The 57,671-nt window shown below is 70.2% G+C and carries 46 protein-coding genes (2 of these 46 only partly in view); 18 read left to right on the forward strand and 28 right to left on the reverse strand.

Features of this window, described 5'->3' with window-relative positions; all coding sequences use genetic code 11:
• The 14 genes from chvE to OG990_RS20015 all read right to left on the reverse strand — a co-directional run.
• Window positions 1–656 carry the 5' portion of a multiple monosaccharide ABC transporter substrate-binding protein gene (chvE, locus tag OG990_RS19950; RefSeq protein ID WP_406076694.1) on the reverse strand. 487 nt of this gene lie to the left of the window's left edge, so the window shows 656 of its 1,143 coding nt (coding positions 1–656); it begins with the start codon at window positions 654–656; its stop codon lies beyond the left edge, outside the window.
• 213 nt (window positions 657–869) lie between these two features.
• Window positions 870–1,859, reverse strand: a complete 990-nt coding sequence (locus OG990_RS19955) for a LacI family DNA-binding transcriptional regulator (protein WP_328425391.1) — start codon at window positions 1,857–1,859, stop codon at window positions 870–872.
• A gap of 363 nt (window positions 1,860–2,222) precedes the next feature.
• Window positions 2,223–3,725: an L-arabinose isomerase gene (araA, locus tag OG990_RS19960; protein WP_406076696.1), complete on the reverse strand. Its 1,503-nt coding sequence runs from the start codon at window positions 3,723–3,725 to the stop codon at window positions 2,223–2,225.
• Between the two features lie 26 nt (window positions 3,726–3,751).
• Complete coding sequence (yjfF, locus tag OG990_RS19965) at window positions 3,752–4,741, reverse strand: galactofuranose ABC transporter, permease protein YjfF (protein WP_328425387.1); 990 nt, start codon at window positions 4,739–4,741, stop codon at window positions 3,752–3,754.
• Window positions 4,738–5,808: an ABC transporter permease gene (locus tag OG990_RS19970; RefSeq protein ID WP_355612287.1), complete on the reverse strand. Its 1,071-nt coding sequence runs from the start codon at window positions 5,806–5,808 to the stop codon at window positions 4,738–4,740. The genes yjfF and OG990_RS19970 overlap by 4 nt, the downstream gene beginning before the upstream one ends.
• The gene (locus OG990_RS19975; protein WP_406076698.1) at window positions 5,805–7,346 is read right to left on the reverse strand and encodes a sugar ABC transporter ATP-binding protein; all 1,542 of its coding nucleotides are present in this window, start codon (window positions 7,344–7,346) and stop codon (window positions 5,805–5,807) included. Before OG990_RS19975 ends, OG990_RS19970 begins: the two co-directional genes overlap by 4 nt.
• 87 nt (window positions 7,347–7,433) lie before the next feature.
• Window positions 7,434–8,432, reverse strand: a complete 999-nt coding sequence (locus OG990_RS19980; protein WP_386988868.1) for an ABC transporter substrate-binding protein — start codon at window positions 8,430–8,432, stop codon at window positions 7,434–7,436.
• A 130-nt stretch (window positions 8,433–8,562) separates the two neighbouring features.
• Window positions 8,563–9,255 (reverse strand): L-ribulose-5-phosphate 4-epimerase, encoded by a 693-nt coding sequence (locus OG990_RS19985; RefSeq protein ID WP_386988870.1) that lies wholly within the window; start codon window positions 9,253–9,255, stop codon window positions 8,563–8,565.
• Entirely contained in the window at window positions 9,252–10,934 is a 1,683-nt protein-coding gene (gene araB / locus OG990_RS19990) for a ribulokinase (protein WP_406076700.1), read from the reverse strand. Before araB ends, OG990_RS19985 begins: the two co-directional genes overlap by 4 nt.
• 178 nt (window positions 10,935–11,112) lie before the next feature.
• Window positions 11,113–11,901, reverse strand: a complete 789-nt coding sequence (locus OG990_RS19995) for an ABC transporter permease (protein ID WP_355612272.1) — start codon at window positions 11,899–11,901, stop codon at window positions 11,113–11,115.
• Entirely contained in the window at window positions 11,898–12,854 is a 957-nt protein-coding gene (locus tag OG990_RS20000; protein ID WP_328425373.1) for an ATP-binding cassette domain-containing protein, read from the reverse strand. Before OG990_RS20000 ends, OG990_RS19995 begins: the two co-directional genes overlap by 4 nt.
• A 41-nt stretch (window positions 12,855–12,895) precedes the next feature.
• Window positions 12,896–13,738 (reverse strand): DUF4097 family beta strand repeat-containing protein, encoded by an 843-nt coding sequence (locus OG990_RS20005; protein WP_406076702.1) that lies wholly within the window; start codon window positions 13,736–13,738, stop codon window positions 12,896–12,898.
• A gap of 74 nt (window positions 13,739–13,812) precedes the next feature.
• The gene (locus OG990_RS20010; RefSeq protein WP_328425369.1) at window positions 13,813–14,337 is read right to left on the reverse strand and encodes a hypothetical protein; all 525 of its coding nucleotides are present in this window, start codon (window positions 14,335–14,337) and stop codon (window positions 13,813–13,815) included.
• 75 nt (window positions 14,338–14,412) lie between these two features.
• Window positions 14,413–15,627: an FUSC family protein gene (locus tag OG990_RS20015; protein WP_406076703.1), complete on the reverse strand. Its 1,215-nt coding sequence runs from the start codon at window positions 15,625–15,627 to the stop codon at window positions 14,413–14,415.
• A gap of 18 nt (window positions 15,628–15,645) precedes the next feature.
• Here OG990_RS20015 and OG990_RS20020 point away from each other — a divergent pair, with 18 nt between their 5' ends.
• The 3 genes from OG990_RS20020 (at window position 15,646) to OG990_RS20030 (ending at window position 20,085) form a co-directional block, all read left to right on the forward strand.
• Window positions 15,646–16,743, forward strand: coding sequence for a sigma-70 family RNA polymerase sigma factor (locus tag OG990_RS20020; RefSeq protein WP_406081826.1), 1,098 nt, complete (start codon window positions 15,646–15,648; stop codon window positions 16,741–16,743).
• A gap of 33 nt (window positions 16,744–16,776) precedes the next feature.
• The gene (locus OG990_RS20025; RefSeq protein ID WP_406076705.1) at window positions 16,777–17,625 is read left to right on the forward strand and encodes a YybH family protein; all 849 of its coding nucleotides are present in this window, start codon (window positions 16,777–16,779) and stop codon (window positions 17,623–17,625) included.
• 231 nt (window positions 17,626–17,856) lie between these two features.
• Complete coding sequence (locus tag OG990_RS20030) at window positions 17,857–20,085, forward strand: hypothetical protein (protein WP_406076707.1); 2,229 nt, start codon at window positions 17,857–17,859, stop codon at window positions 20,083–20,085.
• A gap of 13 nt (window positions 20,086–20,098) precedes the next feature.
• On the opposite strand, the gene OG990_RS20035 is transcribed toward OG990_RS20030, so the two are convergent.
• Window positions 20,099–20,854 (reverse strand): SDR family oxidoreductase, encoded by a 756-nt coding sequence (locus tag OG990_RS20035; protein WP_406076708.1) that lies wholly within the window; start codon window positions 20,852–20,854, stop codon window positions 20,099–20,101.
• Between the two features lie 243 nt (window positions 20,855–21,097).
• On the opposite strand from OG990_RS20035, the gene OG990_RS20040 reads away from it, so the two are divergent.
• Window positions 21,098–21,751: a class I SAM-dependent methyltransferase gene (locus tag OG990_RS20040; protein WP_406076709.1), complete on the forward strand. Its 654-nt coding sequence runs from the start codon at window positions 21,098–21,100 to the stop codon at window positions 21,749–21,751.
• Between the two features lie 75 nt (window positions 21,752–21,826).
• Here the strand turns inward: OG990_RS20040 and OG990_RS20045 are convergent, their stop codons facing one another.
• Entirely contained in the window at window positions 21,827–22,357 is a 531-nt protein-coding gene (locus OG990_RS20045; protein WP_406076711.1) for an AAA family ATPase, read from the reverse strand.
• A gap of 169 nt (window positions 22,358–22,526) precedes the next feature.
• On the opposite strand from OG990_RS20045, the gene OG990_RS20050 reads away from it, so the two are divergent.
• Together OG990_RS20050 and prfH are read left to right on the forward strand one after the other, a co-directional pair.
• Window positions 22,527–23,714: an RNA ligase RtcB family protein gene (locus tag OG990_RS20050; RefSeq protein ID WP_406076713.1), complete on the forward strand. Its 1,188-nt coding sequence runs from the start codon at window positions 22,527–22,529 to the stop codon at window positions 23,712–23,714.
• The gene (prfH, locus tag OG990_RS20055; protein ID WP_406076714.1) at window positions 23,711–24,391 is read left to right on the forward strand and encodes a peptide chain release factor H; all 681 of its coding nucleotides are present in this window, start codon (window positions 23,711–23,713) and stop codon (window positions 24,389–24,391) included. The genes OG990_RS20050 and prfH overlap by 4 nt, the downstream gene beginning before the upstream one ends.
• A 34-nt stretch (window positions 24,392–24,425) precedes the next feature.
• On the opposite strand, the gene OG990_RS20060 is transcribed toward prfH, so the two are convergent.
• The 3 genes from OG990_RS20060 to OG990_RS20070 form a co-directional block, all read right to left on the reverse strand.
• A complete protein-coding gene (locus OG990_RS20060; RefSeq protein WP_406076716.1) occupies window positions 24,426–25,517 on the reverse strand; it encodes an alpha/beta fold hydrolase in 1,092 nt (363 codons plus the stop codon).
• A gap of 7 nt (window positions 25,518–25,524) precedes the next feature.
• Complete coding sequence (locus tag OG990_RS20065; RefSeq protein ID WP_406076717.1) at window positions 25,525–31,140, reverse strand: GH92 family glycosyl hydrolase; 5,616 nt, start codon at window positions 31,138–31,140, stop codon at window positions 25,525–25,527.
• Between the two features lie 229 nt (window positions 31,141–31,369).
• The gene (locus tag OG990_RS20070) at window positions 31,370–31,783 is read right to left on the reverse strand and encodes a VOC family protein (RefSeq protein ID WP_328425344.1); all 414 of its coding nucleotides are present in this window, start codon (window positions 31,781–31,783) and stop codon (window positions 31,370–31,372) included.
• A 113-nt stretch (window positions 31,784–31,896) separates the two neighbouring features.
• On the opposite strand from OG990_RS20070, the gene OG990_RS20075 reads away from it, so the two are divergent.
• A complete protein-coding gene (locus OG990_RS20075) occupies window positions 31,897–33,285 on the forward strand; it encodes a serine hydrolase domain-containing protein (RefSeq protein ID WP_406076719.1) in 1,389 nt (462 codons plus the stop codon).
• A gap of 374 nt (window positions 33,286–33,659) precedes the next feature.
• The gene (locus OG990_RS20080) at window positions 33,660–34,853 is read left to right on the forward strand and encodes an endo-1,4-beta-xylanase (RefSeq protein WP_406076721.1); all 1,194 of its coding nucleotides are present in this window, start codon (window positions 33,660–33,662) and stop codon (window positions 34,851–34,853) included.
• Window positions 34,854–35,008: 155 nt separating this feature from the next.
• Here OG990_RS20080 and OG990_RS20085 read toward each other — a convergent pair whose 3' ends face one another.
• Window positions 35,009–35,488 carry a class I SAM-dependent methyltransferase gene (locus tag OG990_RS20085; RefSeq protein ID WP_406081827.1) on the reverse strand — a complete coding sequence of 160 codons (480 nt, stop codon included), beginning with the start codon at window positions 35,486–35,488 and terminating at the stop codon, window positions 35,009–35,011.
• Between the two features lie 474 nt (window positions 35,489–35,962).
• Here OG990_RS20085 and OG990_RS20090 point away from each other — a divergent pair, with 474 nt between their 5' ends.
• The 8 genes from OG990_RS20090 to OG990_RS20125 all read left to right on the forward strand — a co-directional run bounded on the left by OG990_RS20090 (window position 35,963) and on the right by OG990_RS20125 (window position 48,152).
• Complete coding sequence (locus OG990_RS20090; protein WP_406076723.1) at window positions 35,963–36,670, forward strand: TetR/AcrR family transcriptional regulator; 708 nt, start codon at window positions 35,963–35,965, stop codon at window positions 36,668–36,670.
• A gap of 423 nt (window positions 36,671–37,093) precedes the next feature.
• A complete protein-coding gene (locus OG990_RS20095) occupies window positions 37,094–41,365 on the forward strand; it encodes an FG-GAP-like repeat-containing protein (RefSeq protein WP_406076724.1) in 4,272 nt (1,423 codons plus the stop codon).
• A gap of 19 nt (window positions 41,366–41,384) precedes the next feature.
• A complete protein-coding gene (locus OG990_RS20100; RefSeq protein ID WP_406076726.1) occupies window positions 41,385–41,546 on the forward strand; it encodes a BBE domain-containing protein in 162 nt (53 codons plus the stop codon).
• Between the two features lie 219 nt (window positions 41,547–41,765).
• Complete coding sequence (locus OG990_RS20105; protein ID WP_406076728.1) at window positions 41,766–43,445, forward strand: Na+/H+ antiporter; 1,680 nt, start codon at window positions 41,766–41,768, stop codon at window positions 43,443–43,445.
• Between the two features lie 49 nt (window positions 43,446–43,494).
• Window positions 43,495–43,794, forward strand: a complete 300-nt coding sequence (locus OG990_RS20110) for a hypothetical protein (RefSeq protein WP_406081986.1) — start codon at window positions 43,495–43,497, stop codon at window positions 43,792–43,794.
• A complete protein-coding gene (locus OG990_RS20115; RefSeq protein ID WP_406076729.1) occupies window positions 43,683–44,135 on the forward strand; it encodes a D-alanyl-D-alanine carboxypeptidase family protein in 453 nt (150 codons plus the stop codon). Before OG990_RS20110 ends, OG990_RS20115 begins: the two co-directional genes overlap by 112 nt.
• A complete protein-coding gene (locus OG990_RS20120; protein WP_406076731.1) occupies window positions 44,132–46,114 on the forward strand; it encodes a sensor histidine kinase in 1,983 nt (660 codons plus the stop codon). Before OG990_RS20115 ends, OG990_RS20120 begins: the two co-directional genes overlap by 4 nt.
• A 118-nt stretch (window positions 46,115–46,232) precedes the next feature.
• Window positions 46,233–48,152, forward strand: coding sequence for a discoidin domain-containing protein (locus OG990_RS20125; RefSeq protein WP_406081828.1), 1,920 nt, complete (start codon window positions 46,233–46,235; stop codon window positions 48,150–48,152).
• A gap of 122 nt (window positions 48,153–48,274) precedes the next feature.
• On the opposite strand, the gene OG990_RS20130 is transcribed toward OG990_RS20125, so the two are convergent.
• The 4 genes from OG990_RS20130 to OG990_RS20145 form a co-directional block, all read right to left on the reverse strand.
• Entirely contained in the window at window positions 48,275–49,219 is a 945-nt protein-coding gene (locus OG990_RS20130; protein ID WP_355603504.1) for a hypothetical protein, read from the reverse strand.
• A complete protein-coding gene (locus OG990_RS20135) occupies window positions 49,216–49,707 on the reverse strand; it encodes a hypothetical protein (protein ID WP_406076733.1) in 492 nt (163 codons plus the stop codon). Before OG990_RS20135 ends, OG990_RS20130 begins: the two co-directional genes overlap by 4 nt.
• 3 nt (window positions 49,708–49,710) lie before the next feature.
• On the reverse strand, window positions 49,711–50,934 hold the full coding sequence (locus OG990_RS20140) for a macrolide family glycosyltransferase (protein WP_406076735.1): 1,224 nt from the start codon (window positions 50,932–50,934) through the stop codon (window positions 49,711–49,713).
• Window positions 50,935–51,586: 652 nt separating this feature from the next.
• Window positions 51,587–52,186, reverse strand: a complete 600-nt coding sequence (locus OG990_RS20145; protein WP_406076737.1) for a TetR family transcriptional regulator — start codon at window positions 52,184–52,186, stop codon at window positions 51,587–51,589.
• A 100-nt stretch (window positions 52,187–52,286) separates the two neighbouring features.
• Between OG990_RS20145 and OG990_RS20150 the strand changes: the two genes are divergently transcribed.
• Window positions 52,287–53,444: an FAD-dependent oxidoreductase gene (locus OG990_RS20150; protein ID WP_406076738.1), complete on the forward strand. Its 1,158-nt coding sequence runs from the start codon at window positions 52,287–52,289 to the stop codon at window positions 53,442–53,444.
• 24 nt (window positions 53,445–53,468) lie between these two features.
• On the opposite strand, the gene OG990_RS20155 is transcribed toward OG990_RS20150, so the two are convergent.
• From OG990_RS20155 to OG990_RS20170, 4 genes are all read right to left on the reverse strand, one after another.
• Window positions 53,469–54,623, reverse strand: a complete 1,155-nt coding sequence (locus OG990_RS20155; protein ID WP_406076740.1) for an NAD(P)/FAD-dependent oxidoreductase — start codon at window positions 54,621–54,623, stop codon at window positions 53,469–53,471.
• Window positions 54,620–54,823 (reverse strand): ferredoxin, encoded by a 204-nt coding sequence (locus OG990_RS20160; protein ID WP_355603520.1) that lies wholly within the window; start codon window positions 54,821–54,823, stop codon window positions 54,620–54,622. Before OG990_RS20160 ends, OG990_RS20155 begins: the two co-directional genes overlap by 4 nt.
• An 11-nt stretch (window positions 54,824–54,834) precedes the next feature.
• A complete protein-coding gene (locus OG990_RS20165; RefSeq protein WP_406076741.1) occupies window positions 54,835–56,046 on the reverse strand; it encodes a cytochrome P450 in 1,212 nt (403 codons plus the stop codon).
• A gap of 101 nt (window positions 56,047–56,147) precedes the next feature.
• The gene (locus tag OG990_RS20170) at window positions 56,148–56,846 is read right to left on the reverse strand and encodes a response regulator transcription factor (protein ID WP_355603526.1); all 699 of its coding nucleotides are present in this window, start codon (window positions 56,844–56,846) and stop codon (window positions 56,148–56,150) included.
• Window positions 56,847–57,208: 362 nt separating this feature from the next.
• On the opposite strand from OG990_RS20170, the gene OG990_RS20175 reads away from it, so the two are divergent.
• Window positions 57,209–57,671: the 5' end (the start) of a M14 family metallopeptidase gene (locus OG990_RS20175; RefSeq protein ID WP_406076743.1), read on the forward strand. It continues 2,012 nt past the right edge of the window; the window shows 463 of its 2,475 coding nt (coding positions 1–463); its start codon is at window positions 57,209–57,211; its stop codon lies off the right edge, out of view.

Here is a 57,671-nt window from a genome sequence, read left to right on the forward strand (position 1 = left end):
TCGGCGGTGGTCTGGCGCGACTTCACCTTCAGGGTGCCGGCGTCGATGAACGGCTTCAGCGTGTCCGTGGCCCCGCCGAAGAAGTACTGGGTGTTGTTGTCATCCAGCGACCCGGCGAAGAGTTCGATGTTGAACGGGCCCTTCGCCGTGCCCTTCGAGCCGTCCTTGTTCAGCAGACCGAGACCGACCAGCAGACCGGTGCCCTGGGCGACGCCGACCTTGTAGTTGTCGAAGCTGACGTAGAAGTCGACGTTCTTGCTGCCGCGGATCAACCGGTCGTAGGCGATGACCGGGATCTTCGCGTCGGCGGCGGCCTGCAACTGGCCGCTGAGCGCCGTGCCATCGATCGCCGCGATGACCAGGACGTCCGCGCCCTGGGTGATCATCTGGTCGACCTGCTGCGACTGGGTCGGGATGTCGTCGCCCGCGTACTGGAGGTCGACCTTGTAGCCCTTCGCCTCCAGCTTCTCCTTCACCGCTTTGCCGTCGGCGATCCACCGCTCCGAGGTCTGGGTCGGCATCGAGACACCGATGGTCAGGTCGCCGGGCTTCTCTTCGCTGGTGTCACCGCCGCTGCCAGCACCCTCGCCACTGCACGCCGCCAGGCTCAGCGCCAACACCGCGCCGCCGAGAGCAACCAGGAATTTCCTGCGCACGGGTTTCTCCTCTCCGGACTCCCCGCCGACCGCCGGGGCAAGCTGTCACCTTTCGGGTAGTGTTAGCGCTCACACAGCACACGTCAACACCTTCTCGGAAATCCCGGCGCCACAGTCTCGTAACGGAAGCCACCCGGCGAGCGAGGCCGCTCGCGCTCCCTCCACTCCGGACCGGAGCCGCCCGGCGAGGCTGGGCGGCAGGAGCGGGAGCCGTCAGCGGCGGGGCGGCGCGGCGACGCTGTCGCGGGCGACCAGGGTCGGGGCGATGGTCTGCCGCAGCGCCCCTCCGGTGCCCGTCTCGATCTGGGTCAGCAACAGCTGAAGACTCGCCCGAGCCACCGCGTCGAAGTCCGGCCGGACGGTGGTCAGCGGCGGGATGAAGTACGCCGCCTCCGGCACGTCGTCGAAGCCGACCACGCTGATCTCGTCCGGCACACGCCGACCGAACTCGTGCAACGCCCGCAGCACGCCCAGCGCGAGATGGTCGTTGGCGGTGAAGATCGCGGTGACCTCCGGCATCCGCGCCAACATCTGCCCGCACCGGTATCCCGAGGCCGCGGACCAGTCCCCCGGCATCAGCGGTGGGAGCTCCGCCCCCGCTGCCGCCAATGCCTCCCGCCAGCCCTCGATCCGACCGACGCTGTCGAACCAGTCGGACGGCCCCGACACGTGCCAGACCGTGCGGTGCCCGGCATCGAGCAGGTGCTGGGTCGCCGCCCGGGCACCAGCCGCCTGGTCGACCGTCACCAACGGCACCGGCCGGCGCGGATCACCGTCGACGGTGACCAACGGGACGTCCTTGGGCAGACGTTCCAGAGCCTCACCGGCCGACTCGACCGGCGCGATGACGACGATGCCAGCGACCCGGTGCGACAGGTGCCGCTCCACCGCAGCCGAGATGGAACGGTGGTCCAGGTCCCGCACACTGCCCACACTGACCGCGAAACCCTCTTCCGCGGCGGTCTGCTCCAACGCGGCCAGCAACGACGCCGGACCGTACAACGTCGTGTTCTGCGCGACCACGCCGATGACCTGCGACCGGCCGGTCACCAACGCACGCGCCGCGCCGTTGGGCCGGTAACCGAGCTCGGCGATCGCCGCCCGCACCCGCAGCCGGGTCTGCTCACGCACGTTGGGGTGCCCGTTGAGCACCCGCGACACCGTCTGGTGGGAGACACCGGCCAGACGAGCGACGTCCGTCATCGCCGGACCGTGCACGGCCATGTCACTCCCCCCGCCCACGACGTCGAAGCTGCGGCCCGCCGACGTCGACCGGGGCGGCCCGGGCCCCGATCCTCCGGCTCACCCACCGAACCGGTGCTGAATCCCTGGTGACCAGCGCTGATTGCCGACAGCCTACGCCAACAGCCCTCGTCGACCCGGCGCGGCCGAGCCGGGACGGCGGAGCATGCGGGACGCGGGCAGCGACGTTCTCGTGGTACGGCATGGCAGCTCGGACTCCTTCCACCGGGAGGGCATTCCGTCGCCGGCGCGGGGTGGCCCGATCCCTACCCGCCCGGCGAAGGCAGGGACGGGCCATCCGTCATGGCTGCGCGGGCCGCGAGGTCAGAAGCCGCGGGCCAGCCGGTAGTACGCCTGGTTCCAGCGGATCTCGTTGGCGAAACGGCGGGGCTCGGTGTCGGCGTCGATGACCACGAGTTCGGTCCGGCTCATCTCGGCCAGGTCGTGCAACTCCGCCACGCCCACCGCCTGCGACAGCACCGTGTGGTGCGGCGCGCCCGCGGTGATCCACGCCTCGGCCGACCCGGGCAGGTGCGGTCGTGGACGCCAGACGGCCCGGGCCACCGGCAGCCGCCGCAACGGCTGCGGCGGAGACACCACGTCGATCTCGTTGGCCACCAGCCGGAAGCGATCCCCCATGTCGGCCAGCCCGAGCACCACCGCCGGACCGGGTGCGGCGTCGAACACGAGCCGGACCGGATCCTCCCGACCGCCGATGTTCAGCGCGTGGATCTCCACGTCGGGCACGCCCGCCGCGATCGTCGGGCAGACCTCGAGCATGTGGGCACCGAGCACCAACTCCTCGCCCGGGGTGAGGTCGTAGGTGTAGTCCTCCATGAACGACGTGCCGCCGTCCAGGCCGACCGACATTGCCTTGAGGGTGTGGACCAGGACGGAGGTCTTCCAGTCGCCCTCGCCGCCGAAGCCGTAGCCGTCCGCCATCAGCCGCTGCACGGCGATGCCGGGCAACTGACGCAGGCCGCCGAGATCCTCGAAGTTGGTGGTGAACGCCCGGAACCCGCCCTCGTCGAGGAAGGCACGCATGCCAAGCTCCAGGCGGGCGGCGTACCGCAGCGAGTCGTGCCGCTCACCGCCGGGACGCAGCTCGGGGACGATGCGGTAGCTGTCGTCGTACTCCTTGACCAGGTCGTCCACCTGGGTGTCGGCGACCTCGTCGACCACCTGGACCAGGTCGTTGACGCCGTAGGTGTTGACCGAGACCCCGAAGCGCAGCTCCGCCTCGACCTTGTCGCCCTCGGTCACCGCGACGTCGCGCATGTTGTCGCCGAAGCGGGCCAGACGCAACGACCGCATCGCCGACCAGCCGACTGCCGCCCGGGCCCAGGCCCCGACGCGGCTCGTCACCCGCGGGTCGCTGACATGCCCGGCGACGGTCTTGCGGGCCACACCAAGGCGGGTCTGGATGTACCCGAACTCCCGGTCGCCGTGGGCGGCCTGGTTCAGGTTCATGAAGTCCATGTCGATCTCGTCCCACGGCAGCAGGACGTTGGCCTGGGTGTGCAGATGCAGCAGCGGCGTCTGCAGCGCGTCCAGGCCGGCGATCCACATCTTCGCCGGGGAGAAGGTGTGCATCCACGCAACGACCCCGATCGCGCCCTGTGCGGCGGCATCGCGGCAGACCCGCAGAATGTCACCGCTGTTGGTCAGGACCGGCTTCCAGACCACCCGGGCGGGAATCTGCGGCGAGTCGTTGAGCACGGCCGCGATCAGACGGGACTGCTCGGCCACCTGCCGGAGCGTCTCCTCGCCGTACATGCCCTGGCTGCCGGTGAGGAACCAGATCTCGGGTTCGGTGCGTGGTGCCATGGGGTTGCCTTCCGCGAGAGGGGCGGTCACTTGTAACGGATTCCGATGAGGCGCTGAAGGAGGATGAACGCGAAGAGCAGACCCCCGATCACGATCTTGGTCCACCAGGAGTTGAGGCTCCCGTCGAAGGTGATGAGCGTCTGGATCACGCCCAGGACCAGCACGCCGAGCACGGTGCCGAGGACGTATCCCGAGCCACCGGTGAGCACGGTGCCGCCGATCACGACCGCGGCGATGACGTCCAACTCCATGCCGACGGCGATCAGGGGCGCACCGGAGAGGGTGTAGAACGACAGCAGGATCCCGCCGATGGCGGAGCAGAGACCACTGATCGTGTAGACGGCGATCCGGGTACGCCCCACCGGCAGGCCCATCAGCAGCGCCGACTGCGGGTTACCGCCGATGGCGTACACGTTGCGCCCCAGCCGGGTGTAGGCCAGCGTGTAAGCGGCGACGGCGACCACGGCGAAGGCGATGAGCACGCTGATCGAGACGAAGTTGCCCCGGGGATCGCCGACCCGCTCCTGCGACATCCTGGTCCAGAACCCGTCGGTGATCGGGATGGACGACCCGGAGATGAACGTGCACATGCCCCGGGCGAAAAACATCCCGGCGAGCGTGACGATGAACGGCTGGATGTCGAAGAAGTGGATGGCGCAGCCCATCAGCAGGCCGAGCGTCGGCCCGATCAGCAGCGCGATGACGAGCACGAGCGCCGCCGGTAGGCCCTGCTGGAGCAGCGAGGCCGACACCATGGCCGTCATGGCGACGACGGACCCGACCGACAGGTCGATGCCGCCGGTGAGGATCACGAAGGTCATCCCCACCGCGACGACGAGCAGGAAGCCGTTGTCGATGAAGACGTTGAAGATGACCTGCACGTTGGAGAACGCCTGGTACTGGGACACGCCGATGCCGTACATCACCAGGAGCAGGGCGAGCGTGGCCAGAACCGGCACCTGCCGCCGTGGCAGCCGGATCCGGGGCCGACGGGCGGTGAGCGATCCAGTGGTCATGCCGGCACCTGCTCCTTCGGCTTGTCGGCAACGGCGCCGCGCGGCGGGGCACCGCTCCTTCGGCGGGTGAAGCGGGCCCGGAAGGCCGGGGCCTGGATGAGGCAGACGGCGATGACGACGACCGCTTTGAACAACAGCGCGGTCTGCGGCGAGATGTTCATGGCGTACACCGTGGTGGTCAGGGTCTGGATGATCAGCGCGCCGAGGATCGTGCCGCTGAGAAAGAACCGGCCGCCCGCGAGGGACGTGCCGCCGATGACGACCGCGAGAATGGCGTCGAGCTCCACCCAGAGGCCGGCGGCGTTGCCGTCGGCGCTGGAGACGTTGGCCGTCATCATGAAACCGGCGATCGCGGCGCAGCCGGCGCTGAGCACGTACGCGAGAAAGATGACCCGGCCGGAGCGGATGCCGGCCAGCCGGCTGGCCTCGGCGTTACCGCCCACCGACTCGATGATCATGCCGAGCGCGGTGCGGCGTGTGAACGCGCCGACGAGCAGGGCCGCCGCCAGCGCGATGAGGATGGCCAGTGGCAGGGTCAGCACGTGGCCCAGCCCGATCGCCCGGTACGGGCCGGAGTTGATGGTGATGATCTGGCCCTCGGTGATCAGCTGCGCGAGCCCTCGGCCGGCCACCATCAGGATCAGCGTGGCGATGATCGGCTGGATACCGATCACCGCGACCAGCACCCCGTTCCAGGCGCCGAGCACGAGCGCGACCCCGAGCGCCATCGCGAGCGCGGTCAGCACCACGGGAAGGCTGTTCTGGTCGGGCTGTTGGCTGATGTACATGCAGGCGATCGCGCCACTGATCGCGCACAGCGAGCCGACCGACAGGTCGATGCCGCCGGTCGAGATGACCACGGTCATGCCCAGCGCCACGAGGATCAGCGGCGCGCTCAGCCGCAGAATGTCGATCGGCGTGCCGTACAGGTGCCCGTCGGTGACCTCGATGGACAGGAACCCGGGCCGGTAGATCGTGTTCGCGGCCAGCATGACGACCAGCACGGCGGCGGGCCAGAACAGCCGGTGAGCGGTCAGCGCCCGGTAGCGGCCCATGGTGTCGTTCATCGGTCTGCCTCCTCCCGGTGGGACCCGCTCGCGATGGTCTGCATGATGCGGTCGGCATCGAGGGTGTCGTCGTTGGCGAGCTGCGCGACCAGTTGCCGGTCACGCATCACGGCCACCTTGTGGCTGAGGCGCAGCACCTCCTCCAGCTCGGCGGAGATGAACAGCACGGCCATCCCGCCGTCGGACAACTGCGTCACGAGCTTCTGGATCTCGGTCTTCGCGCCGATGTCGATGCCCCGGGTGGGTTCGTCGAGGATCAGCAGCCGCGGCTCGGTGATCAACCACCGGGCCAGGAGCACCTTCTGCTGGTTGCCGCCGGAGAGATTGCGCACCGGCACCTCCGGGTCGGACGGCCGGATGCTGAGGGCCTTGATGTACTTCTCCACCAGCTCGTCCTGGCGGCGGCGCGGGACGGGCCGCAGCCAGCCGCGGGCGGCCTGCATGGCGAGGATCAGGTTCTCGCGCACCGACAGGTCGGCGACGATGCCCTCCGCGCGGCGGTTCTCCGAGCAGAAGCCGATGCCGTGGCCGATGGCCTGGGCGGGGGTGCGGAGGCTGCTCGTGGTGCCGTCCACCGTGACCTGTCCGCCGTCGGCCCGGTCGGCGCCGAACAACAGCCGGGCCACCTCGGTACGCCCGGAGCCCAGCAGGCCAGCCAGGCCGACCACTTCCCCGGCGTGGATGGTGAGGCTGAACGGCTCGACCGCTCCGGAGCGGCCGAGGCCTGACACGGCAAGGAGCGGGGTGCCCTCTTCCAGGGCCGTCACGTCCCGCCGGGAGTGCTCCTCGATGCTTTCGAGCACGTCGAGTTCCTTGCCGATCATCTTCTCGACCAGCGTGAGCTGGGGTAGCTCGGCGATCGGGTACTCGCCGACGAGCCCGCCGTTGCGCAGCACGGTGATGCGATCGGCGATCTCGTAGACCTGGTCGAGGAAGTGGGTCACGAAGAGGATCGCGATGCCCTCGTCGCGGAGCTGACGCATGATGCGGAACAGCTGCGCGACCTCACCGGCGTCGAGGCTGGAGGTCGGCTCGTCCAGGATCAGCACCCGGGCCTGGATGTCGATCGCGCGGGCGATGGCGACCATCTGCTGAATGGCGACGGAGTACGTCCCGAGCGGTGCGCTGACGTCGAGGTCGAGGTCGAGGCGGGTCAGGAGGGCACGGGCTCGGCGGCGGACCTCGCCCCAGCGGACCGCGCCGAGCCGGCGAGGTTCGCGCCCGATGAAGATGTTCTCCGCCACCGAGAGGTTGGTGCAGAGGTTGACCTCCTGGTAGACGGTGCTCACCCCGGCGGCCGTGGCCTGCATCGGCCCGGTGAAGGACACCGGTTCGCCGTCGAGGGTGATCACGCCCTCGTCGGTGTCGTAGACGCCGGTCAGGACCTTGATGAGGGTCGACTTGCCGGCGCCGTTCTCGCCCATCAGGGCGTGCACCTCGCCGGGGAGAAGCCGGAAGTCGACGTCGTGGAGTGCGCGCACCCCGGGGAAGGACTTGCTGATCCCGGTCATCGTCAGGACCGGACGACTATCCGTCATCCCATCAGACCTCTTCTGGTTGTCGACGTGGACGTGCCCTGGCGACGAGGCGGGGCCGCCACGCGAGCGCGGCGACCCCGGCGTCGATCAGTACTTGCGGTTGGGCAGTGCCTCCTTGGCCTGCTCCTGGGTGAAGGTGGTCTCCTCGGTCTCGATCCGAGCCGGCACCTCCTCGCCCGCGTGGACCTTCTTCGTCAGGTCCATCAACTGCGGGCCGAGCAGTGGGCTGCACTCCGCGATGAAGTTGAACTTGCCGTCGGCGAGGGCCTGCATGCCGTCCTTGACGGCGTCGACCGTGATGATGGTGATGTCCTTGCCGGGCACCTTGCCGGCGGCGGTGATCGCCTCCAGCGCGCCCAGGCCCATGTCGTCGTTGTGCGCGAACAGCACGTCGATCTTCGGGTTGGCCTTGAGGAACTGCTCCATGACCTGCTTGCCGCCGGCCCGGGTGAAGTCGCCCGACTGGGACGCGACGACCTTCAGGTTCGGGTTGGCGGCGATCGCCTCGGCGAAGCCCTTCTTGCGGTCATTGGCCGGCGCCGCGCCGGTGGTGCCCTGCAACTCGACGATGTTCACCGGCCCGGACGCGGTCTTCTTCTGCTCGACCAGCCACTCCCCGGCGAGCCGGCCCTCCTTGACGAAGTCCGAGCCGATGAAGGTCTTGTAGAGGGACTTGTCGGCCGAGTCGACCGAGCGGTCGGTCAGGATCACCGGGATGCCGGCGTCCTTGGCCTCCTTGAGCACGGTGTCCCAGCCCGACTCCACCACCGGCGAGAAGGCGATCACGTCGACCTTCTGCTGGATGTAGTTGCGGATCGCCTTGATCTGGTTTTCCTGCTTCTGCTGCGCGTCGTCGAACTTCAGCTCGATGCCGGCCGCGGCGGCGGAGTCCTTGATGGAGGTGGTGTTCGCGGTACGCCAGCCGCTCTCCGCACCGACCTGGGAGAAGCCCAGGGTGATCTTTCCGTCGTCGGCTGCCCCGCCGGTGTCGCTGTTGCCGCAGGCGGCCACGCTGCCGACGAGCAGCACGCTGGCGAGGACCGCCGCGGCGCGCCACGGAGCGGAGGGCGTTCGCATCTTTCGCATCGGATCTCCTTGGCTCGGGGTGGTGGGTGACCGCGCCAACCGCCGACGTGCGGAGAGCGGCGTACGCGGGTGGTGCGTACTGGTACCTCGGTGGTGCCGGCCGGCGGATCCGGGCGTGGCCGGTGGCCGGTCAGGAACCCGCCGGTGAGAGCGGTTGTTGGCCGTAGACGTTCTGGTAGCGGTGGTAGAGCGCGTCGATGTCGGCCTGCGCGATCGGCACCGGCTGCCCGAGTGCGCGAGCCAGGTGCGCGGTGCGGGCGACGTCCTCGCACATGACCGCGGCCTTGACCGCCGCGCGGGCGTCACGACCGACGGTGAAGACGCCGTGGTTGCGCATGAGCACCGCGGGTGAGCGATGCCCGGCGAGCGTGGCGACGATGCCCTTGCCGATGTCGTCACCACCGATCAGGGCGAACGGGCCCACCGGGATCTCCCCGCCGAACTCGTCGGCCTGGGCGGTCAGGTGGCAGGGGATCGCCTCCCCCCGGGCCGCCCAGGCGGTGGCGTAGCTGCTGTGCGTGTGGACGACCCCGCCGACCTCCGGCATCGCCCGGTAGACGTAGGCGTGGGCGGCGGTGTCGCTGGACGGGGCGAGGTCGCCCTCGACGAGGACGCCATCGAGGTCGCAGACCACCATGGTGTCCGCCGAGAGTTCGTCGTAGCCGACGCCGCTGGGCTTGATGACCATGAGGTCCAGACCGGAAACCCGCGCGGAGATGTTGCCGGCCGTCCAGGCCACCAGGCGGTACCGGGTCAGTTCGGCGTGCAGCCGGGCGACCGTCTCGCGCAGTTCGCCGATCTGTCGGCTCACCTCGGCGTTCACGCGACCACCTCCAGCGCTGTCTCGTGCGTGGCCACACCGGTCCCGAGGGCGGCGTTGCGGATCGTCCGCAGGCGGAGCATGACGTCGTTGCCACCGCGACCGAAGTGGTCGTGCAGCGCCCGGTACTCGGCATAGAGGGCGTCGTACGCCCGTGCCCGATCGGGATCCGGCCGGTGGACAGCCTCGTGCACCCGGCCCATCGCCCGCGACGCCTCGTGGATCGAGGGGTACTCGCCAGCGGCGACGGCGGCGTGGATCGCCGACCCGAGCGCCGGCCCCTGCGCGGAGCCGATGATGCTCAGCGGCCGGTTGGTCACGTCGGCGTAGATCTGCATCAGCAGTTCGTTGGAGGTGAGACCGCCGGCGATCACCAGGTCGTCCACCGCCACGCCGGCCTCGACGAACGCCTCGATGATCATCCGCGTGCCGTACGCCGTGGACTCCAACAGCGCCCGGTAGATGTCCTGCGGCCGGGTGGCCAGGGTCATCCCGACGATCATCCCGCTGAGGTCGTGGTTGACCAGCAGCGAGCGGTTTCCGTTCCACCAGTCCAGCGCGACCAGGCCGTGCGCGCCGACCGGCTGGCTGGCGGCCAACTCCGTGAGGCGTTCGTGCGAGTCGAACCCGGTCGGGGCGGCGTGCTCGACGAACCAGCCGAAGATGTCGCCGACTCCGCTCTGCCCGGCCTCGTAACCCCATGCGCCGGGGCTGATGCCACCGTCGACGACGCCGCACATCCCGGCCACCTCGGCGAGGTGTGCGCCGTTGACCACGTGGCAGGTCGACGTGCCCATGATCGCCACGAGCCGACCGGGCTCCACGGCCTGCGCGGAGGCCGCCGTGACGTGCGCGTCGACGTTGCCGGCGGCCACCGCGATCCCCTCCGGCAGGCCGGTCCAGGCCGCGGCACGGGCGGTGAGCGAGCCGGCCCGGGCGCCGAGGGGCAGCAGTGGGCCGTCCAACTTGGCCACGAAGTCGGCGAAGCCGGGGTTGAGCGCGGTCAGGAAACCCGCCGACGGGTACCGGCCATCCTGCCGGATCCCCTTGTAACCGGCCGTACAGACGTTCCGGGTCTCGGTGCCGCTGAGCTGCCAGACGATCCAGTCCGCGGCCTCGATGAAACGTTCGGCCCGGTGGTAGACCTCGGGGTCCTCTTCCAGGATCTGCAGGCCTTTGGCGAACTGCCACTCGGCGGAGATCTTGCCGCCGTACCGGCCGATCCACGGCTCGGCACGATCGTGCGCCAGGGCGTTGATCCGGTCAGCGTGCGGCTGGGCGGCGTGGTGCTTCCACAGCTTGACCCAGGAGTGCGGGCGGTCGCGCAGCTCCGGCACCTCGCACAACGGAGTGCCGTCGGCGAACGTCGGCAGCACGGTGCAGGCGGTGAAGTCGATGCCGATGCCGACGATCGCGGCGGGGTCGACCCCGGCGGCGGACACGGCCGCCGGTACGGCGTACCGCAGCACGTCGCGGTAGTCGTCCGGATTCTGCAGGGCCCAGTCCGGCGGCAGTGGCCGGCCTCCGGGAAGCGCCGCGCTGATGACTCCGTCGCGGTACTCGTGCACCGCGGTCCCCAACTCGGCGCCGTCACCGACACGGACCACCAGGGCTCGCCCGGACAGGGTGCCGAAGTCGACGCCGACGACGTAGCTTTCGCCGGCTCCGTCCACACGGGTCATGTCCACCTCCACCGTTGACGGACCCAGTGTTAACGCTCACATCCAAAGCCGTCAAGACATCTGCCCGCAACAGCTTCGCAACGTCCGCGGGTGCCCACGGTGCTCCCGGCAGACCCGAGCATGAACCGACGGCCCGGCTGGTCAGCCGGGCCGTCGGTCTTCGGTGGATTGGCCGGGATCAGCCCGCGGCCCTGCGCTTGTACAGCGCCTTGGCCCAGAAGAAGCAGAGCACGGAGATGGTGGCGCACCAGCCGACCGCGAGGATCGCGTTGTTGCCGATCCCGGTGCCGAGCAGCAGGCCGCGAATGGTCTCCATGACCGGCGTGAAGGGCTGGTAGTCCGCGAACCACCGTACCGCGGTGGGCATGGAGTCGGTGGGGACGAACCCGCTGCCGAGGAACGGCAGCAGCACCAGCGGCATCGGCAGGTTGCTCGCCGTCTCGACACTCTCGCTGACCAGGCCGAGCGCCACCGACAGCCAGGTGAGCGCAAAGGTGATCATGGCCAGGACGCCGATCGCGGCGAGCCACTCGATCGGGTTGGCGGTCGGTCGGAACCCGACCAGCAGTGCCACGCCGGTGACGGCCGCGAGACTGATCAGTGTCTGGAACAGGCTGCCCAGCACGTGGCCGGTGAGGACCGACGGTCGGAAGATCGCCATGGTGCGGAACCGGGCGATGATGCCCTCGGTCATGTCCATGGCAATCGAGATGGCGGTGCCCTGCGCCCCGCTGACCACCGTGATGATCAGGATGCCAGGGGTGACGTAGTTGGCGTACTGGGCACGGTCGCCGGAGGGCCCGAGGCCGGCGCCGAGCGTGCCACCGAAGACATAGACGAAGAGCAGCAGAATGATGACCGGGATGCCGACGAGCATGAGGGTCATCGACGGATAGCGCCGCATGTGCAGGAGGTTGCGCCGCAGCATCGTGCTCGAGTCACGGACGGCAAGAGAGAGCGTGGTCATCGCGCCATGGCCCTTTCGTTGTCGGGTTGGCCGGTGAGGGCAAGGAAGACGTCATCGAGATCGGGGGTGTGCAGGGCGAGGCCGGCCACGCTGACCGAGGCCCGGTCGAGTTGGTCGAGCAGGGACCGCAGCGACCCGACCCCGCCGTCGCTCGGGACCTGCAGGGTGAGCGCCGTGTCGTCGCGGGTGGCCGTCGCGAGCGTGCGGGCGGCCGCGTCGAGCCCCGCCAGGTCGGCGAACTCCAGCACGACGTGTCCACCGGGGATGAGCCGTTTGAGCTCGTGCGGGGTGCCCTCGGCGATCAGGCGGCCGTGGTCGAGGAACGCGACCCGGTCGGCGAGTTGGTCGGCCTCCTCCAGGTACTGCGTGGTCAGGAAGATGGTGACGCCATCCGCCACGAGGTCACGGATGATCTGCCACATGGCGCGGCGGCTGCGCGGGTCGAGGCCGGTCGTCGGCTCGTCGAGGAAGATGAGGCGGGGCTCCCCCACCAGGGTCATCGCGAGATCGAGCCGCCGGCGCATGCCGCCGGAGTAGGTCGACACCGGCTTGCTCGCCGCCTCCACCAGGTCGAACTGGTCGAGCAGTTCGGCGGTGCGCCGCCGGCCGGCCGCCCGGTCCAGGTGGCACAGGTCGGCCATCAGGTTCAGGTTCTCCTGACCGGTGAGCAGGTTGTCGACGGCGGAGAACTGGCCGGTGACGCCGATCAGCTCGCGTACGGCGTCGGGCTCTCGGGTGAGGTCGTGGCCGGCGATGCGGGCTTCGCCGCTGTCGGCATTGATCAGAGTGGACAGGATCTGCACGGCGGTGGTCTTGCCGGCGCCGTTGGGGCCGAGCAACGCGAAGATCGTTCCTTCGGCGATCTCCAGGTCGATGCCCTTGAGCACGACCTTGTCGCCGTAGGACTTGCGCAGGCCGGTCGCGATGATCGCGGGCCGGGTGGGTCGGGCCATGGTCTCCTCGATTCGTGGACGGTCTCGCCGTGCGCGGTCCATCAGGCGCGGCGGATCATGATGTCGCCGTAGGCGGTGCTCGCCCGGACCTCGACCGTTTCGTCGGTCTGCCCCGGGCTGTCTGTCGTGTCGAGCGCGTTGTGCACCCGGCCATGGCGGGAGCTGACGTCGAGCCAGGCGGCGGTCCCGCGGCGGACGCCGACCTCGATGGCCCCGTAGGAGGTCTGCACCTCGATCGACCCCCGCACGACCCCACCGAGGCGGACGTTGCCGTAGGCCGTGCGCGCCTCCACCGAGGCCATCGGCTCGTCGACGGCGATGTCGCCGTAGGCGGTGTTGAGCCGGACGTCGCCGTTGCTCTGGCCGATCCAGCAGTCGCCGGAAGAGTTCTTGATCTCGGCGGTGCCGTCGACCACGCCGATGCGTACCTTGCCGGAGGACGCCTTCACCTGGGCAGATCCGGCGACGTGCTCGACGGTGACCTCGCCGTGGCTGCTGTCGATGTCCACCGGCCCGGTCCGGTCGAGCCGGATCGCGCCACCGGTCTTGACGTTGCACTCGCCGAGCCGCCCCTCGCAGCGGAAGGCCGCCCAGGATGCCTTGGCGTCCACCCGCGATCCACTCGGCACCTCGATCAGGAGGTCGACCGAGGGTCCGGCTCCGGGGCCGAAGCGACGCCAGCTCTTCGGCGCTTTGATCATCAGTTGGCCGGCGGCGTACTCGACGGTGGTCTGCTCGGAGGCGCTCACGTCGGCCTTGCTCGACGGGTCACGGGGCCGCACCCGCACGACGGTGTCGGTGCGGTCGGTCGCGGCGATCCAGGCGTCGCCGACGGGCAGCTCGATCTGGACGGAGATGGGCTCTGGCGTATCGAAAACAGGCATGGTGGTCTCCCGGAATGTGGGCAGCGGGCATCGCTGCAGGTGAGCGGCGGGAAGAAAGAAGAAGGGGTACGCGGTCAGCGCGCCCAGCCGGTGAAGTGCTGGCCGGAGCGCGGCTCCGTCCGGCGGGTCGGACGACGATCTGGATCGCCCGCCCCGATGGCGCCGGCGACAGCACGCACCAGCCAGGCGTTGACCGACAGCCCGGCGCGGCCGGCGGCCTCTTCGACGCTGGCCTTCAGGTGGTCGGGGAGGCGGAGGTTGATCCTCGACGTGCCGCCGTCGTCACCCTCGGGTGTGAGCACCGGCGCTGGCTGCGCGGGCGCGCGGGTCTGCTCGCCAGCGCCGTCGACCGGCGGGCTGGCCGGCGTCACCACGAAGTCGGGCTCGCGACCGCGCAGCCGTACGTGCACCGAACCCGGGGCGAGCTCGCGGGTGATCTCGTCGGCCGCGTCGGACAGGGCCTCGAGCAGCGTGAGGCGGGTCGCGGCCTCCAACTGGGTGAAGAGCCGCTCGGCCAGCGCGCGACCGTCCTGGTCGACGCCCTCCGCGGCCACAGCGAACTCGTTTCGCAGGTTCTCGACGTACGGCCTCAGTTCCATGGCACCATCATGGCACCACTTTGGCTCAGCCGCAACACCCCTTGGCTCACGATGGTGCCACCAGGTAGGAACCGATCAGTCCCCGCGGCCCCCGATGGGCGACGTCAACTCGCCGAAGGCGCGCCTGACCAGGAGGTTCGCGTCCTCCTGGTCCAGCCCGGTAGCCACCAGCAGGTCACTGACGGCCGTTCGGACCTGCGCGACCACGACGGCACCGGAGAAGCCGACCCCCTCCCGGTAGGCATCACCGGCCGCACAGACCGCTCGCAGCGCCTGATCCCGCGCTTGCCGCGGTTCGTCGCCGACGGCGAACTGCCGTTTCAGGAGCCGGACCGCCTCGGCCAGGCAGGCGACCGCCCTCGGCATCGGCTCCGGGACCGGCTCGCCGTCCTCGATGAGACTCACCGCCCTGCGGATCAACGTCCCGCTGTTGCGCATCGCCCGGTCGATCGGTTCCGCCGCATGCGCGAACCGGCCCACCGGCCCGTGCCGCTCGTGCCAGTGCACCGGCGAGAGGGTGCTGGCCTCCCGGGCGCCCTGGGTCGCCTCGACGAGTGCCTTCAACTCGTCCTTGTTCTGCCGCAGCTCGGCCAGGGCCGTACGCGCCGCAGCGGCATCGCGTTCGGTCAGCGCGCCGGCGGTGGCGTCGAGTTGGGTGCTGAGGAGATCCAGCGCCGGCCGCGCGGCCCGGTTGAGCACCCGCAGGGGGTTCAGCGGCAGCAGCACCGCGGTCACCAGCAGCGCCACCCCTCCCCCCACGAGCGCGTCCACGAACCGGGGGATCTCCAGGTCACGCACGGATGGGCTGAGCGTGGTGATGAGCACCGCGGTCGCCCCGGCCTGGACCACCACCGCCGCACTGCTGACGAGGAACAACGCGACGAGGATCGCCAGGACGACGACCACGGCGAGCTGCCACCACCCGGTGCCGATCACGACGAGCAGCAGGTCACCGATCAGCACCCCGACGGTCACCCCGATGATCAGCTCGACGGTGCGGCGCAGGCGTTGGCCGACCGACGCGGCGAGGGTCGACACCGCGGAGATCGGCGCGAACAACGGCTGCGAGATGTGCAGCAGGTCGTGCGCCACCAGCCAGGACAGCGTCGCGGCCAGGCCGGCCTGCACGGCGAGCCCGCCCATGGCGCGTACCCGACGCAACCGGTCCCGCACGGTGGCCGCCGAACGGCCGCGAAGCCGGGCGACGATCGCCGCCAGGCCGGTCTGGGCGGTGTCGTCGGTGCGGGTCGAGGCTCCCCTGTCCGCTTCGTGCCGACCCGCATCGACCATGGCGGCACCTACCCCGCCATGCCCGGATCAATCCTGGCAGCCGTCGCCGCAGCCAGCGGTCAGCTCGCGGGCGACCGGACGTCGGCCGTGGTGAATGTAGGCTCTACCACCGTGACGTTCGTCCTGCTGGTCGAGGCATACCGCGACGAGCTGACGGCCCACTGCTACCGGATGCTCGGCTCCTTCCACGACGCTGAGGACGCGGTGCAGGAGACCTTCACGCGGGCCTGGCAGAGCGGGGACCGGTACGAGGATCGCGGCACGCTGCGAGCCTGGCTCTACAAGATCGCCACCAACCGGTGCCTCACCATGATCGAACGCCGGGGTCGGCGCCGGGAGTTGCCCACCGACCTCACGCCGGGGGCGGCGGCGCTGGCCGAAACCGCCTGGCTCGGGCCGTACCCGGACCGGCGGTCGGCCCCTGCCGGGGAACTGGACCCGGCGCAGCGGATGGTGGAGCGCGAGCATCTGGAGCTCGCGTTCGTCGCATCGCTGCAGCACCTGCCCGGCCGGCAGCGGGCCGTGCTGCTGTTGCGGGACGTGCTCGGCTACCCCGCCGCCGAGGTCGCCGATCTGCTCGACACCTCCGCCGCGGCGGTCAACAGTGCCCTGCAACGGGCCCGCCGGGTGGTCGACGCGCTGCGCCCGACCGCCACCAGCCAGCAGACGGAGTTGAGCGGCCTCGGCGACGAGAAGGTACGCGAGGTGGCCCGGCGGTACGTGGCCGCGTGGGAGCGGGGCGACGTCGACGCCATCCTGGCGATGCTCACCGACGACGCCCGGTACTCGATGCCGCCGCTGCCCCGGTGGTACGAGGGCCACGAGGGCATCCGAGGGTTCCTGCTGGACGGCCCGCTGGCGGTGCGGTGGCGGTTCGTCCCGACGTACGCGAACGGGCAGCTCGCCTTCGGGACCTACCTCTGGGATCCGGAGACGTCTGTCTTCACCGCGGCGGCACTGGACGTCGTCGCGCTGCGCGGCACCATGATCGCCGAGGTGGTGTCGTTCCTAACCCCGGAGACCGTCCGGATGTGCGGCCTCGGCATGGAACTCGGGCAGGACGAGGAAAGTTGGTCAGTACGCGGCGATGAGTTCGTCGCTCCGCGCGGGTTGTAGAGGTGAGAGCTACCCGACCCACGAGGGGACATCATGGCCGACGACGAGACACAGATCCGCGAACTGATCGAACGCTGGACGCGGGCGGTCCATGCCGGTGACCTGCCCGGCGTCCTCGCCGACCACGCCGAGGACATCGTCATGTACGACGTCCCCCCGCCATACCAGGGCGTCGAGGGCATTGAGGCGTACGAGCGGAGCTGGCCCGACTTCTTCCGGTGGCAGGCATCGGGCGCCACGTTCGAGCTGGCCAGCCTCGACATCACCGCGGGCGACACCGTCGCCTACGCCCACGCGCTGCTGCGCTGCGGCACCCCCGCCGACCTGGCGAAGAGGCCGGAGTTCCTGCTGCGCCTGACCCTCGGCCTGCGCAAGGAGGGCGGCTCGTGGATCGTCGCCCACGAGCACCACTCGTTCCCCGACGACAACGGCACGGACGAGCGCGAAGAATCCGAACGCGAGGTGCGGGCGCTGCACCGGCGCTGGTTCGAGGCCACTGCGGCGAAGGACCTCGACGGCCTCATGGAGCCCATCGCCCCGGCCGTCGTGTCGTACGAACACGAGCAGCCGCTGGAGTACGTCGGCCGGGACCAGGTCCGCGAGGTCTGCGCCAGCGGCCTCGACGCCAGCGGCGGCACCGTCACCTGGGAGGTTCCCGATCTGGCGGTCGTCGTCCGCGACGACCTGGCCGTGTCATGGGGCCTGAACCGGATGACCGCGCAACAGGAGGACGGCACCACCAGCGAGAGCTGGTCGCGGGGCACGCGGGTGTTCCACCGGACCGACCACGGCTGGGAGATGGTCCACCAGCACGTGTCGTTCCCGCTCGACCTGGAGACCGGGCTGGCGAGGACGGACCTGATGCCCACCCGGGCGCACTAGCCCTCGCCACCGGGGTCGGCTCCGGGAAGCCGGGTGGCCCGGGTCGAGAGCGTGGGCGGCCATCCGGCAGGCGGCGCGTGCGCAGCGCGTCCGCTGTTGCCACGATTGGGCTGGTCCAGGTGGGGTAGACCCCGGTCTGCCACGCGGGTGGCGGGGCCCGCCTCAGCGGCTGATCGCGTGGCAGGGGCTGCCGGGACACCTCGGGGGGCGATGTCGGATGGATCAGCGCCGTTGAGCGGGCCACGCAGCTCCGGCGACGTCGTGGAGTTGCGGGTGCACGGGGTCTCCAGCGCGAGCGCCGATCAGGTGTTGGGCCTGCAGCAGGTGGCGCAGGTCGCGGGCGACCGCAGTGGGGGCTTCTACCGACCCAGCCCGTGCCGTTCGGACACCGGCGCGTACGGGGTGAAGCTGGAGGCGTACCGCTGGGGTGACCTGCCCTCCGGGACCGTGGCCCGCACCCTGGCGCTGGTTTTCCTGCTGCCGTTCATGCTGGCCAATGTGGCGATCTGGATGCGCCCGGCGAACCCTGGCTCCGAGACGATGGTCAAGTCACTGTGCCGGGTGCTGGCGCTCACGCTCACCGTGCTGTACGTGCTCGCCGTCGCCGGCGTCGCCCTGGACCTGCTCGCCTGGAAGTGCATGTCCTTGCCCCGCTGCCTGGCCGGGCGCAGCTGGTTGTCCTGGTTGGGAGGACGCCCCGCCGGACTGCGGCTGGCGGTGCTCGCGCTGGTCCCGGCCGCCGCCATCGGTCTGCTCTGGCGACTCACCAACCGCCCGGGAAGAACGTTCGAGGCGTTTCACGCACCCGAGAAGGAGGTCTCCGGTCTCCCGCTCGGCGCGGTCGGTCAGTGGGACGCCGAGCCGCTGGTGGGTCGGCTGCGCTCCATCCACGTCGCGGCGGCGTTCGCGACGCTGGACGTCACTCTGCTCGCCGCCCGAGCCACAACCAGCCGCTCGGCCGGCACGATCGCGCTGGCCGTGGCCACCGGGACCGTACTGGCCGTCTGTGTGGTCCTGCTCTGCACGCCCCCGCTGATCGACCGGGCCGCCACGGACCGGCGGCTCGACGGGATCACCCGCACCCTGCGGACGATCGCCATCATCCTGACCGCCGTGGTCGTGGCCCACGTGCTGGCCAGCCCGGCGCCCTGGCCTCAGGGGGGCGGCCTGCCCGGCTACGAGGCGACCCTGACCGGCCTGTTCCTCGCCCAGACGACGCTGCTGGTGGCCCTGGGCATCGTGCTGCTCTGGCGCCGGGACCGGCAGCGGGACGTCACCCCGCTGTTCGGGCTGGGAACGCTGGTGATCGTGGCCGCCTCGATCAGTCTGGCGGTGGCGTACTCCGCCGAGCTGATCTACCGGGTGGCGGACTTCCTGGATCGCGATACGCCGACCGGAGATGGCCTGGAAAGCGTGCCAGCCCGGGCGTACACCTGGGTGATCTACGGCTTCTTCCGGGCGGTACTGATCACGCTGATCGTCTTGGGCCTGCTCATTCTGATCTCCCGCCGCGGGCGGTACCGCGCTGCGGCGAAGATCGTCGAGCGCGACTTTCCCGACCCGCCCGCCGAGGCCGCGCCCCGCCTGCGACAGGTGCAGCAAACGATCGCCCGGGCCCGGTTCACCGAGAAACTGGTGCCGTTGGCCGTGGTCTACAGCTGCCTCGCCGGACTCGGCACGGCCACCACCACCATCGGCCTGCTGGAGCTGTTCCCGAGCGACGTCATCGAGCGCAACATCGGCGTGCCGGCCGAGGTGGTCACCTTCGGCATCGCGTTCGGCAGCTGGGTGATCGCGGCGATCATCCTCGGCCTGATCATCGGCGGGATCTTCGGCTATCGGACCCTCGCGTTCCGGCGGCACGTCGGCGTCCTCTGGGACCTGGGCACCTTCTGGCCGCGGGCCGCCCACCCGTTCGCACCGGCCTGCTACGCCGAACGAGCCGTGCCGGAGCTGGCCCGACGAATCACGTACCTGGTCTCCCGCGGCAACGCGGTGCTGCTCACCGGGCACAGCCATGGCTCGGTCCTGGTCGCCGCGACGGTGCTCCAGTTGCCACCGCAGGTCGGCAACCGGGTCGCCCTGATCACCGAAGGGGCACCGCTGCGCCGACTCTACGGGCGGCTCTTCCCCGCCTTCATCAACGATGCGGTGCTACACGAGGTCGGCAGCCGGGTCGGCTGGCGGTGGGTGAACCTGTGGCGCGACACCGATGCCATCGGCGGCTGGATCTTCTCCGGCCACCGGCCAGGTGAGCCGGCGGCCGTCGACGGTCCGGCGGCGACGGTGGACCGCCGCCTGCGAGATCCCCGCGACGTGGTGACCCCGCCCAGCGACAGCGTCCCACCACCCATTCAGGGGCACTGGCCGTGCGAATCCGAGGAACGGTTCACCCAGGCGGTGCGGGACCTGCTGGAGCGCCTCGGCAGGCCGGCGGATCCGACCGCCGGCCCGCCGTAGCGCCGCCGGGGCGTTACCGCCCGCGGGCCGCCTGCGTGCGCCAGTCGTCAAGGCTCCGGTCAGCGACGCGGGCGCCGTCGGCGGGAACGAGTGAGCGTTCGCCCAGGGTGGCGCCGAAGTACCGGGCGGCGCGGTCGGTCACCACAGAACGGGGGTCCTTACTGCCCGCGAGAACGGACCGGCCCAGCTCGTCGAGGCGGAACTGCTCCGGCCCGGCGACCTCGACCACAGCGTTCGTCGGCGTCCCGACCGCGACGTCGGCCACCGTGGCCGCGACATCGTCGGCCGCGATCGGCTGGATGAGCACCGGCGCGAGGTGAACCGTGTCGCCATCCGTGCCGGCGTCGATGATGCCCTGGACGAACTCGAAGAACTGCGTGGCGTGTACCAGCGAATAGGGCAGCCCGGACTCGGCGATGAGCTTCTCCTGGGCGACCTTCGCCCGCATGTACCCGCTGTCCGGAAGGCGGTCCGAGCCCACGACGGAGAGCGCCACGTAGTGCCCCACTCCGGCCTCCGTCGCGGCCGCGAGGAGATTCCGGGTGGACGTCTGGAAGAAGTCCAGCACGGCGGCGTCCTCGAACGAGGGCGAGTTCGACACGTCCACGACGACATCGGCGCCGTCGAGTACCTCGCCCACTCCTTCGCCGGTCAGCGTGTTCACGCCGGTCTTGGGCGACGCCGCCACCGCCTCGTGCCCCTGCGCACCGAGGCGGTCCACGAGCTTGGAGCCGATGAGGCCGCTGCCGCCGATGACGACTATCTTCATGATCTAGACACTTCCTACCTGCCCCCGGTGGGGCCGAGTCGTTGCCAACCAAGTACGACGTAACCAGGGCGCCGATCCGTGACACGTCCACCGATGTCGGTGCACGAGGTGGCTACGGTGGGCGGTGTCACGGATGAAATCAGGCTACGTACCTGCGGGTACGCGGCGGGGAGACATCACGACTCATGATTGTGTGCGTCGTACACGATGGGTGACGGCATCCCATCGCCTCTGGAGGTCGGCATGGCAGCGGTGTCCCACCCGGTGTTCGCCCGGTTCTACGAGCGGCTCAGCGTGGCCATGGATCGCGCCGGCACCGCCGAGCACCGACGGAATCTGGTCGCCGGACTCTCCGGCCGGGTGATCGAGATAGGCGCGGGCAACGGCCGCATGTTCCCCCACTACCCACCCGGGGTGACCGAGGTCCTCGCGGTCGAGCCGGAACGGCGTCTACGTGCCGCCGCCATCCGAGCGGCCACGACAGCGCCGGTACCGGTCCGGGTCGTCGACGCTCTGGCCGAGGCACTACCGGCCGGCGACGGCGAGTTCGACGCGGCCGTGGTCGCGTTGGTGTTGTGCACCGTGCCCGATCAGGCGGGCGCGCTCGCCGAGATCGGCAGGGTGCTACGCCCCGGCGGTCAGTTGCGCTTCTTCGAGCACGTCGCCGCCGAGGAGCCCGGCGGTCTGCGCCGGGTCCAACGGGTGCTCGACGCGACGCTGTGGCCGAAGTTGTTCGCCGGCTGCCACACCGGCCGCGACACCACCGCCGCCATCACGGCAGCCGGTTTCGTCATCGAGGAGTTGCACCGGTTCCGGTTCCCAACAGCCAGCAACAGCCCGTCCTCGCCGTGTGTCGTCGGGCGCGCGATCAAACCGGCGCCCACCAGCGGGCAGTGACGACGGCAGCCAGTCGACCGCCGGCGGCGATCCGGCCGTCACCGGCTGGTCGGTTCAGCCGGTGAGCGCGGTCGTTCAACGACGGGGGAGGTCGATCAGCCAGTCATCCAGGTCGGCCGGGGACCGCATCAACAGCACCGGTGGCGCGGACGGATCGGCCTGCCACGCCCGCATCCGCCGCCGGACCCGGCCGAACCCGCCGACGTGCCAGACCAGAATCGAGTCCCCGGACAGCACACTGCCCAGTGATTCGCGGTTGCCGTTGCAGATCTCCTCGCCCGTCACCAACCGGCGCATGGTGCGACGCAGCAACCGCCAGAAGGAGCACCACCGCGGATAGTCCAGGCCGACCACCAGGTCGGCCCGAGCCAGGGGTACGTCGCGCCACCCGTGGTACGCCCCATCGAGGATCCAGCGGTCCCGTTGGCAGATCTTCTCGATCCGACTCCGCTGCTGCGCGACCGGCACCTCAACCCACCCCGGCTTCCAGAGCAGATCGTCCACCGGGTACCACGGCAACCCGAGGTGCTCGGCCAGCAGCTCCGCGAGGGTGGACTTGCCAGCGCCATGCACCCCGTAGATCAGGATGCGACGCGGTGCGCTCATCGCGGCAGCGTACGCGGCGATCGAAACTCGCTTGCCGGGCGCGGTGGGTTCCACCAGAGTGGCGTCCATGACGTACTGACGGACAACCCCTCTGCTCCGAGCCCCCGGTGACGCCGCCCCTGGGCCGTGACGCCGTCCGCCCCTACGTCTCAGCCAGAAGTGAGCATCCTTGTCCCAGCACCACTCCCGTCGGGAGTCGCTGTCTCCGTCCACCCCTGCCACCGTCACCGTGTTCGCCTCCCCCGCCATTTGGATCGAGTCTGACGCGCTCGCGCAGTGCCAGCAGGTGGCCGCCCTCGACGGCATGATCCATGTTGCCGCCATGCCGGACCTGCACCCAGGCAAGGGCGCGCCCATCGGCGCAGCCATGGCGTCGAGCGTGTTGTACCCGTTCCTGGTGGGCTCCGACATCGGTTGCGGCATCGCCGTGTTCCCCATCCACCTCAAGCGCGCCGTACCCGAACGGCTCGCCGCCCGGTTCCCCGACCTGGACCGCCCGCTGGACCCTGCGCAGGACGCCGACGACCCGGCCTGGGCCGTCGTGTCGGGTGACATTCCCGCCGGCCACCTGGAGGGCCTCGGGACGGTGGGCCGGGGCAACCACTTCGTCGAGCTCGCACGCGTCGAGACCGTCTTCGACCCGGGCCACGCGAGCCGCCTCGGGCTCGACGCCGGTGACCTCGTCCTCATCGTCCACAGTGGTTCGCGCGGCCTGGGCGAGCGGATCCTGCGGGCGCACACCGGTGCCCACGGTGCCGGCCCCGCCCCCGATCCGGCCGCCTACCTGGCGATGCATGACGACGCCGTGCGATGGGGGTCGCTCAACCGGCGATTGATGGCCGCCCGGGTCGCGCACGCCCTGGGCGCCGAACCAACCGAGCCGATCGTCGACCAGTGCCACAACCTGGTCGAGGTCCGTGACGGGGTCTACCTGCACCGCAAGGGGGCTGCCCCCGGCGACGGCCGCGACGTGCTCATCGCCGGTACGCGCGGTACCGCCTCGTACCTCGTGGCCGCCCACGCCGGCTCGGACGCCAACCACTCGGTGGCGCACGGCGCGGGCCGCAAGATGTCCCGCGCCGACGCCCTGCGCCGAGGCCGGGCCAAGCACACGGTCGAGGAGCTGCGCCGCACACCGGTGGGCTCGATCGTGGTGTGCGGCGACCGCCAACTGCTCTTCGAGGAGGCACCCACGGCGTACAAGCGCATCGAGCAGGTGATCGCCGACCTCGTCGACCACCACCTGGCCACGCCGGTGGCCACCACCACTCCGCTGGTCACCTACAAGACACCCGACCTCGGGTCCCCGCACCGACCCGACCGCCGGGACCAGCGCCGCGGGCGAGGCCGGCGATGAGCGTCCAGCTGTTGCTGTCGGCCGGGCGTGGCCCGCAGGAGTGCGCCTGGGCGCTTGCCCAACTGCTGAGCCGCCTGGAGGACGACGCCACCGGACAGCGCCTGACGACCCAGCGGATCCAGGCCGTGCCGGGCGACCGGCCCGGCACCTACCGGTCGGTCCTGATCCAGGTCTCGGGCGCCGGCGCCGAGGCGTTCGCCGCCTCCTGGACCGGCACCCTGTGCTGGCAGGCTCCCAGCCCGTACCGGGCGAGCACCGGGCGCAAGAACTGGTACGTCATCGCTCAACCGCCCCAGCTCGACGCCGCGCCGACGAGGTTCACGGAGGCGGATGTCGACATCGTGGCCTGCCGTACCGGGGGCCCCGGTGGTCAGCACCGCAACAAGGCCAGCACGGCGGTACGGGCGACCCACCGTCCCTCGGGCATCGTCGTGGTGGTGGACGACGAGCGGCAGTTCAGCCTGAACCGCCGGATCGCCCTGAACCTGCTGCGACAGCGCATCGAGCACGGCGACGAGGCGGCCCGACGCGCCGTCACCACATCCCGCTGGCGCATCCACGACGAGCTCGTACGCGGCAACCCCACCCGCGTCGAACGCCCCGAACCGTCGGGACGCGATCTGGCCTCTCAGCAGCGCGGGCACAAGCGACGACGACCGGCCGGCGGGGCAGCCTGAGGGAGGCCGTTGGCGCGGCCCGCTCGGGGGCGGCTCAGACCTGCAGCACCGCGTCGGCGAAGGCCCCGGGCGCCTCCTGCGGCAGGTTGTGCCCCACCCCACCACTGATGGTCCGGTGTTCGTACCGGCCGGAGAACTGCGTGCCGTAGACGCTGGGCTCCAGGTGTGGCGCACCGTTGGCATCCCCTTCCAGGGAGATGCTGGGCACCGTGATCTTCGGCTTGTCGGCCAGCCGTTTCTCGAACTCCTCGTACTGCGGCTCACCCGCGGCGAGGGCCAGCCGCCACCGGTAGTTGTGGATCACGATTTCGACGTGATCGGGGTTGTCGAACGCCGCCGCGCTGCGGTCGAATGTCGCGTCGTCGAACATCCATCTCGGCGAGGCGGTGTGCCAGATCAGCTTGGCGAAGTCGCGCCGGTTCTTGTCGTACCCTTTCCGGCCGCGTTCGGTGGCGAAGTAGAACTGGTACCACCAGGCAATTTCCGCCTTCGGCGGGAGCGGGTTCCGGCCCGATTCCTGGCCGTCGATCAGATAGCCGCTCACCGAGACCAGGCCGCGGCACCGCTCGGGCCACAGCGCGGCCACGATGTCGGCGGTGCGGGCACCCCAGTCGAAGCCGGCCAGCTTCGCCGCGTCAATCTTGAGGGCGTCCATGAGGGCGACGAGGTCGAGTGCGATGGCCGCCGGTTGGCCGTTCCGGATTGATTCGTCGGACCGGAACCGCGTCGAGCCGAATCCACGCAGGTACGGCACGATGACCCGGTAGCCGGCGTCCGTCAGCAGCGGCACGACGTCAACGAAGCTGTGAATGTCGTACGGCCAGCCGTGGAGAAGGATCACGGCGGCACCATCCGACGGGCCAGCGTCGACGTAGCCGATATTCAGGACACCGGCATCGACCTGCTTCACCTCATCGAACGTTGCCATCGCGCCGGCCCCTCTTGTCGGCTGCTCCCCGTGCCTGAACGCGGTTCGGGCCTGCTGGACACGCTTGAATCGTAGGGTGTTGGGCCGGCCAGGACGGCGGGTTGCACAAGGACCGGGGCGACCGATTGCCACCTGGGTAAGATGCGTCGCCGCCGTGGGCGGGCCGTGATCACGGCCCGCCCACGGCGGCTCTGTCACCTCCGGCTCAGTTCGGGCCGGTGACGGTGAAGGGCAGGGAAACCCGCGTCGTCGACTTCGCCCCTGCCAGCGTGACGCTGGTCGAGCCGGCCTTCGCCGCCCCGGGAACGCTGACGGTCGCGCCAGAGATGACGCCGTCACCATTCGCGCGCACGGTGCTGACCGCGAGGCCGTCACCAAGGCTGATGGTGACCGTCTCGTTCGGCGCGAACCCGGAACCGTCGACCGTGATCGCGGTGCCGCGCGGGCCCGCCGTGGTCGTCAGCGCCGCTGCCGGTGCGTACCTCGGCGCCTCCTGCTGCTCGGTCACCTGGACGGTGGCCGTCGCCGGAGTCCGCGAGGACGCGCCGGTGGCGGTGACGGAGTACCGGCCGGGCTGCGCGTCATCGGACGTCGGAACCGAGACTCGGACCGCTCCCGCCGCGGAGGCCGCGACCTTCATGGTCCGTGTCGGGCTGGTGCCGAGAATCACGGTCACCTGCTCACCGGCAGCGAACCCGCTGCCGTTGACGGTGATCGTGTCACCAGTGTTGGCGGACGCGGACACCGCGATCGCCGGCTGGCGGGCGCCACGTGCCACGGTCACGGTGAACATCCCAGTGCTGCTCGACAACGTGTCCCACGCGGTGACGTGCACCGTGTAGGTGCCCTCCTGCGTGTAGGTGTGCTGTCCGCTCATCACACCGGACTGGTCGATCGTGACGTCGCCCGGAATCGTGCCGTCACCCCACTGGACGCGGGCGCGGTACCCCGGGGTGCCGGGCACGCCGCCGGTGACCGAGCCGAGCTTCGCCGAGAGGACCTGACCGGCGTTGACCGTCTGGTCACTCGGGGCGACGGTCGCCAGCGCGGGGGCCGGTGTGCCGTCGTCCGCGATGGCGAACACGTGGATCCTGCCCTCCGAGCCGGGGTTGCCGGTCTGCGTCGGGAGGGTCACCGAGACGAGCGTCTTGCCCGCCGGGATCTGGTACGGCGCGGTGGCGAACAGGAACGGCTGCGCGCCGTCCCGGCTCGTACCGCTCAGCCGGTACGCGGCCTTGGCGACGACGATGTTGCCGTAGGACGGAGTGCCGTTGGCGTTGCCGCCCAGCGTCCAGTCACTCATCTGGATCGGGATGCTGGCGGTGCTGCCGTCGCTGAACGTCGCCGTGCCGGTGGTGCTCTGGTTGCCCTGCGTGCCGGCGCCGATGAACGAGATGCTCCTGGCGTCGGTCGGAAGGTTCAGAACGATCGTCTTGCCGTTACCGGTGGCGTTGTCCGGCTGACCCGCCGGGATCACCGGCAGCGTGAAGGTCAGTGCCGTTCCGGGCACCTCGTGCCGCTGGCCCTGGGTCACGCCGGCTGCCGTCAGGGCCGCCCGCGAGTACGCCCACGACTTGGCGTCGCAGTTCGCCGCGAGGGCGCCCTCGTCGCCGATGCAGACGGTGTCGAATGCCGCGGTGAGCCCGGAACTCGGCGCGTAGGCCACGTCGACGCCGACCGTCGCCGAGCTCTGGCCGGTGCCGTCGGTCACCGTGACGCTCGCCTGGTGGTGACCCGGCGTGGCGTAGGTGTGCGCGCCACTGACGCTGTAGACGGCCCGAGAGCTCAGCGTCAGGGTTCCTTCGGTGACCGGTGAGCCGTCACCCCAGTCGATCGTGGCCTGGTAGCCGGTGGCGGTGCCCCCGGTGACGGAGGCCAACGGCACCGACACGGGCACGCCGGACGTCGCGTGCACGCTGCCCGCGGCGGTCACCGAGATGTCGCCGCCACCGAGTTCGAGGTCGCCTCCGGCGAGCAACTCGATCTCGGCGAGGTTCGTCTGCGCGGCGCCGACGGTCTTGGTCACGGCGAGGCGGAACTGCGCGAACCGTCCCGGATCGCTGATCGTGAACGGCCGGGTCTGGTTACGCCACGGGAACACCTCGTCTTTTCGGGAGTCGACGGTGCTCCAGGTGATGCCGTCGTTGGAGCCCTGCAGTCGCCAGGCCGCCGGATCGCCCGCGGCCGCACCGGAGGTGACGGTGTAGTACCTCGGCTTCTGCTTGCCACCACGGGAGGCCCAGCTGATCTGCGGCGTGGCGGAGGTGAACGTCAGCTGCGTGGTCGACGAGTCGTCGAACAGCTTCGACGCGTCCTGCCCGTCACTCGCGGTCGCGGTGCCGAGACCGGGGCCGGTGGTGTCCTGCAGCGGCTTGGGCGCGGCGTCACCCTTGGTCAGTGACGGCGGCGCGTCGTTCTTGCCGCTGCCCCAGGACGACGGCTTGGGACCCATCTGGAAGTCGATCGTGCCGCCCTTGGCGAGCGCGGACACGTCGAGGGACACCTCGCGCTGCTTCTTTCCGTTGACCTTGACGCTCTGCACGTAGACGTTCGTCGTGCTGTTGTTCGACGCGTTGACGACGATGTCGCCGCTCGTGCGGTGGACGGTCATCTTGGTGAACTGCGGCGAGCCGATGGCCCACTGGGCGGACCCGGCCTGCAGCGGGTAGATGCCCAGCGAGCTGAGGATGTACCACGCCGACATCTCGCCGTTGTCCTCGTCGCCCAGGTAGCCCTGGCCGATCTCGCTGCCGACGTAGAGGCGCTGCAGGATCTCCCGCACGATCGCCTGCGTCTTGGCCGGCGCGCCCGCGAAGTCGTACATGTACGGGATGTGGTGCGACGGCTGGTTGCTCATACCGAGCTGACCCATCCGCACCGCCTGGGCCTCAAGCATCTCGTGGATCGTGCCGCCGTAACCGCCGGGACGGTCGGCCTTCTCCGGGGTGGAGAAGAACTCGTCGAGCTTGTCCCGCAGCGCCTTCTGGCCGCCGTACAGGTTGACCAGTCCCTGGCCGTCCTGCTGCGCGGTGAACGCGAAGTTCCACCCGTTGGTCTCGGTGTAGACGCCACCCCAGTCCAGCGGGTCACCGGCGAGGAAGTTGCCGGCGGCGTCGCGGCCCTGGAAGAGCTTCGTCTTCGGATCGAAGAGGTGGACGTAGTTGCGGGCGCGCTCCAGGAAGTACCGCGATTCCTCCTTGAGCCGCTCGCGCTCCGACTTCGGCGTGGCCGGGTCCTTGGCCAGGGCCGCACCCATGTTGCCGATGCCGTAGTCGTTGATGAAGCCCTCCAGCGCCCACGACACCGACTCGCCGGTGGAGGTCGGCGTGTAGCCGAGGAACAGCGAGGTCTCGATGCCCTTACGGCCGACCTCGCTGCGCCCGGACGCGACGGTCGCGTCCTTGACCGCAGCGTCGTACGCCGCCAGCGGGTCGGGCAGCTTGACCCCGGTGAGGTACGCCTGCGCCAGTGCCACGTTGGCGCTGGTGCCGGTCATCAGGTCGGCGTAACCGGGAGACGACCAGCGGGCGATCCAACCGCCGTCGCGGTAGTGCTGGACGAACCCGTCAGAGATCTTGGCTGCGACGTCCGGGTAGAGCAGCGCGTAGGCGGGCCACACGGTGCGGTAGGTGTCCCAGAAGCCGTTGTTGACGTAGATCTGCCCGTCGACGATCTTCGCGCCGGTCTGGGTGGGGGTCGACGTACCGGTCGGCGCCGACACCGGGCTCGCGTACTGCCAGCGCGGAGCGGCGGCGGTGCCGGTGTTCTCCGACTGCGAGTTCGGGTACAGGTTCAGCCGGTAGAGGTTCGAGTACATCGTGACCAACTGCGCCTCGGTCGCGCCCCGGACCTCAACCCGGCCGAGTCGATCCTTCCAAGCCGCGGTGGCGGCGGCGTGGACCTGGTCGAAGCTCTTCCCGGTGACCTCCAGGTCGAGATTCCGGCGGGCCTGGTCGACCGAGAGGAACGACGTCGCGATGCGCATCGTCACCTGACGGTCCGCGGTGACGTCGAAGGTGGCGGACGTCGCCGAGGACGCCGTCGGCGCGCGGTCGAAGGCGCCGGACACGAACATCCGGGTACGGCCGGCCGACAGGCCGCTTCCGTTGTCGACCCAGCCGGTGAACGTGCCGTCCGCGCCGATGGTGAACGTGCCGTTGTAGAAGACGAGGCTTCCGGTCGGCTGCCCGGACGGGAAGGTGAACCGCATGATTCCGGCGTGGTCGGTCGGCGACATCTCCGCCGTCAGACCGTTCTGCGTCGTGACCCGGTAGAGGTCCGGCTGCGCCGTCTCGTCCTCGTGGCTGAAGGCGAGCGCCCGGCTGGCGGGCGTCCCGGTGAGGGGTCTGTCGCCCGCCACCGGCATGACCGACATCTGGTTGCGGTCACCCATCCACGGGCTGGGCTCGTGAGAGATCGCGAGGCCCTGCAGGGTCGGCAGGTTGGCCGCGTTGTTGACCCGGTGGTACTGGTACTCCCACGAGTTGGACGTGGCATCGGTCACCGGCGTGAAGAAGTTGAAGCCGTTCGGCACCGAGGTGATCGGCAGGTTGTTGCCGCGCGAGAACCCGCCCGTCGAGTTGGTCCCGCGCCGGGTGTCGACGTAGTTGGTCAGCCGTGAGCCGTCGATCGACGGCGGTGAGCCCGTCAGCTCGACGTCGTCGAGCCAGCCCTGGAACCGGGTCTGCCCGGTGGCCTGCGGATTGTCGTAGGCGAGCAGGATCCGGTCGATCGTCTTGCCGGCTGCCACGGCGCCGATGTCGGACTGCACCGCGTTCCACTGATCGGCGTAGAGCACCTTCGACGCACCCTGTCCGGCTGCGGTGAGCGCGTAGCCGTGCTGGTCGACGGGCGAACGCCCGCTCAGGTAGCTGCCGTCGGTGAAGTGCAGGTCAACCGCCGCGTAGGTGGACGGGTAGCGTCCGTCCTTCCCGGTGAACTCAGGGAAGATCTTGTAGGACAGCCGGGTCTTCGGCCCGACCGGGATGTCGACGTCGAACAGCTTGTTGGTCCCGTACGAGCGTCCGTCGCCTTCGGCGCCACCGGAGTACCGCAGTGCGGCCAATCCGGTGAAACCGGCCTCCGGCTTCGTGGTGTAGCCGCCGTCCGGACCGGCGCCGACCTCGCTGACCATGGGGGTGGCCGGCGGCCGCACGTCCGAGCCGTCGCTGATGTTCCAGTCGGCGAGTTGCACGAGGGGGTCACCGGAGTTCGCGTTGACGTTCAGCCGGTAGTAGCCGTAGGCGGTCGTGTTGGTGAAGCTGTAGATGTTGGTGGCGAACCGCCCGCTGAACGTCTCGCCGGCGCGCCGGTCCAGGTCGGTCCAGGTACTGCCGTCGTTCGAGCCCTGCACGACGAAGTCCCGGGGGTCGCGGCCGGGTGCGTCGTCCGCTGAGGTCAGCGAGTACCGCACGACCGCCGCGGGCTCGGCCAGCCGGTAGGTCACCCAGCCGGTCGAGGCGAACACCAGCCACTTTGTCGCGGGGTCGTCGTCCTTGAGGTTCGCGGCGATCTCGTTGGGCGGGTTGTCGGCGCTCGCGGTTACCGCGCTGACCTGGTCGAGCAGGCTTCCTGGCAGCGTGGTGACCGATCCGCTGAGGTTCGCCTGGATCGGCTTTCCGTTCTGGCCGACCTCCACGGTGCTCGTGGCGGGTTGCGGGTCGGCCGACTCGAACGAGGAGTTGAAGTTGCCGGGTTGCGGCGTGGGGGGCGCGGCGCTGGCCAGCGGTGCGGCGACGAGCAGCCCTACCGGGAGCAGGACTGCGGTTGTCGCGGCGAGCAGACGAGGGGACCAGGAGCGCACAGGGGGGGAATGCGACATGGGGACAGGGCCTTTCGCCTCGAACCGGGTCGAGTACGTCGAACGTCTGGGCAGAGTGGACCGTGGCTGCTGCGATCGATCCTGACATCGTTGTCATGAAGGCTCGTGACCGACGACGCGGGACCGCTGGACTGTGGCTGATAGTTCCGGGCAGACCACGGCCGTGTCAACGGGTTGATCCGAGCGAAACATGCCGCCCAGCGGCGACCGCGTGGCGAAAAGCCGCGGATCAGCCGACGAAGATGCAGAACGGATGACCCGAGAGGTCCGCGAGGACATAGAGCGGCTCGTCCGCGTGGTCCGACCGGTCCAGCAGCAACTGCGCCCCGAGCGACTCGGCCCGCTCCCGCTGCCGCTGCAGTTCCTCGAAACTGGACACTGTGCAGTCGAGGTGCATCTGCATGGGAATGTCATGCTTGGGCCACGTCGTACGCTCCAGACGCTCCACCTGCTGAAACGCCAGCCTGCGGGCCCCGTTCGCGTCCACGAGGACGAGCCAGTCCGCGTCGTCCGCAACCCCGTCCGCCGGAGGTTCGTCGCCCTGCCGGTACCGCAGTCCCAGGAGCTGCCGATAGAACTCGGCAAGGGCACGGACGTCCGTGGTGTCGATGACCGTGTGCAGCAGTTGCGGATACTCAGCCATGCCCGCATCCAACCACGGACCGCGTGGCCGTCCATCCATCGACAGAGGTACGGACAACAGCCAGTCGCAGAGCTGTGCTGTCGTCACGCCTGATGAGATGGCATGATCCTGCCGTGCGTATCGATCGACGCTCGATGCTTGGCCTCGGACTCTCCGCTGCCGCTGCGGCGCTCACCGGCTGCCAGTCGAAGCCTTCGACCGGGCAGGCCGGCTCGTGGCAGATCCCGGCTGAGCCCGTAGCCGGACAGGGTGGCGCCGCGGCCACCGGCCCCCTGGCCCGTACGTCGAGAACGATCAGCCAGCGGCTGACCGGCGTCCTGAACGTCCACCTGCAGCCCACCAGCCAGAACCCTTCGCACCCCACGTACGCGGGGGCGGTGGCGCTCACCCTCGCCGGCGGGCAGCCGAGCGCTCAGGCAACCGTCGGCGAGGCGCTTCGCTTCGGCGCCGGGCCGGTGCTCCTGCCAGCCGCGCAGCGCGTCCGGATGCGTCCCGACTCCATCTTCGACCTCGCGTCGATCACGAAGGTCTACACGGCCATCCTCGTGCTGCAGCAGGTCGAGCAGGGGCGCCTCGACCTCGACGCACCAGTGGTGAGCTACCTGCCCGAGTTCACCGGCACCGGCAAGTCGGCCGTCACCGTGGCGATGCTCCTGGCACACACCAGCGGTCTGCCCGTGGGCGCCAACGTCACCGGCTACCCCACCCTCGCCGAGAAGTGGAAGGCGGTCCTGGCCACCCCGCTGGTCAGCGGCGGCGTGCCCGGCCGGGTGTTCCGCTACTCCAGCGTCGGCCTGATGGTCGCCGGCAAGCTCGTCGAGAAGGTCACCGGCCAACGCCTCGACCAGGCACTGAAGACCGGCCTGACCGACCCGCTCGGCCTGCGGTGGACGGGCTTCAACCCGAACACCTGGATCAGCAGCACCGAACGGGACGCTCGGATGGTCGCCACCGACGCCCGCTCCTCACGCGGACTTCTCCGCGGGGTCGTGCACGACGACGTGGCCAACCACCTCGGCGGCATCGCCGGGCACGCCGGCATCTTCAGCACCGCCCAGGAGGTCGCCGTCATCGGTCAACTCCTGCTCGGCGGCGGCACCTACGGTGGGCGCCGGGTCCTGGCCGAGAGCACGGTGCGCCGGATGCTCACCAACGCCAACGCTGGACTGCCCGCCGTCGACCCCGAACGGCCACACCGCACCGCCGACCACGGGCTCGGGGTGGTGCTCAACCAGCCCTGGTTCATGGGTCGACTCAGCCGTCCGACCACCTTCGGGCATACCGGCTTCACCGGCACCTCCCTGCTGGTCGACCCCACCCACAAGCTCGTGTTCGTCCTTCTCACCAACCGGGCCCACCCCAACTGGAGCTGGGCCAACCCCGACCCGGTACGCGTCGCCACCGCCGACGAGCTGGCCCGCTGGCATGCCCAGCCGACCGGCCCGCAGCGGTCGGGGCGTCAGGGGTCGGCAACCATGTCGCCGCCTGCCCGTCGACGTTAGGCCGCGTCTCTGGCGCGATGCCGTGGCCCGCGCCCAGGGCAACCCGCAGACACATCCACGTACGGCACAGCCGGCGACCTCGTGTTGCCGGCTGTGCCGCCGCGCCGCCACTCTTCGAAAGTTTCGGCATCGGCGCAAGCAGGGCTTCGCAGCTCACACAACTGATTTCCGGAAGTTTTCGAGGTTGACGAGGGACATCGACGACCATAATGTTTCGAGCAGCTTTCCGGTTTCCACCCCGAGCTACCGGCACCACCCACGGTCAGCCCGACCGCTCGACACCCGGCGTCGACCCCACCCCCAGATCATCAGCACCGGCCCCGCACCCTCTGTTTCATGATCGACGCTTGTCGATCAATATGAAAGGAAGGCAGATGAAGCTAAGACGGTGGATGACCGCCGGCGCGGTCGCCGTCGCGACCGTTGCGGCCTTGAACACGGTGCCAGCCGCCGCGAACCGGCCCTACGATCCGACCGCGCAGAGCCTGGCCGCTCTCGGCCTGCGCCACGGCCTCCAGGTCGGCACCGCGGTGGACATGGCGGCCCTCAACGACACCAGCGACCCGCAGTACCGCCGGCTGACCACCTCCGAGTTCTCCTCGGTCACCGCCGAGAACGCGATGAAGTGGGAGAGCCTGGAGCCCACCCGCGGCGCCTACGACTGGGCCGCGGCAGACCAGCTCGTCGAGTTCGCCAAGCGCAACAGACAGAGCGTGCGCGGCCACGTGCTGGTCTGGCACAACCAACTGCCCGCCTGGCTGACCAGTGGCGTCGCCGACGGCTCCATCAGCAGGCAGGAGCTGCGCGAGCTGCTACGCAGGCACATCACCACCGTCGTCAGCCGGTACAAGGGCAAGATCTGGCAGTGGGACGTGGTCAACGAGGCGGTCAGCGACCCGTGGGACACCCCGTCCACCCTGCACTACAAGGGCTTCTGGGCGGAGAACCTCGGGCCCGGCTACATCGCCGACGCGTTCCGCTGGGCACGCGCCGCCGATCCCAAGGCGCTGCTGTTCTACAACGACTACAACATCGAGGCGTTCGGCTCCGGCAATCCTGCCGACGACAAGCCGCAGTTCGTCCACGACATGGTCAAGGGTCTGCTCGCTCAGGGCGTCCCGATCGACGGCGTCGGCTCCCAGGGCCACCTGGGCACCCAGTACGGCAACTACGACACCCTCCAGGTGACCGCCGCACTGAGGAAGTTCGCCGCGCTCGGTGTCGCCACCGCGTTCACCGAGGTCGACGTCCGCAGCGAGATGACCGAGGCGGTCCAGGCCGGCAACTCGGCGGAGATCAACCCCAGGTTGCAGGCGTCAGCCGCCAACTTCAGCGTGCTGGTGAAGGCCTGCCTCGCCGTACGCAGCTGCCTGTCGTACACCGTCTGGGGCTTCAGCGACAAGCACTCGTGGGTGCCGGGCTGGTTCAACGACCCGCCGCAGGGCATGGCCACCATCTACGACGAGAGCTACCAACCCAAGCGGGCGTACCACGAGCTCAAGTCCGACCTGATCTTCGCCGGACCGCCGTACGTCCTGCCGCGCATCGCACCCAAGCCGCGCCGCTGACCCGCTGGTTCGACCCAAACCAGGCGGAGGGGAATGACGGCCCCTTCCCCATCGCCTGACATCCCTCGCCGGGTGTCGGGGCCCGGTCACCACCCGGGCTCCGACACCCACGCGGCACGGCGGAAGCCACCGACCGTGCCGTCCGTCATCGATCGTCAGATCGGCGTACCGGTGACGCAGGTGAACAAGCGGCTCTGCCCGCGAGCCACGATTGATCTTGTCGTGCGGAACCTGTGTGCGCGGAGCAGGCGTTCGGTCGACATGACGTTCCCCGTGGCGTTCGCAGACGTGGGCCGCTCACCGAAGACGTAGAACACGCCCCCCGGAGCCAGCAGGTCCCGGATCCGCTCGATCTGCTCTGTCGCGGTGCCCAGCCAGAACAGGCTGACGTTCACTGCGAAAATCTTGGTGAAGTGACAGGCCGCAAGATCGGCCGACTCGAACCCCGCACGTCGAATCTCGGCCCGGCCGGCGCTGATGTGGCTCGCGTTCCGTTCTGTTGCGAGCCGCGCCATCGTCGCCGCGCGGTCGATCGCCACGATCTTGCCGGTGGTGAGTCGTTCGGCGACCAGCGCGACGGCTGTTCCTCGACCGCAACCGATCTCCAGCAGGTGGTCGTGTGGAGCCACCGCCATCGTCTCCACCGCCCACCGCTGCCGCTGCGCGTCTGCGGTCGTTCGAGCCGGTTGGTGTGGTGGGACGGGCCTGCCACGAACAAGGCTCGACCGCCGGAGGGGGAACGTGCATCTCATGACGTCACTCGCCGAGCCGTGGCCGAAGCCTCCGAGGTGCACCGGCTGGACCCTGCACGCACCTGATTGCACCTTTCGGGGTGGCGCCGTTCACGTTGTCGTCGGCGACCCGTGCGGCGGCGCGGGATGGGCTGTGCGGACTGGCGGGACCCCTGAGCAGGATTGCCCTCGGTGAGCGAGCAGAAACGTGGGCACCGAAAAAACGTCAATCGCTACAGTGGCAACTGTAGCGTCCAACCATGCGTCTCCGCCAGAACCCCTGGTCGTGACAGGCTGCCGGGCCCAGTTCAGCCACCACCCCACCCACCCATACCGCTACAGCTGGGTACGTAGCGCTACATCGAATATGCTAGCGCCATGGGCAGTAGAGCATCGTCCGGAAACACCCGGGACCGACTCCTGCTGGCCGCAGCCGAACTTCTGGCCAGCTCCGACGACCGCGCCCTGTCGACCCGAGCGGTCTGCGAACGCGCCGGAGTGCAGGCACCAACTCTGTACCACCACTTCGGCAGCAAGCAGGGTCTGGTCGACGCGGTGATCGGCCACGGTTTCACCCAGTACGTCCGGCCCTCGCCGGCTTCCGGCGACACCGGCGATCCGGTGGACGCCATCCGCCAGGGCTGGGACCGGCATGTCCAGTTCGGGCTGGACCATCCGACGTTCTACGCGCTGTTGTACGGACAGGTCGAGCTCGGTAAGCCCTGCACCATCACCGCACCAGCGCATGCCATCCTGCGGGACCTGCTGATCGCGGCCGCGCGGGAAGGGCTGCTCAAGGTGCCGGCCGACGACGCGGCCGAGCAGATCCTGGCCGCCAACATCGGGGCCACTCTCAGTCTCATCACCCAGCCGGACGACCAGCGCGACATGAACCTCTCCGATCGCGTCCGCGAAGCAGCACTCGCCGGTGTCCTGCGGAACAGCCCGGAGGCCGACCAACCGGCGACGACCCGCGCCTGCACCGCACTGACCCTGCGCACACTGCTCGATCAAGATTCGGCCGGGCTGTCAGCCGGGGAGCAGGCCCTGCTCAACGAACTGCTGGATCGACTGGCCGCCTCCTGACCCGTCTCCCCCGGTGCCCGGCCGCCGTCCCAGCAGGGTCAGGAAGGCGACTCCACCCTGTGCACGCCACCCCCGGCCGCCACTGACCTGACGAGCCTCCGCTCGTTGCCGATCGTCGCCGACGCAATCGCCTTCCCGACTCGTCCGCCCGATGTGGACGGACGGGCAGGGGTTGCCTCGCGTCCGTACCGAAAGATCGAGCGGGCTGTTCGGCCGTCCGGGACAGCGGACCCTGGCCCCGGCCAATTCCATCGATGAGACTCGTTCTTGGCTGACGGGCGGTGCTGCCGCGCGGCCGCCCGGCTCGCGCCGGTGCCCGCCGTCAGCCAACTTCCGGTGTTTCCAGCCGGGACTCCTCATCCAGACGACGACCGTGTCTGGCGGCGTGCCTCGTGCTGCCGTGGGCACGGAAAGGTGGCAGTGATGCGATCACGATGGTTCGGCCCGCTGGCCGGCCGGGTGGCGGCGGCTCTGGCCGTGGTGCTGCTCGGTCCGGCCGTGGGGGTGCCAGCCTCATCGGCCGCGCCGGCCGCAGCCGGCGGTACGTCCGACGCGCGGACCCCGCTCGCCTCCGGCTGTGAGACGTTCGGGTTCACGGCGATGCCGGCGGTCGCCGGAGTCGCCGGTCCGCGTGACGTCGAGGTCGCCGACACCAACCAGAACGGCTTCGACGACCTGCTCGTCGCGTCGGCGGGCGGGGACGGCGACGTCCACCAGTTCATCGCGGTCGGCAACGGCACGTTCCGCACATCGATCGGGCCGGGCGCACCGCCGGAGGTCTATCAAGCGCCGGGGACGCCGCGCAACATCGCCGTCGGCTACTTCAACCGGGACGCCAAACCGGACTACGCCGTCGCCACCACCGACGGGGTGGGCATGTGGTACGGCAACGCTGGCAGCGACCCGAGCTTCGGGCCGGGCCGTGGTGTGCTGTTCGACCGCAACGTCGCGGACGTGGCGGTGGCCGATTTCGACCGGGACCTGCTACCGGACCTCGCCGCCCTCGACCCGGAGGTCCCGGACGATCCGGAGGACAACCGTGTCCGGGTCTTCCGCAACCTCAATGGCGGCGCCTTCGACTCCCGGTTCACGCTCGGCGACCAGCCCACGTACGTCCAGCCCAACTTCGTCACGGCCGGGGACCTGACCGGTAACGGGGTACCCGACCTGCTGTTCAGCAGCCATGCGCAGAGCACGGCCTCGGTGGTCCGCGACGGAAAGCTCAGCCCCGCACCCAGAATCGACGGCCTGGGCGAGGCGTGGAAGCCCGCGATCGCCGACTTCGACCTGGACGGTCAGCTCGACGCGGCCGTCGCGATCCTCGGCGAGGACCGGATCCGGCTGTGGCGTGGCTTCCACGACCCGGCCGGCGGCAGCGGACCCCCGCCAGCCGAGCAGGAGTTGCCGTCGGTGGACCTGGCGCCGCTGACCCCGGGGCCGGAGGGCCCGAACGACGTGGACGTCGCCGACGTCAACCGGGACGGCCGGCCGGACCTGGTGGTGGTCGGCTACGCCAGCCGCGCCGTCTACGTCTTCCCGGGTCGCGGCGACGGCACCTTCGGGCAACCTGCGGTGCTGGCCGCCGGCAGGCGACCGGTGCAGGCGGCGGTGGGCCGGTTCGACAACAACCAGTCCCTCGACGTGGTCGTCCTCGACGAGGTCGACAACAGCCTGCGCGTCTACCTGAACACCTGCACCGAACCGGGACCGAACCTGAGCGTCGCCGACCTGGAGGCGACCCAGGTGATCCAGGATCAGAGCAACGCCGTCGCACTGGTCGCCGACCGGCGCACCGTGGTCCGGGCGTACGTCGGCACCGACGCCGCGACGCCCGCGGTGACGGCCGCCCTGCACGGGTTCCGACCCGACGGAACGTCCCTGGGCCCACCGATCTCGCCGGCCAACCCCGGCCGGACGCTGGTGCCGGACCAAACGGTGCGGCGCGGGCAGCTCGGCGGCGGCTTCCTGTTCGAGCTGCCGACGAACTGGACCAGCGAGGGCGAGGTGCGGCTACGGGTCGAGGTCAACCCCGACCGCCGGGTCACCGAGCCGACCTACCTGGACAACGTCCACGAGCGCACGGTGCGCTTCCTGGCGTCCAACCCGGTGCGGATCCAACTGGTCGGCTTCGGCTTCAAACGCGACGGCAAATGGGTGCTGCCCGCCGAGGCCGAGCTGAACCGGGCCGAGTCGCTGCTGCGGCGCACGCTACCGACGAGCCGGTTGGAAGTGACCCGTACCGAGTTCCGGGACGAACACCCGTACTCCTGGATCAACGATGACATCTACCGTCTCGACGCGTCGGACGCGTTCTCGGTGCTGAGTCGCTACCAGCAGGCGACGGCCGGTGAGCGGGAACCCGGCGTCTACCACCTCGTGCTGGTGAACCGGCCCCAGATGGGCGGTGTCGCCGAGGACATCCCCGGTTGGGTTGCCGTCGGGGGTTCAACCAGTCCGACCGTGATCCAGCACGAGCTGGGGCACCTGCTCGGCGCCCGGCACGTGGAGTGCACCGAGGACCCCACCGACGAAGACGGGCCACGACCGTACCCGTACCCGCGCGGCACCATTGGTGGGCCGGACCTGGCAAACCCAGCCTTCGCCGGCTACGACATCGGCGACGCCTCACTCGGCGTCCCACGGCGGATCGTCTGGGCGCCGGACACCAGCCCTCCGGTCGCGGACCTGATGAGCTACTGCCGGGCCACGTGGGTCTCGGACGACCTGTGGAAGCTGTGGCGGGACCGTGTGCAGAACCCACCCGTCCAGCAGGGCGCGGCCGGTGACCTGCTGACGCTGTCCGGCACCATCGACGATGCCGGCGCCACCCTCACCGGGCAGCGCGTCGCCAGGATCACCCAGCGCCCGGCGACCACCCCCGGCCCGTACGCACTGCGGCTGCTCGACGCCGCCGGCACCACCCTGGTCGAGCACGCGTTCACCCCACCGGCAGGCACCGAACACGGGGCGACACGCACCTTCGACGAGGTGGTGGACTTCGCACCCGGCACCCGACGGGTAACCCTGGTGGACACCCGGACGGGACGGGAACTCGCCGCCCTCGCGGTGTCGGCGAACCGGCCCGCCGTGTCGCTCACCGGCGAGGCACCGCCCGACCCGGTGCCTGCCACCGGGCCGGTCACGCTGCGCTGGACGGCCGGCGACGCCGACGGCGGCCCGGTCACCGCGAGCGTCCTCTACAGCCCGGACGGGTCCGACGACTGGCGGGTGCTGGCCAACGGCGTCACCGGGACGTCGTACACCCTCGATGCCGGGCTGCTCGCGGGCACCGGCGGTGCGGCCACCGGCCGGCTGCGGGTGCGGGCCACCGACGGGGTCAACACCGCCGAGGCCACCAGCGGGCCGCTCACGGTCGCCGGCAAGACCCCGGCGGTACGGATCACCGCCCCGCTCGGCGGCGCGTTCTTCGCCGTCGGGCAGACGGTGACGCTGGCCGCGTCGGCCGCCGACCCGGAGCAGGGCACCCTCGACGGCCCCGCCGTGCGCTGGGCGTCCAGCCTCGACGGTGACCTCGGCGCGGGCGCCACCCTCACCCCCGGACAGCTCACCGAGGGACGACACCTCATCACCGTCGCCGCCACCGATGCCGACGGTGGCCAGGCCACCGCGCGCACGGAGGTGACCGTGGGACGGGTGCTCCCCGCCGGCAGCCCACCGCTCGCCGACGCCGGGCCGGACCGGACAGCTACCGAGGGCGACGTGGTCACCCTGGACGCGAGCCGGACCACTGACCCGGACGGCGACCCGGTGACCCTGTCCTGGACGGTGCTCGCCGAGCCGAACGGCGGCGGGCTCGGCAGCGGCCTGCAACTGGAGGGGACGGCCAGCAGGCCATCGTTCCAGGTCAACCGGGGTGGCACCTATCGGCTGGAACTCGCCGCCACCGACGCCCGGCACGGCACCACGACCGACACCGTGACGGTCACCGTGGCGAACCCGCCGATCGAGGTGAGCCCAATCGCGCTCGACGAGGAGTTGCGGGCGGCCGGTCCGGTCAGCGTGCGGGCCACGTTCACCGACCCGGGCGTCCCGGACGCTCACCGGTGCACGATGGACTGGGACGTCGACGATGCCGAGCCGGCGATCCCCGGCGTGGTCACCGAGGCGCGCAACGAGGGCGTCTGTACGGCCACCGGCAACCTGGGGCCCGGTGTGCACCTCGCCCGCCTCACCATCACCGACAGCGACGGCGGGACGGGGCAGCAGACGATCCAGGTCGTGGTCTACGACCCGGCTGATGTCACGGTCGCCGGTGCGGGTGCGATCGTCTCCCCACCTGGGTCCTGGAGCGCGGACCTGACCGCCACCGGCCCGGGCGAATTTGCCTTCGTCGCCGGCCTGGTGAAGGGCTCGCCCACCCCGTTCGGGGAGACCACGTTCCGGCTGCGGGACCGCGACTTCGCGTTCGCCGGGACGACGAACGAGCGCCTGACCGTCTCCGGCGCGGTGGGCCAGTACGGCGGCGAGGGCACGGTGAATGGGCTGCCCGGGTACTCGTACCAGGTGACGGTCGCCGACGGCGCGGGCGGGCGCGACGTGGACCGGTTCCGGATCAGGATCTGGGAGAGCGACGGCGGACGGGTCGTCTACGACAGCGGGCGGGGTGCGCCCGACGATCTCGACCCGGCCCACCTGCAAGCGGTGCAGGACGGCGGTGTCGTGGTCGTCGGTTAGCAGCCGTACGCGAAGGCTCGTGGCCGCTGGTCGACACCAGCGGCCACGAGCCGCCGAATCCCGATCCTGGACCGACCTCTACTACGGCCCCAACTACCCGCGACTGCAGCAGGTCAAGGCCCGATGGGACCCACGGAACGTCTTCCAGCACGAACTCTCGGTACAACCATCCCACCGCTGAGCTGCGCGACGTCCTCCCCTGGTCGCACGCTCTCCCGGGACCGCCGACGAACGGCGCGTTGATCAAACGGGTAGGCTCGGGATTGCTGCAGGCCGCGCTGCCAGGCCTTACGGCGTCGACGGGTGTCACCGATCGGATACGACCGGCCGGCTCGGCCGCGAGCCGGCAGTCGACCCGAAGAACCTCGCACCTCGCGCCGCTCCAGGGGGAAGTCACCAGGTGAGCACCCATTCGATGTTGTTGTTCGTGCTCGCCGCCGTCGCGGTCATCGTCGCCGTGCGGTGGGTGGCGGCCCACACCGGCCTGCCGGCGGCAGCGCTTCTGCCGCTGATCGGCATCGCGTACGCGCTGCTCCCGGGCCCCAACGTCAGCCTTGATCCCGACCTTGTGCTCATGGTCGTGCTGCCGCCGTTGCTCTACAGCGCCGCACTGGACTCCTCGCTGCTGGACATCCGCCGGAACCTCCGCATCGTGGTCAGCCTGTCCGTGGTGCTGGTGCTCCTCACCGCGGTACTCGTCGGAGTCGGGTTCCACCTGTTCGTCGCCGGGGCGACCCTGGCTGCCGGCATCGCGGTCGGCGCCGCTATCGCGCCGCCCGACCCGGTGGCCGCCCTGGCGGTGGGCCGCCGGGTCAACCTGCCGCCGAAGCTGGTCACGCTCATTCAGGGCGAGGGACTGCTGAACGACGCCACCGCGCTGACGATGCTCAGCGTCGCGGTGGCCGCTGCCGTAGGTGGCGAGTTCTCGTTCCCGTCCGCCGTTGGGCAGTTCTTGCTGGCGGCGGTCGGCGGGGTCGCCGTGGGGGCGGCCGTCGCCTGGGCGGTACGTCTGGCCAGACCGCTCACCGCCGACCCGTTGATGTCCAACGCCATCTCGCTCGCGACACCGTTCGTGGCCTACCTGTTGGGCGAGGAGCTACACGTCTCCGGGGTGCTCGCCGTGGTGGTCGCCGGGCTGATCGTCGGCCATCAGACGCCCCAGCTCGGGTCCGGCGCCGCCCGGCTGCAGACCAGCGCGGTGTGGCGGCTGGTCGACTTCCTCCTCGAAGGCTTCGTCTTCCTGTTGATCGGCCAGCAGCTTCCCGAGGTCATCAAGGGCCTGCGCCAGTACGACCTGTCCACCATCGTCATCGCCGTCGCGATATCTGTCGGCGTGGTGCTGCTTCTCCGCCCGGCGTGGCTGGTGTTGACCCAGTCCCTCCCCCGATCGCTGCACACGCGGCTGGGCGGCATATCCGAGCAGGACGACCCCGACGAGCCCAGCAGCGCCCGGCAGGTCGCGCGCGCGGAGCGCAACGCCCGCCGGCTCTCCTTCCGCGAAGTGACGGCACTGAGCTGGTCCGGCACCCGCGGCGTCATCAGCCTGGCCGCGATCTTCACTTTGCCGCTGACCACCGACAGTGGCGCGCCCTTCCCCGACCGCGACCTCCTTCTGTTCTGCACCTTCGTGGTCGTACTGGTGACGCTCGTCGGGCAGGGCCTCACGTTCGCACCGCTCGTGCGGATGCTGGGCCTGCGCGCCAACGAGACCGACCAGGCTCGCGTACGCAACGAGGCCCGCTCGGCGGCGGTCGAGGCTGCCCTGGCCCGCCTCGACGAAGTTGCTGCCGACGAGCCGGACAGCGCAGTTGCCGTCAACACCACCCGTACGCAGCTGCTGACCCGATTGGCGCGCTACCGCGGGCGGCTCGATCTGCTCGAGCGGAGCGGGTCATCCGAGATACCGACCTCACCGCAGTACGAGACGGCGCTTCGTGTCCGCCGGACTGCCATCGACGCGCAGCGCGAGGAGCTCGTGCGCTGGCGCGACGCCGGCCGGCTGCCCGACGAAGAGCTCCGCATTCTGGAACGTGAACTCGATCATGAGGAGCTGCTGCTCCCGAAGCGGGCATCCAGCTGACCCGTCGCCGCGACACCGCCTGAGCCATCGGTGCTGAGTACTCAGACTCATGCCCACGGCCGTCGGTATCGAGATCGTGGTGGGCATGTCTCTGCACGCCACCCACCGGGTCGGCACTGCCCGGACCGTTCGCACCAGGGATCTGGTCTACCCTGCCGTCACCAGGCTGCTGGCCCTTTTGCTGGCGCCCGTGGCGTACGTGGTCGCTCCGGGGCGTGCCCGCCATACGGCCTGCCAGTGGGCGCTGGCGCTGCGCTTCCCGGCCGAGAACCTGGCCGGCCTGGCTCCCCCGGCCCGGGCGGCTTTCGAGGCGGCGCGCAGGAGGCGTTGTGGCGGTACGGGGAGCTGATAGGCCTGACCTCTGGTTACCGGGATCCCGCCACGCAAGCGGCTCTCTCCGCCGAGGAGGTCCGGCGCAGCGGGTCGGTGGCGGCCGCTCGGCGGTGGACGCTCCCGCCAGACGAGTCGCGCCACGTGGCGGGCACCGCCCTGGACATCCGACCCTCGGAAGGCGCTCGCTGGCTGGAGCGGCATGGCGCGCGGTACGGCCTGTACCGCAGGTACGACAACGAGTGGTGGCACTTCGAATACTGCCCTGAGGGTCGGCCCGACCGCCTGCCGCATCCTGGCGTGGCCGCGGCCGTCACCTGTGGCCGGGCGGACGGCGCGGTTCCGATGGATCGGTCATGATCGGCGCCATGATGGAGAAGCCGCCGCAGTGGCGGGAGGCTCTGGCTGGCCTGGGTGGCTGCCTGTTACTCACGGTAGCGACATCGCCTCAGTACGCTGGCGGGCTGCCGCCGTTCATCGCCACGCCCGTGCGGCCGGTGTACCACGGTCAGGGGTGGATACTCGCCCTGATCCCCATCCTGGCGACCGTGGTGGGCCTGTGCCTGCTGCGTTGGTGGCCGTTTCTGCTGGCCGTGGCCGGCCTGCTGAGCGTGCCCTACGTCTGGGCGCAGCTGACGGGCCTGTCGTACCCGCTGGTGCTGACCTTCGCGCATTCCGCGGCGTATCCACTCGCCCTGGTGGGCGTCCTCGCCGGTGCCCAGAGTCTGTTGGGCAACGGCTCACCACGTGTGGGCGCGGCCCTGGTGGGGCTGGCTTTCGGGTCCCGCCTGGTCGGCTCCGCGCTGGTCGGCCCCGGCTGGTTGTACTCGGACCCGTCGCGGCCTGCCTGGCATGCCGGTATGACTGCGGTTGCCCTCGTTGCGCTCATCCCCGCGGCCCGGCGGATCCGACGTGGCGACGGCGCCGCGGCCGGGCCGCCGGACACCAGCCCGTGGGCGTGGCAGCGGTTGCGGCTGGTCATCGCCGCCGGGCTGGCGGTGTGCCTGGTGCTTCCGCTGTCCCTGTTGACCACCGAGCGGCTCGCGGCGCTGCTGGACGTCAGCTGGTCGTCGCTGTACCGGCACGAGGCAGTGGCCATCGCGGTGACAGGTGTGGTCACGCTGGTGGTGGCGATGGGCCTGGCGGCCGTCGCGGGACTGTGGTCGCTGGCCGCGGCGCTCGCTGTCGCAACCGTCCAGGTGGCGGTGGCGGCACCGCTGATCCTGGCGTTCACCGCGCTCAGCGCGATGGGTCCGGTGCGCTGGCTGGGTGCGCTCGCGGGTGCGGTGGTCGGTGCGGCGGCCGCCAGCAGCCGGTGGCGGGTCGCGGCCGCCGGTACGCTGGCGGCTGGCGCGGCAACGGCGGTGCTCATCGCGTACGCCGCCACGACCGGCCATCCGGAGAAACTGGCCGAACAGCAGCGGGTCATTCCGGCGCTACTGTTGCTCGTTCTGGTTACGGCGGCGGCTACGGCGGTCGCCGGCGCGACCGCGCCAGTGCTCGCGGCCCGTGGCGCTGTTCCTGCCGTGCTCGGCCCCCTCGTCGGCGTGCTCGCCGCCAGCGGGCTACAGATTGTCCAGGTGACGTATCTGCAGGATGGCCTGCCGGTGTCGTCGTATCTCAACCCGGTCTTCCACATCACCACATCGGCCGTGTTGCTTCTCGTGGCGGGCGCGGCGATCGGCGGTCTGGGCGTCGCGCATCACATTGCCGAACGCTGGGCGGAACGGAAACGGGCCGAGCTGATCCGACAGGAGGCTGCTGCCGCCGAACGGGACCGGCTGGCCCGGCCGATCCACGACGGTGTTCTGCAGGTGCTGGCGCTGGTTCAGCGGCAGGGCTCGCAGCTGGGAGCGACCGGCTCGCAGCTGGCAAAGTTGGCCGGCGAGCAGGAGGTCGCACTGCGCAATCTCCTCACCGGCGGCGCCGAGGTGGCCCGTCCCGGCGGTGAAGCGGACCTGCGGACGGCGCTCACCGCCCTGGCCTCCCCCATGGTCGAGGTGTCCGCGCCCGCAGAACCAGTCGTGTTGCCGTCGGGTCCCGCCGCCGAACTTGTCGCGGCGGTCGAGGCCGCCCTGGACAACGTCCGCCGGCACGCCGGCCAGACCGCCCGGGCGTGGGTGCTGTTGGAAGACGAAGGAGACGGGGTGCGAGTGACCGTCCGTGACGACGGGGTCGGGTTCGACGCACAGCGGCTGGCCGACGCGGCCCGCGCCGGCCGGCTGGGGGTGGCTCAGTCGATGCGGGGCCGGATCGCCGATCTCGGCGGCACGACCAGCATCCACAGTCATCCGCCGGAGGGCACCGAGGTGGAGTTCTGGGTGCCACGGCAACGGTAAGGCCGAGGGCCGGGTAACTGGGATGGCCAACAAGCCTCGACATCAGGCATGGACATCAGACGTCACACATCTTATGTTGTGATCAACATTGGAATCCGCGGAAGGATGTCCCTTGACCGTGAATCCGCACCTCCGCCGCCACCCGCACGGGCGCCGAGCCGCCAGCCTGCTGTTAGCACCAGCGATAGCAGCAGCCACGCTCACCGGCGCCGCCCCCGCACAGGCCGCCCCCGTCCCGCCCCTCTACACGGAGCAGGATCTGGCGGTCAACGGAGCGGGTGGTTTTCCCAACTACCGCATCCCAGCCCTGACCGTGACGCCCGACGGTGACCTGCTGGCCTCGTACGACGGCCGCCCCACCGGCATCGACGCACCCGGTCCCAACTCGATCCTCCAGCGCCGCAGCACCGACGGCGGCAGGACCTGGGGCGATCAACAGGTCGTCAGCGCCGGCCAGACCACGGCCCCGATCAAGGGGTTCTCCGATCCGAGCTACCTCGTCGACCGTGAGACCGAGACCATCTTCAACTTCCACGTCTACTCCCAGAAACAGGGCTTCAGCGGCAGCCGACCCGGCACCGACCCTGCAGACCCCAACGTGCTCCACGCCAACGTCGCCACCTCGGTCGACGGCGGCCGGACCTGGTCGGAGCGGACCATCACGGCCGACATCACCCCGGACCCGGGCTGGCGCAGCCGCTTCGCCGCCTCCGGCGAAGGCATCCAACTCCGCTACGGACCGCACGCCGGTCGACTCATCCAGCAGTACACGATCATCAACGCCGCCGGAGCCTTCCAGTCGGTGAGCGTGTACAGCGACGACCACGGAACGACCTGGCGGGCCGGCGAAGCCGTCGGAGTCGGCATGGACGAGAACAAGACCGTGGAACTCTCCGACGGCCGCGTCATGCTCAACAGCCGCGACTCGGCCCGCAGCGGCTACCGCAAGGTGACCATCTCCACCGACGGCGGCCACAGCTACGGCCCGGTGACGGTCGACCGCGAACTCCCCGACCCGACGAACAACGCCTCGATCATCCGGGCCTTCCCCGACGCCCCGGCCGACTCCGCTCAGGCCAAGATCCTGCTCTTCTCCAACGCCGCCAACCAGACCTCGCGCAGTCAGGGCACGATCCGGATGTCCTGCGACGACGGCCAGACCTGGCCGGTCTCGAAGGTCTTCCAACCCGGCGCGATGTCCTACTCGACCCTCACCGCACTGCCCGACGGCACCTACGGCCTGCTGTACGAGCCCGCCAACGGCATCAGATACGCCAACTTCAACCTCGCGTGGCTGGACGGCATCTGCGCCAACGTCTCTATTCCGGATGTCGCCATCGACCCGGGCCAGCGGATCACCGTGCCGGTCACCGTCACGAACCAGTCTGGAATCGCCGTACCGAAGCCCCGCCTCGAACTGCAGGCGCCCTCGGACTGGCAGATGCGGGGCTCCGTCACGCCCCTCCGGCCCGGACATCAGACCAAGGGCAAGGTGACCATCAAGGTTCCCCGTGACACAGCTCCCGGTCGTTACCCGGTGACAGCAACACTGCGTACCTCCGTGGGCAAGACTTCGACGTCGTTCACCGTCACAGTGGGGCTGCTCGACCAGGCCCGAATGAGCATCGCCGACGTCGACAGCGAAGAGACCGCCAGCGAAGACGGGCGAGCGCGCAACGTGCTCGACGGCAGCGACGCGACGTTCTGGCACACCGAATGGTCCCGCACCGATGCTCCCGGCTATCCGCACCGGATCACCCTCGACCTGGGTGGAGCACACCGGATCAGTGGACTCCAGTACACCCGCCGGCAGAACAGCGCCAACGAGCAGGTCGCGGACTACGAGATCTACACCAGCCTCGACGGCACGACATGGGAAGCGCCCCTCGCCACCGGCCGCTTCACCACGTCGCTCGCACCTCAGCGCGCGGTCTTCCCCGCGGTGACGGCGAGGTACGTCCGGTTGGTGGCCCTCAGCGAACAGACCGGGCACAAGTACGCCGCGGTCGCCGAACTGAACGTGGAAGGTCGTCGCTGACCCACCAGCTGACCGCCGCCCTGGCCGAACGCATCCTCGCGATGTGGGGCCAGGGCGGCTTTCATCCCCCGACGCACAGCGCGGCGACGACTGGTCCCGGCCGTGCGCCATGGTCAAGCCGTTCATGGCAGCGGGCGGTCGGTCTCCGCAGTCGCGGCCAGGCGCTCCCGGATCAGCGTGATCACGGTGTCGGTGGTCCGGTCGAGGTAACTGCGACCATCGGGTAGCCCGACCTCCGGACTGATGTAGCTGTGCGGTCCGACATGGGTCGCCGGGTCGAGCCGGTGCACCGTGATCTTTCCCGCGCGGTCAGCCCGGTTCCAGCCGCTCCAGCGGAACAGCCGCCACCGCTGCGGGAACATCCAGGTGCCCACCCGCTCAATCCGATCGCCGGCACTGGTGAGCCGGCAGAGGTGCTCGGCGTGGGTGATGTCGTTGGCGCCGTTGTGGAACCCGCCGAGAGTGATCAGCCAGAGCGGGCAGCGCAGCTGGGACCACAGTTCGTCGACCGCGCCGGTGGCGACCTGGGCGCCGCCGCTGTAACAGAGCAGTACCACGGGGATACCGCTGTCATGCTGGTAGCCGGCGAACCGGAGCTGCGTGGCGATCTGCGAGCCGACGGCGCGGTTGTACAGGGGACGGTACCGGCGGTCGGCGGCGACGAAGATCTGCACCACGTTGTGCAGGAACAGCACCAGCCCGATGTGGCGGCGTAGCCAGGTCCACACCGGACGGTCGGCCAACGGATCGGCCAGCGGAGAGTAGGGCTGCACCTGGCCCAGCACCCTGAGCTCCGGCGCTCGGGCGATCAGGGACTTGACCAGTCGGCCACCATCGCGGGTGTCGTGGAAGCGGCGTTTCCCGATGCCGTCCAGATAGACCAGGTAGGCGTCCGGAGGGCGGTCCGGGTCCGCGCCCCGGGCGTAGGGCATGCCCTTGGGCAGCGCGGTGGTGGGAGTTCGCCAGCCGGCGGCATAGGCCAGCACCTCATAGCGGGCGAGCAGAGCTTCGGCGAGCAGCACCGGGCCGATCCCGCCGAGCAGCAGCAGGAGCGCAAACTCGATCATGTACGTGGCTCCGGTGCTCTTCTCGTGTTGAGCCTCACGACCAGGCGACGGACGCCCTCGACGGCGACGCCGAGCCCGATTCCCGCGATGGCCACGCAGCCGGCGGCATCCCACCAGCCGAGGCCGGCCACCGTGGCGAGCGCGGCGGCGAGGCCGGCCCCCACTCCCACCATGAGCACCAGGTGCAGCAGCGGCCCGAGCAGCGGGAACGCGAGGACCGCGGCCAGCAGCAGCGGGGCGGCCATGCCTGGTGTCCAGATCAGCGCGGCCTCGTCGGACGGTGAGGTGGGCAGTGCCAGCTCGGCAAGGGTCCACGCGGACAGCGGCCAGAGCGCGAACACCGCGCCGTCGACCAGGGCGCCGGCCAGCATCAACCCGACCACCCTGGTACGCGACACGCTGGGCAGCCGTGCGACCACGGGCAGGAGACGCCCGGCGGCCTCGGACAGCCCGGCGAGCAGCAGCAGGATGGCGACGACGGGGGACACCGGTCAGCCCTGCGGTGGCAGCTCGGCAGAGGCCGGCTGAGTGACCGGGCCGGTCTGCTGCACATAGCGCTCAAGTTCGTCGGCGGCGCGCGAAGAGCCCCCTGCCTGACGCTGGGCGACCTGCAGGGTGCGTGCGGCGGCCCGGAATCGCGGCTCGTCGAGCAGGCGCTGGGCGATTGCGCGCACGACCTCCACGTTGACGTCCTCGGTGCGGATCGAGAGGCCGGCGTCGAGCTCGACGATGCGGGAAGCGACCATCAGTTGGTCCGCGCCCTGCGGAACCACCAGCATCGGGACGCCGGCGTACAGGGCCTCGTTGACGCTGTTCACCCCGCCGTGGGTGACGAACAGCGCTGCGCGGGCCAGCACCTCCGGCTGCGGTACGGAGCGCTGGGCGATCACGTTGGCCGGCAGCGGACCGAGCGCGGCGGGATCGGTCTGTCCGGTGGAGACGATCACGGTGCCACCCAGCGGGGCGAGCGCCTCGACGAAGGTGCGCAGCAGCTGTGGGCCGGCGCCGAACACCGTGCCCATTGAGGCGTACAGCACCGGGTCCCCCAGCCGATCGACCGGGAACGACGAGTCGGCTGGGCGGGCACCGACGCTCGGCCCGACGAACCGGTAGGACTGGTCGAAACTGTCGGCCTCGGGATGGAGCGCCCGAGAGGTGTAGACCAGGTTGAGCGGCTGACGAATGTTCGCCAGGTCGATCAGGGGCACGGAACGGCTGTCGTACCGGCGGCGCAGCTCCCAGCGCGACCTCAGATACCCCCCGGCTTGGCGGGGATTGGACGCCGCCGCGGCGAGCAGCTCCCAGGAGCCGCGGGTGGGGCTGGGCACGTGCCGGTTGAACGCGAACGTGGTGAACGACGACGCCGCCGGCACGTCGAGTTCACGGGCGGCCACCGGCCCCCACGGGCAGAGGGAGTCGTGCACGATCAGATCGGGCCGGACGCCGCGCAGATCGGTGAGAACGCCGGGCAGCACCCGTACGGCGGTGCGCGCAAGCTGCTCCATCACCGTGATCGGCATCGGCGGGCCGGACAGCGGTACGTCAGCCCCGGAGTACAGGAGCACTCGCGCGCCGGTGGCCGCGATCTCCTCGGCATGGGCGGGCATCGTGTGGTAGGTGACGGAGTGCCCGCGACGAACAAGCTCGGCCACGACCGGCAGCGTCGGGTTGACGTGCCCGTGCATGGCGATGTTGAGGAACGCGACTGCGCTCATCCGCCTGCCCCGGCCAGGAAGGGAGTCAGCGCCCGGCACCACGTAGCGATCATGATCCGCCCTTCTCGCCCGACGCAGGATCGCGTTCGTTCGCACCTGGTACTGCAGTCGCCCGTTCGGATCTTGGTCGGGCCGACAGGCGCAACGCAGCCACCGCATGGGCTGTGTGTGGACGACAGTCGCATGGTGCGGTGGCCGCTGGTCACAGCGTAGACGTTGCCGGAGGCAGCACGCCGTGGACCAGGCACTCTCCCCGTTCGCGGGCACGCCGGAAGGGGAGAGGGGTGCGTGTGTCGGCGAGTACAGCGGGAAGGTCGGTTGGATGACCGACCCAGGGGAGCTGGCGCGAAGAGCACTCCAGCGAATCCACCAGGCTGCCGTGAGACATCGGGACCTTGAGCTGCACCACGCGGCCGAGGACATTGTCCGAGCGGCCCGGGCGAGGGGCCTCGATCCGGGACCCGTCGAGTCGTACCGCCCCTGCCCGGTGTGCGGTGCTGAGCCGGGACAGCTGTGCATCAACCTCCCTGGTCGCCCAGTGACCTCGGGCGACATGCACCCTGAGCGCACGAAGGCGGGGGAACCGTAGCGACCCCGATCCCGTCAGCCCAGCAGGTCGGGGATGCGGACGCTCGCTTGGCGAGGACTGGGGTCAGGACGGGGCGACGGCCGGGAACCCGTCGGTCAGTGCAGCCAGTGCCCGGCGAATCCGGTTGGTCGCCGTCGGGCTGGTCCCGCCGGTGAGTGCGACGTGGTGCAGCACGCCGACCACCGTCAAGGCCAGCGCCTCTGTGTCGGCCCCCGCAGGCACCCGCCCGAGTTGTTGCTCGGCGGCCAGGTAGTCGGCGGTCGCACGCTCGACCGTCTGCAGTCCGGCGTTACCTTCGCCCAGCACCGCTTCGACGCCTGCCGCCAGTTCCGGCCGGTAGGCCATCAGCCGGGTCAATGCCAGCAGCATGGCCAGCGGTGTCGCCAGGATGGCGTCGCTGAGATTCCCGGTGACCGTGCCGGTCCCGGCGCGCCCCGGGAGGCCGCCGACCTCGCCGGAGATCTGGAAGGCGCGGTCGACCGCGTAGCCGACCAGGAAGTCGTCGAAGTTCGCGAAATGTGCGTACAGCAGGCCGGTGGCGACGCCGGCCTGGCGGGTCACGGCCCGGCCGGTGAGTCGACTCGGTCCGTCTTCCGCGATCACCCGCTCCACGGCAGCGAACAACTGCTGCCTGGGCTCGGGGATGGCGACTCCGCGTGGCATGACCGAATTCTAAGCGTTGGCCCCAGCCGCTGTTGCGTCAGTATGAGCAGATGCTCATACTGGTTTGAGCAGATGCTCATTCTCGCCGCTGGGAGTATGGATGAAGCGCGCGGTAATCGTTGGTGCCGGTATCGCCGGGCTGGCCACGGCCCTACGTCTCGGACAGGACGGGTGGCACACGCTCGTCGTGGAGCGCGCTCCGGCCCGGCGGAGCAGTGGCTACCTGGTGAACCTGCTCGGGGCGGGCTACGACGCCGCCGAGCGCATCGGCCTCCTACCCGCCCTGTCCGACCGGCAACTGGGCCTGTTCACCACCGTGCTGGTCCGGGCCGACGGGCGGCCCAAGTTCACCGTGCCGTCCGCCATCGCCGAAGCCGCCCTCGGCAAACGGACCATGTCGGTGTTCCGTGGCGACCTGGAGACCGCCCTGTACGAAGCGGTGCGCGACCGCACCGAAGTTCGCTTCGGCACCACGGTCGCGTCGGTCGACCAGGACGCCGACGGGGTACGGGTGTTGTTGAGCGACGGCACGACAGCGGACGCCGATCTCCTGATCGGTGCCGACGGTGTTCACTCCGCGACCCGCACGGCGGCATTCGGCTCTGGACACCGGGTCGATCTCCCGTACGTTGTGGCCGCGTTCCCGCTTGTCCATCCGGTGGCGGGCGTGCCGGAGTCGTCCGCCACGACCTTCATCGGTCCGGGACGCACTGCGGCGATCGTCAACCTGGGCCCACAACGGTCGTCGGCATTCTTCACGTACCGGTGCGCGGACCCGGGCTCGGACCTGAGACGCGGACCGGTGGATGCGCTCAGCGCGACGTTCGGCGATCTGGGCGCGGGCGTGCCCGATGCGATCCGTCATCTTGAGAAGGATCCGGCCGATGCCTACTTCGACTCAGTCAGCCAGGTGGTCATGCCCCGATGGAGCGCCGGCCGGATTGTGCTGCTCGGAGACGCGGCCTGGTGCGTCACCCTCTTCGCCGGACACGGCGCGGCCCTCGCGCTCGCGGGCGCCGACCAGCTCGGCGCAGCCCTGCGGCGGCACGACGACAACATCCCGGCGGCCCTGGCCGAGTGGGAAGCCGGCCTGCGCCCGGAGGTCACCAAACGACAGGCACTCGCTCGCCGGGGAATGCACCAGTACGCGCCGCCCAGCCAGTTCCACGTGTGGATGAACGACCTGGCGATCCGAGCGATCACACTCCCCGGCGTCCGCGGTCTCGTCCGGCGCGGTATCGAACGCACATCCCGATGAGTGCGTACGACGCCATACCGTCCGTCACTTGTCCTTCCATGCGGTGCCGGTAACGACGGCCTGCCGCCACCGGCGGATGGCCTTGGGCGGCATGCCGACGGCGAGGGCGCCGACCAGACGGTCGCCACTGCGGTACGCGGCCACGAACCGTCGCTGTTCGAGGTCGCCGTCAACGACGGCGACCTCGTCGCTGCCGCGCAGGTGGCCGTAGGCGTGGATCTTCATGTCGTACTGGTCGGACCAGAAGTACGGCACCGGCGCGAACGGCTTCCGCGCATCGGGATACCGCAGGTTACGGGCGGCCGCCATGCCCTGCTCGGCGGCGTTGGTGCGATGCTCGACGCGCATCGGCACGCCGAACAGCGGGTTGTGCCAGCGAGCGACGTCGCCGGCGCCGTAGACGTCCGGCGCGGCGGCACTGTACTGGTCGCAGACCAGTCCGTCGGCGATCTCCAGGCCGCTGCCGTCGAGCCACTCGGTGTTGGGCTGCGACCCGATCGCGACCAGGACCTCGTCGGCTTCGACCAGCTCTCCCCCGGTCAGCAAAACACCGGTGTCGGTGACAGCCGAGACCGCGACGCCGGTGCGCAGGTCGACGCCGTGTTCGCGGTGCGCCTGCGAGAGGACCCGCCCGATCTGCTCGCCGACGGCATGGGCGAGCGGCACCGGCGCCGGTTCGAGCAGGACGACGTCGCAGCCGAGGCCGCGGGCCACGGCGGCGCACTCCGCGCCGAGGAACCCGGCGCCGACGACGGCCAACCGGATGCCGGGGCGCAGCCTCCTGCGCAGGGTGAGCGCGTCACTGAGGGTACGCAGGACGTGCGCGCCCACACCCGGAAGCCGCCGCGGCCGTACCCCCGTGGCGATGATCAGCCCGTCGTAGGGAATCACGGTGCCGTCGGCCAGCCACACGACGCGTTCCGCTCGGTCCAGGCCGGTCGCGCGGGCACCGAGCCGCAGGTCCAGACGCAGCGCGGTCAGCTGTTCCAGGGTCCGCAGGGCCAGCCGGTCGGCGTCCCAGTCGGAGGCGAGGATCTGCTTGGACAGCGGCGGACGATCGTACGGTGGATCGATTTCCTCACCGATCAGGGTGAGGGTGCCGTCGTAGCCCTCGCGGCGCAGGGTTTCCGCGGCGGCGAGGCCGGCTGCCGAGGCACCCACCACGACAGCGTGCTTCACTGCTCCACCAGGCGGATCGCGGCCGCCGGGCAGACGGCGGCGGCCTCCCGCACCTCGTCATGCTGTTCCGGGCCGGGCTCGTCGTCGAGCACGATCGCGACACCGTCCTCGTCGCGCTGGTCGAAGACGCCGGGGGCAACCATCGCGCACTGCCCGGCCGCGACGCACTTCGGTTCGTCGAACTCCACTCGCAACGTCATCTCGGCTCCTCTCACCAGGTGACCGGCAGGGACCTGAGGCCGTAGGCGACGCCTTCCATGGCGAACTCGACCTCCTCGAACGGCACCGCCAGCGCCAGGGTCGGGACGCGCTTGTAGAGAGTGCCGTAGACGACCTGCAACTCCACCCGGGCGAGCGACTGGCCCAGGCACTGGTGGGCGCCGTAACCGAACGCGTGGTGCTGACGGGCGGGCCGCCGCAGGTCCAGCCGCTCCGGGTCTGGGAACTCCTCGGCGTCCCAGTTCGCGCCGGACAGATCGAAGATGACGCCGTCACCGGCCTTGATGACCTTGCCGCGTAGCTCGATGTCCTCGTTGGCGATGCGCCGGATCCCGGTGTGCACGATCGTCAGGTAGCGCAGCAGCTCCTCGACCGCGTTGGCCACGAACTTCGGGTCGTCGCTCTCCCGCAGCAGGGCAAGCTGGTCCGGATTCCGCAACAGCGCGAGAGTGCCCAGGGAGATCATGCTCGCGCTGGTCTCGTGACCGGCGATGAGGATGGCCATGGCCATGGTGATGGCTTCCTGAGGGGTCATCTCCCCCGCCTTGACCCGACCCGCCATCTCGGACAGCACGTCGTCGCCGGGGTCGGACATCCGGCGCCGAAACAGGTCACCGATGTACCCGCTCAGGGCCTGGGCGGCTTCCTGAGCGTCCTCGGGCGTCGCCTCATGACTGACCAGCTTGTGGCTGGCGGTCTGGAAGAGCTCATGATCCTTGTACGGCGCGCCGAGGATCTCGGTGATGACCAACGTCGGTACCGGCAGACCGATCGCCTGAACCAGGTCGGCCGGATTCGGACCGGCGAGCATCTCGTCAACGAGAGAGTCGAGGACCTCCTGGATCCGCGGTCGCAGTGCCTCCACCCGCTTCACCATGAAGGGAGCGTTGACCGTACGGCGCAGGCGGGTGTGCTCGGGCGGGTCCGTGTTCGTGATCAGCGCAGGGTAGTGCGGGGCGCCCGCCGCGCGGCTGCGGGTCATGTGCGGAAAGCCCGGCCGCTTCTCGTCGATGCTGAGCCGCGGGTCGTTCAGCAGAGCGCGCTGGTCGGCGTGCCGGGTGATGAACCACGGTGTGCTGTCGTCCCAGATCCGCACCTTCCCGACCGGGTTCTCCCGGGTCATCGCGCGGAGGGTGGCAGCGGGGGCGAAGGGGCAGGCCGCCTCACGCGCCATCGGGTACTCGGGCACGCCGGTTTCGGACATGGGTCTCCTCGGAGCGTCGCGCGAAGACTGACAACCCATGCAAACAAAGGGCGCTGACGGAACCTGGACGCGAACCTGACAGATCCCTGACGTGACTCAGGTCACTGGGAGGAGCCAAGCCAGTACCCGAATCCCCGGTGCGTGTGGATCAGATGGGGCCCTGTCTCGTCCACCTTCTGCCGCAGTCGGGACACCAGCCGCTCGATGGCATTGACCCCACGGGACTCGCTCCAGACCTGCCAGGCCATCTGCTCCTTCGACAGCACCCGGCCGGCGTTGAGCAACAGGTGACGCAGGAGCCGGTACTCCGCCGGGGTCACGTCGAGCACCCGATCACCCCGCCACGCCCGGCAGACGACCTCGTCGAGCAGCAGATCACCGTGCCGCAGCACGGTCCCCGATCCCGTGTTGGTCCTGTCGCGCAGAAGCACCTGCACGCGGGCCAACAACTCCGCGCTCCGGCACGGCTTGGTGATGTAGTCCTGGATCTCGGTGCCGAGCACGGGTACCAGAGCCCCCAGAAACTCGCATGCGGCAAGGCACAGGACCGGGGGGCGGTCGGTGAGGATCGGACGATCACGGGCGAGGGCGTGGACATCGGGGATCTCCACGTCGACCACGATCAGATCGACGTGATGCTCCCCGAGCAGTCGCAGCGCGGCGGCGCCGGTCGCGGCAGAGGTGACCAGATAGCCCGCGAAGCTCAGCTGGGCCGTGAGCGAACCACGCAGATCCGGGTCCGGCGCCACCACGAGCAGGCGGAAATCGTACGGAGACCTCGCTGTCTGGCCGACGCGCATGGCAGACCTCACCCTCCAGTGACGCCGTCCCTCGCCGGGGCCGGCTGGCGGACACATCGGATGGACCCGACTCACCCCAGCATCCCCGCCAGCGCTCACGGCCGTCTATGCGGCGGAGAAACCCCCTCAGCTCAAGGAATGCTCAAATTCGATGCACGTGAGCCACTGACGCCCGAAACGCACATACGCTCACCGCACTCAGCTCACTCACGGCCCTTCCCGACCCTTCTCGCAACGGCAACCACCGTCGTACGCAGGCACGCCGTACGACGGCTTCACCAGACTGTCCTCAATGGAGGCGCGACCTCCGCGAGGGCTGACCAGCACATCAATCACACGTCGCAAGCAGAAGGAGGGGGAGTATGCGACACATACAACGACGCATCGCGCTTCTCGCGCTGCCCGCCCTGGTGGCGGGCGTCCTCGTGGCGACCGGGCCCGCGGGCGCGGATCCCACGGAGTCGACAGCCACGGCCGGACGATCCCAACTCGAGGATCGGGAGCAGGTACGCCTCGTAAACATCAAGCTGGCCGGCGCCGACATGCTGGACAAGGTGGTCGCCGCCGGCTTCGACCTTGAGCACGGCCTCAAGCGCGTGCCGACCGGCATCGAAGGCGAGGCGGTGGTCACCGCCGAGCAGATCGCCGAACTGAAGGCGATGGGCGTCGAGGTCCTCGGCGACGACGTGGGCTTCGCGTGGAGCGACGAGGCCGACGGCGGCATCAACGGCGCTGCCTCGCGGGCGGTCCAGCCGTTGAACCACGAGGCGACGGTACGCATCGCCCGCGCCGACTGGTTCACCACGAAGGGCCAGGGCTTCCTCT

This window comes from Micromonospora sp. NBC_00858, from assembly GCF_045207365.1.
Taxonomy (GTDB): domain Bacteria; phylum Actinomycetota; class Actinomycetes; order Mycobacteriales; family Micromonosporaceae; genus Micromonospora.

Excerpts from the sequence above, each read along its gene's own strand:
- OG990_RS19955 (WP_328425391.1), bottom strand. The coding sequence starts at position 1,859 with ATGACGGACGTCGCTCGTCTGGCCGGTGTCTCCCACCAGACGGTGTCG.
- araA (WP_406076696.1), bottom strand. The coding sequence starts at position 3,725 with ATGGCACCACGCACCGAACCCGAGATCTGGTTCCTCACCGGCAGCCAG.
- yjfF (WP_328425387.1), bottom strand. The coding sequence starts at position 4,741 with ATGACCACTGGATCGCTCACCGCCCGTCGGCCCCGGATCCGGCTGCCA.
- OG990_RS19970 (WP_355612287.1), bottom strand. The coding sequence starts at position 5,808 with ATGAACGACACCATGGGCCGCTACCGGGCGCTGACCGCTCACCGGCTG.
- OG990_RS19975 (WP_406076698.1), bottom strand. The coding sequence starts at position 7,346 with ATGACGGATAGTCGTCCGGTCCTGACGATGACCGGGATCAGCAAGTCC.
- OG990_RS19980 (WP_386988868.1), bottom strand. The coding sequence starts at position 8,432 with ATGCGAAAGATGCGAACGCCCTCCGCTCCGTGGCGCGCCGCGGCGGTC.
- araB (WP_406076700.1), bottom strand. The coding sequence starts at position 10,934 with ATGACCCGTGTGGACGGAGCCGGCGAAAGCTACGTCGTCGGCGTCGAC.
- OG990_RS19995 (WP_355612272.1), bottom strand. The coding sequence starts at position 11,901 with ATGACCACGCTCTCTCTTGCCGTCCGTGACTCGAGCACGATGCTGCGG.
- OG990_RS20000 (WP_328425373.1), bottom strand. The coding sequence starts at position 12,854 with ATGGCCCGACCCACCCGGCCCGCGATCATCGCGACCGGCCTGCGCAAG.
- OG990_RS20005 (WP_406076702.1), bottom strand. The coding sequence starts at position 13,738 with ATGCCTGTTTTCGATACGCCAGAGCCCATCTCCGTCCAGATCGAGCTG.
- OG990_RS20010 (WP_328425369.1), bottom strand. The coding sequence starts at position 14,337 with ATGGAACTGAGGCCGTACGTCGAGAACCTGCGAAACGAGTTCGCTGTG.
- OG990_RS20015 (WP_406076703.1), bottom strand. The coding sequence starts at position 15,627 with ATGGTCGATGCGGGTCGGCACGAAGCGGACAGGGGAGCCTCGACCCGC.
- OG990_RS20020 (WP_406081826.1), top strand. The coding sequence starts at position 15,646 with ATGCCCGGATCAATCCTGGCAGCCGTCGCCGCAGCCAGCGGTCAGCTC.
- OG990_RS20025 (WP_406076705.1), top strand. The coding sequence starts at position 16,777 with ATGGCCGACGACGAGACACAGATCCGCGAACTGATCGAACGCTGGACG.
- OG990_RS20035 (WP_406076708.1), bottom strand. The coding sequence starts at position 20,854 with ATGAAGATAGTCGTCATCGGCGGCAGCGGCCTCATCGGCTCCAAGCTC.
- OG990_RS20040 (WP_406076709.1), top strand. The coding sequence starts at position 21,098 with ATGGCAGCGGTGTCCCACCCGGTGTTCGCCCGGTTCTACGAGCGGCTC.
- OG990_RS20045 (WP_406076711.1), bottom strand. The coding sequence starts at position 22,357 with ATGAGCGCACCGCGTCGCATCCTGATCTACGGGGTGCATGGCGCTGGC.
- prfH (WP_406076714.1), top strand. The coding sequence starts at position 23,711 with ATGAGCGTCCAGCTGTTGCTGTCGGCCGGGCGTGGCCCGCAGGAGTGC.
- OG990_RS20065 (WP_406076717.1), bottom strand. The coding sequence starts at position 31,140 with ATGTCGCATTCCCCCCCTGTGCGCTCCTGGTCCCCTCGTCTGCTCGCC.
- OG990_RS20070 (WP_328425344.1), bottom strand. The coding sequence starts at position 31,783 with ATGGCTGAGTATCCGCAACTGCTGCACACGGTCATCGACACCACGGAC.
- OG990_RS20080 (WP_406076721.1), top strand. The coding sequence starts at position 33,660 with ATGAAGCTAAGACGGTGGATGACCGCCGGCGCGGTCGCCGTCGCGACC.
- OG990_RS20085 (WP_406081827.1), bottom strand. The coding sequence starts at position 35,488 with ATGGCGGTGGCTCCACACGACCACCTGCTGGAGATCGGTTGCGGTCGA.
- OG990_RS20090 (WP_406076723.1), top strand. The coding sequence starts at position 35,963 with ATGGGCAGTAGAGCATCGTCCGGAAACACCCGGGACCGACTCCTGCTG.
- OG990_RS20095 (WP_406076724.1), top strand. The coding sequence starts at position 37,094 with ATGCGATCACGATGGTTCGGCCCGCTGGCCGGCCGGGTGGCGGCGGCT.
- OG990_RS20110 (WP_406081986.1), top strand. The coding sequence starts at position 43,495 with ATGCCCACGGCCGTCGGTATCGAGATCGTGGTGGGCATGTCTCTGCAC.
- OG990_RS20120 (WP_406076731.1), top strand. The coding sequence starts at position 44,132 with ATGATCGGCGCCATGATGGAGAAGCCGCCGCAGTGGCGGGAGGCTCTG.
- OG990_RS20130 (WP_355603504.1), bottom strand. The coding sequence starts at position 49,219 with ATGATCGAGTTTGCGCTCCTGCTGCTGCTCGGCGGGATCGGCCCGGTG.
- OG990_RS20140 (WP_406076735.1), bottom strand. The coding sequence starts at position 50,934 with ATGAGCGCAGTCGCGTTCCTCAACATCGCCATGCACGGGCACGTCAAC.
- OG990_RS20145 (WP_406076737.1), bottom strand. The coding sequence starts at position 52,186 with ATGCCACGCGGAGTCGCCATCCCCGAGCCCAGGCAGCAGTTGTTCGCT.
- OG990_RS20150 (WP_406076738.1), top strand. The coding sequence starts at position 52,287 with ATGAAGCGCGCGGTAATCGTTGGTGCCGGTATCGCCGGGCTGGCCACG.
- OG990_RS20160 (WP_355603520.1), bottom strand. The coding sequence starts at position 54,823 with ATGACGTTGCGAGTGGAGTTCGACGAACCGAAGTGCGTCGCGGCCGGG.
- OG990_RS20165 (WP_406076741.1), bottom strand. The coding sequence starts at position 56,046 with ATGTCCGAAACCGGCGTGCCCGAGTACCCGATGGCGCGTGAGGCGGCC.
- OG990_RS20170 (WP_355603526.1), bottom strand. The coding sequence starts at position 56,846 with ATGCGCGTCGGCCAGACAGCGAGGTCTCCGTACGATTTCCGCCTGCTC.